Source organism: Novosphingobium sp. B 225, assembly GCF_002198665.1.
GTDB lineage: Bacteria > Pseudomonadota > Alphaproteobacteria > Sphingomonadales > Sphingomonadaceae > Novosphingobium.
On sequence record NZ_MWLM01000029.1, the window covers coordinates 1 to 54,157 of the forward strand.

Genomic DNA, 54,157 nt, shown 5'->3' on the forward strand with positions numbered 1-54,157 from the left:
GTGCGGGAACACCAGCCAGTCTTCGGTTTCGTGGACGTAGAAGTCGGGCTGCAGCGGCGTCTTGTTGCGGCTGGGTTTGTAGTACACCGTCGCGATCCGCACCGTTTCGGGCATGTTGGCGCGGCAGCGGTGTTTGAGTTCGCGCAGGAACGCCTGGATTGAGCGGCCGCTGTCGAACACATCGTCGATCACCAGCAGGCGGTCGGTGGGGCATAGCGTGTCGACCAGATAGCCCAGCGCATAGACGCGGACTTCCTTTTGCTGGTCGATCCCCGCGTAGCTGCTGGTGCGGATCGCGATGTGATCGGCTTCGATGCCGTTGTATTCGAGCAGTTCCTGCACCGCGATCCCGATTGGCGCGCCGCCGCGCCACACGCCGACGATGTGGGTGGGGCGAAACCCGGCGTCGATGATGCGGTTGGCAAGGCGGTAGCTGTCGATCAGCAGGTCGTCGGCGGACAGATAGGTCTTGTCGGTCACTGCGCCGCCGCCCGCACTGCGGCCACATGGCGGGCAATGTCTTCGCCCGGCAGGAACGATCCGGTGAAGCTGTTTTCCGCCAGCTGCACCAGCTCTGCCGCGCTCAGGCCCAGGGCCTTGGTGATGCTGCGGAAATTGTCATTCATATAGCCGCCGAAATAGGCCGGATCGTCCGAATTGACCGTGACCTTGAGACCAAGGTCCAGCATCCGTTTCACCGGGCTGCTCGCCATATCGGGGATCACGCACAGCCGCAGGTTGCTTTGCGGGCAGACGGTGAGCGTCAGTCCGGCCTCCGCGATCCGCCGGGTCAGCGCCGCATCCTCCAGCGCGCGGTTGCCGTGGTCAATCCGTTCGACCTTGAGCAGGTCGAGCGCTTCGGTGACATATGCGGGCGGGCCTTCCTCCCCGGCATGGGCCGTCACGTGCAGGCCCAGCTCGCGCGCTTTCGCGAAGACGCGCTGGAACTTGGCTGGCGGGTGTCCCAGCTCGGACGAATCCAGCCCGACGCCGTGGATGCGGTGCAGGTGCGGCTTGGCCAGTTCCAGCGTGGCAAAGGCCTCCTCCTCGCTCAGGTGGCGCAGGAAACATAGGATCAGGCGGTAGCTGATCCCCAGCCGCGCCTCCCCGTCTTTCAGCGCGCGTTCGATCCCGTTCAGCGCGGTTGCAAACGCCACGCCGCGTGTCGTGTGGCCCTGCGGATCGAAGAAGATCTCGACATGCCGGACCGTGTCCGCGCTCGCCCGTTCCAGATAGGCCCAGGTCAGGTCGTAAAAGTCCTGCTCGGTAATCAGCACCGACATGCCCTGGTAATAGATATCGAGGAAGTCCTGCAGGTTGGAAAACTCATAGGCCGCGCGCACTTCCGCCGCGCTGGCGAAGGGGATGGTGACGCCATTGCGCGCCGCGAGCGCAAACAGCATTTCGGGTTCCAGCGAACCTTCGATGTGCAGGTGCAGTTCGGCCTTGGGCAGGCGGGCGATCAGGGATTCGAGGTCTGGGGTCAGCATCAGTGCAGGCTGACGCAGTGGGGGCAGCGGGTCAACCGGGCTTGCGCCGCGTTCCGCATCCGTTCTAAGCAAGCCCATGGCGGACGCCCTGCCCCTTCCCGCGCTCCACGCCAGCCACGGCGGCTGCTGGCTGCGCGATGGCGCGGGCAATACGCGCGGAGTGGGCAAGGGTGAGGCGATTGTCGCCGCCGCCGATACCCCGCTGCTGCTGCTCAACGCGCCTTTGGTGGCCAGCCGGCTGGGCTATCCCGACCTGTCGGGGCTCGATCTGCTGGAGCTCTATGCCTTTGTCCGCCCGGCGCAGTTCGTGGTGCCCACCCCCAAGGGGCTGGCCCACGCGCTCAACCTGCCCGAAGCGGCGGGCGACGATGCGGTGCCGCTGTTGCTGCAACAGGCCGCCGAAGCCTTGCTCGCCCAGTGCCAGAACCCGGCCTGGGCCGAGCGCGAGGGGGCGTGGAGCACGCTGCAGAACCTGACCAGGCTGCGCTGGCCGTGGGCGCCGCTGGTCGCCCCGCGCCTGACCGCGCCGGGTCAGGCCGAACGCTGGCTGTTCGCGCGTCTGCCCGAATGGGAAGAAGCGCCCGAACGGCCCCAGCCGCAGCAGGTCCAGCTGGATGGGGACGCCGTCACCGCCCGCCTCGCCCAGCTGACCGGCAGCGAGGCCGAAGCCCGCCCGGCTCAGCGTGCCTATGCCGGCGAGGCCGCGCATGTGTTCGATCCGCGCCGCCGTGAAGGGCTGCCGCACTTGCTGCTGGCGCAGGCGGGGACCGGGATCGGCAAGACACTGGGCTATCTCGCCCCGGCCTCGCTGTGGTCCGAGGCTTCGGGCGGGACCGTTTGGGTATCGACCTATACCAAGGCACTGCAACGCCAGTTGCGCCGTGAAAGCAGGCGGGCTTGGGGAGAGCGGCGCACCGATGGCAGCCGCCCGGTGGTAGTGCGCAAGGGGCGGGAGAATTACCTCTGCCTGCTCAATCTGGAAGACGCGCTGCAGGGCGGGTTCACCGGCCGCGCGGCGGTGATGGCGCAGCTGGTGGCGCGCTGGGCGGCCTATAGCCAGGACGGCGACATGATCGGCGGCGATTTGCCCGGCTGGCTCGGCACGCTGTTCCGCCAGCGCGGGATCGCGGCGCTGACCGACCGGCGCGGCGAATGCGTCTATGCCGGGTGCCCGCACTACCGCAAATGCTTCATCGAACGCGCCGCACGGGCCAGCGCGCAGGCCGATCTGGTGATCGCCAACCACGCGCTGGTCATGGTCAACGCCGCACGCGGGCGCGATGCGGCCCAGCGCCCGACGCGGATCGTGTTCGACGAAGGCCACCACGTGTTCGAAGCGGCGGATTCGACCTTTGCCGCCGCGCTGACGGGGGCGGAAACGATCGAGCTGCGGCGCTGGGTGATCGGGCCCGAGCGCGGCAGCAAAGGGCGCCGCCGGGGCCTGTCCGCGCGGCTCGCCGATATTGCCAGCTATGATGAGGCCGGGGGCAAAGCCATCGCCGCCGCGCGCCATGCGGCAGAGGCCTTGCCCGGCGACGGCTGGCTGCAACGGCTGGCCGAAGGAACCCCCTCCGGCCCGCTGGAAGAACTGCTCGCCGCCGTCCGCGCCACGGTTTACGCCCGCGATGAAAGCGGCGGGCAGGAGGCGGGCTATGGGCTGGAGACCGAGGCGGCGCAGCTCGACGGGCCGTTCATCGAGCGCGCCGGGGCGGCGCAAGCGGCGCTGGCCGAACTGCGCGGGCCGCTGATCCGGCTGGGTTCGCGGCTGGAAGCGATCATGGCCGAACCGCCCGACTGGCTTGACGGCCCCGGCCGCGCCAGGATCGAAGGCGCGCGCCATTCGCTGACCTGGCGGATCGACCTGCTGACCGCGTGGGAAGCGCTGCTTGACCGGCTGGGCGGCCCGGCCGATCCGCAATTCGTCGATTGGCTGGCGGTGGAGCGCGGCGATGCGCGCGAATTCGATGTCGGGCTGCACCGCCGTTGGCTCGATCCGATGCAGCCGTTTGCCAAGGTCGTGCTCGAACCCGCGCACGGGGTGATGATCACCAGCGCGACCTTGCGCGACGGGGCCGATTGGGCCGCAGCGGTGGACAAAAGCGGCGCCCCCGCGCTCGGCATTGCCCCGCGCCTGTCGGGGTTCGACAGCCCGTTTGACTATGCCGCCCAGGCCGAAGTACTGATCGTCACCGATGTCCCGCGCGGCGATGTTTCGGCGCTGGCCGGGGCCTATGGCCGCCTGATCGAAGCGTCAAAGGGCGGCGCGCTGGGCCTGTTCACTGCGATCCGCCGCCTGCGCGCGGTGCATGGCCGAATTGCCGACCGGCTCGCCCGCAGCGGGCTGCCGCTTTATGCCCAGCACGTCGATCCGATCGACACCGGCACGCTGGTCGATATCTTCCGCGATGATCCCCACGCCTCGCTGCTCGGCACCGATGCCCTGCGTGACGGGGTGGACGTGCCCGGCCATTCGCTGCGGTTGGTGGTGATGGAGCAAGTGCCCTGGCCCAAGCCCTCGATCCTCCACCGCGCGCGGCGGCTGGCGGGGGGCGGCAGCGCCTATGACGACCGGATCATCCGCGCGCGGCTGGCCCAGGCGTTCGGCCGCCTGATTCGCAGCCGCGAGGACCATGGACACTTCGTGGTGCTCTCCGCCGCTTTCCCCAGCCGCCTGCTCTCCGCATTTCCCCCAGGCACCCCTGTCACGCGATTGACACTGGATCAGGCTTTACAACGCGTCGCCGCTGGTGCTTTTGGCAAGCCCGCAAAGATAGAGAGCGAACCTTGAAAACCCTGGGCCTGTTCCGTCACGCAAAGTCCGACTGGCACGATCCGCGCGCGCGCGATTTTGATCGGCCGCTCAACGGGCGCGGGCGCAAGGGTGCAGCGGTGATGGGGCAGCATATCCGTGACCACGGCCTCGGCTGGGATCGGGTGGTGGCCAGTCCGGCAATCCGCTGCGCCGAAACGATCGAGATCGCCTCCGCCGCGGCCGAACGCCCGATCGCGATCAATTGGGACCGCCGCATCTACCTCGCCAGCAGCGCCACGCTGGCGGACCTGCTGCGCGAACTCGATGGCGATCCCGCCGCCGTGCTGATGGTCGGGCACAATCCGGGACTGGAAGACCTCATCTTCGACCTTGTCCCCGATGACGGCACCAGCCCATTGCGCGACGTGGTGGAAGAGAAATTCCCCACCGCGACCTATGCTGTGCTGGAACTGGATATCGGCCGCTGGGAAGACCTCACGGACAACTGCGCCAAACTCGTTCACCTGACCCGCCCGCGCGATCTGGACCCGGCGCTTGGGCCGGAACTGGTCTAGGCTAACGCTATCGACAGCTGTGCAAGCCTGTTGCTCTAAACCTGCCTTTCTGGACGCGACGACATTGCGGACGTTTAGGACTGCACAGTTAGGTGGGTGGTGGCGCCGAACGGATAGAGACCGGCTCAATTTCGCTGGCTCTGTCAAAGCAAAGGACCGTCTTTGAACGACAATGATTACTCGCCCGGCCGGTAATCACGACATAGCTATCTGCGTAGAGGAGATTCGCCTGCAAATCGAAAAATGACCAGTTCGTCCCCGGACCAATCGAAAGAGCTGGGTGGTTGGGAAATGGAAAACCGGATACGTCGGTGGCTCCTTTCACTATCGCGGCATGGATATCAGACATTGCCTGATCCACATCCGAAGACTCCGCCTTCGTGCGGTAGAGGCGGCAACTGAGCGCTTCACACTCTCCCAGAAAACCGGTCACCTTGATTGTCTTGCCGTTCAACCGATCTATGTCCGCCATAACCTGATCGACTGTAAGAGTCCTGGTGGCCGTCGTGCTGCCACAAGCTGTCATTGTGAGAGCCATAAGCAGGCCAATTACAGAACGAAGGTTGACGTTAACTTCCATATTCCTAGCTTAGTCAGCCGACGTCCGCTTACCACCCCAAATCAAGCGTTCGCTCGATCCAGTGAACGCATCAAAAGCGGACCGGTAGTTCCCCTCAATATTTCCTCCAAACATCTCACTGCGGCAGCGATCGCTTTCCGAACTTTGCGGAGTAATCGCCCCCCCTCACGCCATATGGATCGCCTTGACCGCCAAATAACTATCCAGCCCCTCAAGCCCGCCTTCGCTGCCAAAGCCTGAGTGCTTGACCCCGCCGAACGGTGCGTCGCTGGCGCTGATGGCGAAGGTGTTGATGCCGACCATGCCGCTTTCGATCCCGTCGCCCAGCAGGTTGGCCTGGCGCATGTTCTCGGTAAAGGCGAAGGCGGCGAGGCCGTAAGGGAGGCGGTTGGCTTTGGTTAGGGCGTCTTCCAGCGTGGTGAACGGGGCAGCCACCGCGACCGGGCCGAACGGTTCGTTGTTCATGATGTCGGCGCTGTCCGGCACGTCGGCCAGCAGGGTCGGCTGAAAGAAGAACCCGGCATTGCCGCGCTTGCCCCCGGCCATTACCCGCGCGCCCTTGGCTTCGGCATCGGCGACCAGGGCGGAGATCGCATCGGGGCGGCGGACATTGGCAAGCGGGCCCATCTTCGTTTCTGCATCAAGCCCGTGCCCGGTCTGCACCCCCGCCGTGCGCGCGGCGAAGCCATCGATGAAGCGCTGATAGATCCCTTCCTGGACATAGAACCGCGTCGGGCTGACGCAGACTTGCCCGGCGTTGCGGAACTTTTGCGGCACGACCATATCGAGCGTCTTGTCCAGATCGCAATCGTCGAACACCAGCACCGGGGCGTGGCCGCCCAGCTCCATCGTCGTTCGCTTCAGCCCGTCTGCCGCCAGCCGCATCAGGTGCCGCCCGACCGGAACCGAGCCGGTGAAGCTGACCTTGCGGATCACTTCCGAGCCCAGCAGATGGCGGCTGACCGCGTCGGGCACGCCGTGGACCAGCTGGACCACCCCGGCGGGCAGGCCGGCATCGATCAGGCAGCGCAGCAGCATGCCGGTGCAGCCCGGGGTCTCCTCGGGCGGCTTGGCAATCACCGAACAGCCCACCGCGAGCGCGGAGCCGAGCTTCTTGGCCATCAGGTACAGCGGGAAATTCCACGGGCTGAACGCCGCGACCGGGCCGACCGGCTGCTTGATCACCAGCGCGCGCTGCCCGCTGGGGCGCGGCAGGACGCGGCCATAGATCCGGGTCGCTTCTTCCGCGCACCAATCGAAGAAAGCAGCACTGCTGACCACTTCGCCCTTGGCCTCGGCCAGCGGCTTGCCTTGTTCCAGCGTCAGGGTGCGGCCAATTGTATCGGCCCGTTCGCGCAGCAGGGCGGCGGCCTTGCGCAGTACGGCGGCGCGTTGTTCTGGCGCCGTCGTGCGCCACAGGCCGAACATGCGGTCGGCCGTGGCCAGAGCTTCGTCGAGATCGGCGGGGCTGGCCAGCGGCACTTCGGCGATCACTTCGCCGCGGGCCGGATCGACCACCGGGAACAGGTCGCGCCCTTCGCCCACTTTCCAGCCGCTGCCAATGAACAGCGCCAGATCCGCATCATAATCGTAAGCCATGCCAACCTCATTTGAACCAGAGGCGGACTGGTAACGATTGAAACGGAATTTGGCGAGCCGCTATCGGCTGTCGTGCAGTGCCTGAACCAGAGTTGTCCGCAGCGCGATCAGCCGGGCGCGGTTGGCGAACTGGTTGCCCGGCGTGGCAGGCGCGGTGTTTTGCGGGGCGGGAGCGGCGGTGGGCTGCGCTGCGCCGCGTTTGGCCGCGCCGCCTTGCAGCGCCTGCTTGGCGCCTTTCAGCGTATAGCCTTCACGGTGGACCAGCCGGTCGATCGTTTCGACCATCGCCACATCTTCCACCCGGTAATAGCGCCGCCCACCGCTGCGCTTGAGCGGCCTCAGCGAAGGAAACTGCTCTTCCCAATAGCGCAGCACGTGCGGGCGGATGCCCAATGCCTTGGCCACTTCACCAATCGTGCGCATAGCCCCTGCATCTTTGCCATCGGCAAAGCGGGTGGGCTCCTCAGGCGGGGAGAGCAGATCCTCCCCGGTGCTCACCCTTTGGCGATCCGGTCTTTCAACATCTGGCTGGCACGGAACGTCAGCACCCGGCGCGGGGTGATCGGCACTTCGATCCCGGTTTTCGGATTGCGGCCAATCCGCTGGCCCTTGTCGCGCAGCAGGAATGTACCAAAGCCCGAAATCTTGACGTTTTCGCCCTGTTCCAGCGCGCCAGACATCATGTCGAGAATCGCTTCGACCATGCCGAGCGATTCAGAGCGTGACAGACCAACCTTGCGGTTGATTGCTTCGGCCAGATCGGCCCGGGTCAGTGTGTTCATCGAGCGCATGCAGCGCTTCCCCCAATGCTAGTGGCGCGACCACCGAGTCGGGAGAATAGTCCAATATCGCGCAATTGCAACGCAATCGGCAGCATTCTTCAACGCTGCGGAAACCATTCAAACCCGCAGCAATGCAGCGCCCCAGGTGAACCCGCCGCCCATCGCCTCAAGCACGATGAGTTGCCCGGGCTGGATCCGCCCATCGCGCACCGCCGTATCAAGCGCGAGCGGAACCGATGCGGCGCTGGTGTTGGCGTGCTGGTCTACTGTCACCACCACACGTTCGGGTGGCAAACCCAGCTTTTTCGCGGTCGCATCCAGGATCCGCTGGTTGGCCTGATGCGGCACCACCCAGTCAAGATCGGCCGAGGTATAGCCGCATTCGGCCAGCACATTGGCCAGCACATCGGCCAGGTTGACCACGGCATGGCGGAACACTTCGCGCCCCTTCATCCTGAGGTGTCCGACGCTTTGCGTGGTCGATGGGCCGCCATCGACATAGAGCAGTTCGTTGTGTGCCCCATCAGCATGAAGGTGCGTGGCCAGGATCCCCGGCCCGTCCGCCGCCACGTCGCGCGCTTCCAGCACCACCGCGCCCGCACCATCGCCAAACAGCACGCAGGTCGCGCGGTCTTCCCAGTCGAGCAGCCGGGTCATCGTTTCGGCCCCGATCACCAGCGCGCGCTTCGCCATCCCGGCTTTCAGCATCGCATCCGCGACCCCCAGGCCATAGAGAAAGCCCGAGCAGACGGCCGCGACGTCAAACGCGATCCCGCCATTCGCGCCGATCGCGTCCTGCACGATCGTGGCGGTGGCGGGAAAGGTCTGGTCCGGGGTGGTCGTGGCCAGCACGATCAGCCCGATGTCGCTGCCCTGCAGTCCGGCCGCAGCCAATGCCTTGTTCGCAGCTTCGATCGCCAGGGTCGATGTGGTCTCCCCCTCGCCCGCGATGTGGCGCTGACGGATCCCGCTGCGTTCAACGATCCATTCGTCGCTCGTATCGACCGTCTGTGCCAGTTCCTGGTTGGAAACAACGCGGCGCGGCAAAGCAGAGCCGGTGCCGGTCAGGACGGAGCGCAAGGTCATTCAGCAGCTTTCGGGCTCGTGCGGAGGTTTTCGGCACCCAGCCGGGCAAGGTCGGCAGCGATCCGCTCGGTCAGGCTTTCTTCCAGCAGCCGCGCGGTGACAGCAACAGCATTGGCAACGCCCAGCGCCGAGGCCGACCCGTGGCTTTTCACCACCACGCCGTTCAGCCCCAGGAACACCGCGCCGTTGTGATTGTTGGGATCGAGATGATGCTTGAGCAGCTCTGTCGCCGGGCGGCTGACCAGAAAGCCGAACTTGGAGCGCAATGAACTGGCAAAGGCGCGGCGCAGCAAGTCTGCCACGAATCGCGCGGTTCCCTCTACCGCTTTGAGTGCGATATTGCCCGAGAACCCGTCGGTCACCACCACGTCAACGTCGCCCCGGCCCAGCTTGTCGGCCTCGATAAAGCCATCGAACTGGATCGAGAGGTCCTGTGCCGCCGCCTTCAGGATCGACGCGGCGTCCTGCAACTGGCCCGTGCCCTTAGTTTCCTCGCTGCCGATGTTGAGCAAGCGGACGCGCGGGGCATCGTGGCCGGTGACGATCCGGGCATAGGCCGCGCCCATCACCGCGAACTGCACCAGGTTGCGGGTATCGCATTCGGTATTGGCGCCCAGATCCAGCATCACCAGATCGGTATCGCCCAGCGTGGGGAGCAGCGCCGACAGCGCGGGCCGGTCAATCCCCGGCATGGTCCGCAGTGCCAGTTTGGCCATGGCCATCAGCGCGCCGGTGTTCCCGCCGCTGACCGCGGCCCCGGCATCCCCCGCCTTCACGGCATTGATCGCCATGCCCATCGACGTGGTCTTGGCGCGGCGCAGCGCCTGAGTCGGCCGCTCATCGCCGCTCACCACATCGGGGGCGTGCAGAATCTCGCTCGCGGCGCGCAGGTTGGGATGGCTATCAAGCGCGGACTTGATCCGCTCTTCATCGCCAACCAGCAGGAATTTGAAGCGATCGTGGCGGCGACGCGCCAGCGCCGCGCCTTCGATCATCACGCGCACGCCTTCATCGCCGCCCATCGCATCAACGGCGATACGCGGCAGGCTCATGCGTCTAACCCCCTGATTTTCGCGGCGAGCTTAGAGCCCGACGGCGAGGACTTCGCGGCCGTTGTAGTGACCGCAGGCCGGGCACAGGTTGTGCGGGCGCTTCAGTTCACCGCAGTTCGAGCATTCGTGGAATGCTTCGACCTTCAGCGCATCATGGCTGCGGCGCATGCCCCGGCGGGACGGCGAGGTTTTTCTTTTGGGGACAGCCATTGCGGCACCTGTTCCTGCAAATTCTAGACGTCTAAGAAGGCCGCGCTGGGCATGAAGGCCGGGCGGAGCGAAGGCGCGCCTATACAGATTCTGTAGCGGGTTGCAAGCTTCGTCAGACCGAATGATCCAGCCAGGTCGACGCTTGGGTCGCACAGGGGAGAATACGATGCTGCTGACAACCACCCTTTCACTGGCCGCCGCCGCGGCTGTCATCAATTTCTGGCTCGCGCTGCGCTGCGGCCAGGTCCGCGCCAAGGAAAAGATCAGCATCGGCACGGGCGGCAATGACTTGCTCGAACGGCGGATGCGCGCACAGCTCAACTTTGTGGAGAACACCCCCTGGGTGCTGCTGCTGATCGCCGGAATCGAACTGGCCGGCAAGGGCGGCGCCTGGCTCGCCCCGGTCGGCGGGCTCTATATGCTCGGCCGGGTGGCGCATGGTCTGGGCATGGACGGCACCAATCTGGAAAAGGGCCGCGGGATCGGCACCATGATCACGATGCTGACCCAGCTGGGCCTGGCTGTGGTGGCCGTACTGGTGGTTCTGGGAATGATGTAACGGAAACGATCCTCCCCGTTCGCGGGGAGGATATTCCCGCTCAGCTCAGCGCATAGTCGCTGACAAAGCCATTGGTCTGCCGTTCGCGCCCGAAGGTGCTGTTGGGGCCGTGGCCGGGCACAAAGGTCACGTCATTGCCCAGCGGCCACAACTTTTGCGTGATCGAATCGATCAGTTGCTGGTGATTGCCGCGGGGAAAATCGGTCCGCCCGATTGAGCCCTGGAACAATACGTCACCCACGATCGCCAGATGCCCCAGCGGATAGTGGAACACGACATGCCCCGGCGTGTGGCCCGGGCAATGGATCACGTCGAGCGTAACCTCGCCCACCGTCACCGTGTCGCCATCTTTCAGCCAGCGATCCGGCACGAAGTTTTCGGCCGGCATGTTGTACTGCCGCCCCGATTCCTGCAGCCGGTCGAGCCAGAACTGGTCGTCCTCGTGCGGTCCTTCAATCGGCACGCCCAGCTCGCGCGCATAGATTCCCGTCACGCCGCAGTGGTCCATGTGGCCGTGGGTGACGAGCAGCTTTTCAATCGTCACTCCCACCTTGGCAACCACAGCGCGCACTTTGTCGAGATCGCCCCCAACATCGCACAGCGCTCCGCGCATGGTTTTGGTGCACCACAGCAGGGTGCAATTCTGTTCAAGCGGGGTCACGGGGATGATCCCCACGCGCAGCGGCGGTTCGGTCTGTTGATCGGTCATTATGCGGATGTGGCGCGGAGCCGCGCCGATTGCAATCCCATCACAATCGCCCGCTTTTCCACACCACCCGGCCGATCACTTCCACCTCGCCCGGATCCAGTTCGATTGTCCGGTAGGCGGGATTATCGCTGACCAGGGCGACCACGCCGGGGCGGGCGAGGTCGAGGCGTTTGACCAGCAGCGCATCGCCGGTGCGAACCACGTGAATCCCATCCCGCAAAGGACGCGGGCTGCGATCGACCAGGATTTCGTCGCCATCGCGCAGGGTCGCTTCCATCGAATCGCCTTCCACCCGGATCGCCGAGAGCATTGCCGGATCGAGCCCCTGCTCGCGCAGCCAGCGCGCGGCGAAGCGGAAGGCCCCGATCGGCATTTCTTCCAGCGCCAGCGCCCCCGGCCCGGCTGAGGCCCCCAGCGGCAGGCGCGGCACGTCCACCCAATCGCCGCGCGCGGGCTTTGCCAGCGGTGTGGAGGAATTTTCCTCTGGTGCGCCAAGCTCACTTTCCTCCACTCCAAAGAACCGTGCGAGTGCGCGCCGGTCAGTCTCCTCCAGCTTGCGCGGGCTGCCTTTGCGGATGAACTGCTGCAAATAGGTGCTGTTGCGGCCAATCAGTTCTGACAGGCCGGACAGACTGGCACCGCGCTCGGTCGCAAGATCGAGCAAACGGGCACGAGGATCATGGGTAACCATGAATCGTACTTAGCTGATGTATTTTTCCTAGACAAGTAGGATTTCACCCTCAACAACAGGATTATTCCCACGGCGATTCGCCACCAGTCAGGAGGAATTTGCCCATGCTGATTCGCCGGATCGAGCGCTTTCTGCGCGAAACCGGAATGCCCTGGACCAAGTTCGGCCGCCTCGCCGCGCAGGATCCCCGCTTTGTCGAGGATCTGCGCAATGGCCGCGTGCCCCGCCCGCGCACGGAACGTCGCGTGGAACATTTCATGAACATCTACAAGGAAAGCGCCCGTGCAAATTGATCCCGCCGCCCAGTCTGCGATGCGCCAGCTGCTCACCCGCCCGGTTCGCCGCAGCACCTGGCTGCACCTGCTGTCAGCCCTGATGGAACTGGCCGAGGGCCAGGCCGAACTGATCAGCCACAGCGAACGCGCCTGGGCCAGCGCGACCTTTGCGGGCACCCGCCACCGGGTGGTGCTGCGCTTTGACGGGGGCACGGCGGTGGAGGCGGGCGAACAGTTCATCGATGGCCTGGGCGAACACGAATTCACCATCCCGCGCCAGCTGGTGGCCGATGCCGCCGTGATGGAAGCCAGCCACACCGCGTTGCCCCAGCCCTGCCTTGAAGTGACGGTGGAACTGCTGTTGCTTGATGACGCCTAGCGGGCTAGCCCGGCCCCTGACCCAAGGGCAAAGGGACGCAATCGTGGCCGATCTGACAGCGCGCTATGCAATCTATGACGATTTTCTGGAGGCCGACTGCGCCGATCGCCTGCTGCAATTCGCCATGGACAACCAGGCCAGCTTTGCCCCTACCCGCGTCAAGCAGGGCGAAGGCAGCAATGTCGCCACGGAGTATCGCCACTCAACCCGGTTTGAAGCACCGCCCGGCCCGCCGATGCTGGAACTGCGCGCTGCCCTGACCGCGCGGTTCCCCGATCTGTGCGCGGCGGTGGGGGTCAAACCGTTTGACCTTGCCCGGTTCGAAATGGAAATGGCGGCGAGCGGCGATGGCGACTTTTTCGGGCGGCACATCGATACCTTCAGCGGTGACAGCCGTGAGCGCGGGCGCGACCGGATGCTGACTGCGGTCTATTACTTTCATCGCCAGCCCAAGGGGTTCGAGGACGGCTTGCTGGCGCTCTATGGTTTCGTCGCGACCGAACCGGCCGCCCTGATCGAACCGCGCCACAACCGCTTGCTGGTGTTCCCCGCGATCGCCCCGCACGAAGTGCTGCCGGTGAAATGCGCCAGCGGGCTGTTTGCCGATTCGCGCTTTACGGTGAACTGCTGGTTCAACCGGGGAATGACGGGTCAGTAACCCCGCACCAGGTCAACTTCGCTTTCCATGACCCCGCCCGCGCGAAACGCCGGAAGGTTGCGCAGAAAACGTTCCGCCGCGCGTTCGTACATCCGGGTCTGGGCGCGCCCGGACAGGTGCATGGTGACCACCGCATTGTCCAGGCGCCACAGCGGGTGCCCGGCGGGCAAAGGCTCAGGCGTGGTCACGTCCAGAAAGGCCCCGCCGATCCGCCGCTGCTCCAGGGTCGCCACCAGCGCATCCTGATCGACCACGCCGCCGCGCGCGATGTTGATCAGCACCGCATTGCTGTTCATCGCCGCAAGTTCAGCCGCGCCGATCATCCGTTCGGTCTCTGCCGTTTGCGGCACTGCCAGAATCACCCAGTCGAACTCGCCCAGCCGCGCGCGCCATTCATCCGGCCCCAACGTGCCGGGACCTGAATTGCGGCGGACCTTGGTGACTTCTACTCCGAACGCTGCAAGCCGCCGGTCAATCTCCTGCCCGATCGCGCCATAGCCCAGGATCAGCGCCTTGCTTTCAAACAGCTCGCGCTTGCCCGGCGCGTCCTTCAGCCATTCGCCGCGCCCCTGTGCCCGCAGCACCGCCGGGTAATCCTTGGCAAAGGACAACATGCCCAGCACCACATATTCAGCGATAGTGATCGCATTGATCCCCGCCCCGTTGGTCAGCTGCACGCCGCGCTGAGCCATCAGATCAAGCGGGAAGAAATCGAGCCCGGCATAGCCGGTGTTGAGCCAGCGCATCCGCTCTGCCAGGCGCACCGCCTCGATCACATCGGCCTTGGTGTACATATCGAACCAGCCAATCTCTGCCTCAGGCGCGAGCGCGAACACCTCTTCCTTGGTGGCATACCAGCGCGGCTCGATCCAATCGGGCAGGTGCGCTTCGAGCAGAGGGCGCAGCAGGGCGTTGATTACGGTAACGGTCATTTGACTTGGCCCTTCGAAAGCGCGAACTTGTTTTGCAATAGGAAGCTGGAGGTCTCAATGAAAGGCACATTGGCGGTAATAGCGCTAGCTTTGATCGCGGCGCCAGGCGCGGCACAGGACCTCCAATCGCAGGAAGTCGTGGTGACGGCTTCGCGGATTGAACAGGATGGGTATCAGCGCGATATGCCGGCTGTTGGGCTTCGCCGGACTGCCGACTTTCTGGTGCAGGAAGTGACCATCCGGGGAGACTCTCGTGATCCGAAGCAGCGGGCATCGGAAATTCGCCAGATGCTGCAAAAAGCCGTCCAGATGGCTGGTCAGAATGGCGTACAATTGGCTTACGGCGACTACATCCTGACCCCATTGACGATGGACAACCTCGACGAAGTAACCTTGTCGGATGACAATCGCCCCGACAGCCAGAAGATCGATTTCCTGGTCAAGGCTCAGTTAGCTGGCAAGGAGGGCGGTGCTGCGGCACAGAAACGGATCGAAAGCTATGTCGAAGCGGTTCCCGAAGTCGGCCGAGCCCAAATGGACGAGAGCGGCGATTCTTCGCTTTCGATTGTGGGACCGGATCAATACCGGTTGCAAATCGGAGACAAGGTAATGGACGATGCGCGAGCGCTGTCTGCCAAAATGGGACCGAGTTATGCCGTATCAATCGAAGGTCTGAACATGCCGGTCATGTGGACGCATGCAGGTCCTTCCGAGGTCATGCTCTACATTCCATACAAGCTGATAATTGTTCCCAAGCCCTAAGCACGAAATGAATCAAGCATAGGCGGGCGGTGCAGGCATTCGGCAAAGCTGAACGGGCGGCAGGTGAGCGGGGCGACGCGTGCGGCGAGGGGGTGGTGCGGGTTGAGGTAGATCACGTCAGCCTCGGGTAGCACTTTCGAGCGGATCGCACAGGTCAGCGAGCGGCGGGATTCAAACCATTCGCCCACGAAGGCCCGGATCGTGGCTTCATCGGGATCGGGCACGCGCAGCGGCTTTTCATCCACTTCGGTCCAGCCGAGCACGAAATCGTCCGGGATGCCCTGCAAGTTCTGAGGCTGATAGCGCAGCGCCACCAGCACCGCGAGCCCGGCCTCACTGGCCAGACTGACCACCGGCTGCCCCGATGGCGCATAACGTGCCCCGTGCAGTTCCGCCCCTTTGCCGTCGAGCGCCACAAAGGGCGCGCGGGTGAGGCGCCAAAGCTTCATTCGCCCGGCTTTTCCTTCAGTTCCTGGCGCAGGGTGGCCTTGATCCCGGTGGGGACGCTATCGCTGAACAGATCGTCGATCAGCCAGCGCCCGCCTTGCCGGACCAAAATCAGCCGCTGGAGCGAGGCGCTGCCCCACCCGGCATTGACCCGCACTTTCACTTCGGCCCGGTTCGGGCCCAGGCTGCGCAACGACAGCCGGGTCCAGCGAAATTTCTGCGCGTCCCAATCCTGGCAATCGCAGAACCAGCTGTAATCCGACAAAGCGGTCAGATTTTCGCCGGTGTGCTTGTCCCACGTCTTGATCAGCGTGGTGACTTCGGCGGAATAGACCGGTTTCTGCCAATCGGCCGGACCGTTATCGGCATCGCTTTTGTAGCCGCCATAGGCTTTCAGCAGCACGGCATCGACCTGCGCGGGTGCCGGGCCAGCCGGTGCGGCGGCGATCAGGGCCAAGGGCGCGAGCGCCAGGGCCAGACGGTGCAATGCATTCATCCCAGTTTCCACTCCCACCCCAACGAGTCCCCATCCATCACTTCGACGCCTTGCGCGGCGAGTTCATCGCGCAAGGCATCTGACGTCGCGAAATCCTTCGCCGCGCGCGCTTCCTTGCGGGCAGCCAGCCTGGCTTCGATTTCGGCTTCGGTGATGGTGACCTGCACCGGGCGGATGCGCAAGTCGGCGCGGGTGAGGGTCAGGAGATTGAGGCCGAGAACGGCGTCCATCGCGGCGATTGCTGCCAGCTTTTCCCCGGCATCAACCTTTTTCAGTGAGGCCACTTCTTCCAGCACGGTCAGGGCCACTGCGGTGTTGAGGTCATCGGCCACGGCAGCATCGAAGCGGTCCATGAAGGGCGCAAACCTGGTCCCGGCGGTCACGCCCGGCTGCGTCTGCGCCCGCAGATTCTCAACCGCCAGCACCAGCCGCTTCAACCGCACCAAAGCCGCCTCCAGCCCTTCCCAGCTGTACTCCAGCTCACTGCGATAATGCGCCTGCAAGCACAGCATCCGGTAGGCGAGCGGATGGTAGCCCTTGTCGATCAGCAATTGCAGTCGCAGGAATTCCCCGCTCGACTTGCTCATCTTGCCCGAGCGTTCGACGAGAAAATTGTTGTGCATCCACACGTTGGCGCCGGAATTTGCCGCCAGGTCGAGCCCGTTGGTGCAGCAGAACGCCTGGTTCTGCGCAATCTCGTTCGGATGGTGGATCTCGCGGTGGTCGATCCCGCCGGTGTGGATATCGAACGGGAAGCCGAGCACCTGACCCGACATGACCGAGCATTCAAGATGCCAGCCCGGCGCGCCCCGGCCCCAGGGGCTGTCCCATTCCATCTGGCGCTTTTCGCCCGGCGGGGTCTTGCGCCAGATCGCGAAATCGGCGGCGTTGCGCTTGCCTTCCACCGCTTCGATCCGGCCTTCCCCATCATCGGTCTGGGCGCGGGCGAGGCGGCCGTAATCGGCCACGGTCGAAACGTCGAAATAGAGCCCGCTGTCGAGTTCGTAGCAGTGCTTGTCGGCAATCGACTTCGCGAATTCCAGCATCTGCGGCACGAATTCGGTCGCGATGGTCCACTGCGCCGGCTGGCGGATGTTGAGCGCCTTCACATCGGCCCAATAGGCCTCGGTATAGTGCCGGGCGATGTCCCAGATCGACTGGGCATTGGCCGCCGCAGCCTTTTCCAGCTTGTCCTCGCCCGCGTCGGCATCGTCGGTCAGATGGCCCACATCGGTGATGTTGATCACGTGGGTCAGCTTGTACCCCTTGAAGCTCAGCGTGCGGCCCAGGATGTCGGCAAAGACATAGGCGCGCATGTTGCCGATGTGGGGGTAGTTATAGACCGTCGGCCCGCAGCTATAGACCCGTGCCTCGTTCGCGTGGACGGGCTGGAATGTCTCCAGCTGGCGGGTCAGGCTGTTGAACAGGCGCAATTCGGTCATAGGCTTGGCCTTACGCGGGATGGTGTGCGGGTCAAGACTTCGCGGGAGATCGGACCGCGGGATAGTTCACGCAGGGGCGCAGAGAAGAAAGGGAGACGCGGAGGGGCTGGAATTGCTGCGCCGCAGGCTCTCAATCGATCTGCGGAATTGTCAGGGCGACTGCGCCGCAAGCGCTACCCCCCTCTGCGCCTCTGTTCTTCCTCTGCGCCTCTGCGTGAACTATTCCACCCCCGCCGCGCTCAGAACCCTTCCCAGCGCACCACATTGTCCAGCGGTTCGCGCGGGACCGGGAAGCTGTTGACCGCAGCCTCGCGGTCTCCCCAGCCGATCGCGACGCCGCAGAAGAAAATGTGGTCATCGGGGATCGCCACCACTTCGCGGATCTGTTTCTGGTACACGGCCCAGGCCTCTTGCGCGCAGCTATCCAGCCCTTCTTCGCGCAGCAGCAGCAGCACGGTTTGCAGCCACATGCCGATGTCGCTCCACTGCGGCAGGCCCATGTAGCGGGGCGTGTGAACCAGCATCAGCACCGGCGCGCCGAATGCGCGAAAGTTGTTGGCAAAGACCCCCATCCGCCCGGCCTTGTCCTCGCGCGGGATCTCCAGCGCAGCATACATCGCCTCGCCCACACCGAACCGGCTGGCGGCATAGCGGCCCTCCAGCTCGGCCGGATAGATCGGGTATTCAGCGCTGTAGGCTGCCAGCCCCTGCGGAATCGCTTCGGCAACATGCGCGGTCAGCCGGGCCAGCGGCTCACCGGTAACCATCACCGCGTTCCACGGCTGGGTATTCCCCCCAGACGGCGCGTTCTGCGCCGTTTCCAGCACCCGGCGCAGCACGGCGGGATCGACCGGTTTATCCAGGAATGCCCGGATCGAGCGGCGGGAGGTGACGGCCTGGGTGACGTTCATTCCATTTCCTCCCGAGTTCTCCGGCGATGTCGCGCGCGCCGTGCAGGATTCGCACAAATACTACCTGCTCGGCCTCTATACGGAATATGACGTGATAGCGCTGGTGCAGCGCGGACCGATAGGCCCCGCCCCAGCTTTCCTTAACCGCATAGAGTTCAGGTTCGCGGGCAACAGCCCGGATCTTTTCGTTGAGTTCGACGATATACGTCCGCGCCCGTTCACGATTGTCGCGCGCGATGTACTGCGCGATTTCGAACAGATCGGCCCGTGCCTTGGCCGCGACGATGAATCTCATACAGCTTGATCGGCATCGCCTTCGCGAACCAGCTCGGAAACGTAATCTTCCAGTTCATTGAGGACAGTCTCGCCATCAAGGAAAGGCCCCTTTTCGCCCTCGGCAATAAGCTCGCGCCATCGCGCCAGTTTGGCTTGGCGCCGTTCCTGCTGATCCGCCCAGTCCCGCATTGCCTCGCGGATCACCTCGCTGGTCGTGGCATAGTCGCCACTATCCACGGCGGCTGTAATGGTCGCAACCATTTCCTCGGTCATGGTCACAGTGATGCGTTCAAGCTTGCTCATACATCATACTAGATCATACTTTGTATGATCCGACAAGCACGCCCTATTCCTCCTCGAACAGCCCCGCCAGCTGCTCGATCATCGTCCCGCCCAGCTGCTCGACGTCCATGATCGTCACCGCGCGGCGGTAATAGCGGGTTACGTCGTGGCCGATGCCGATCGCCACCAGTTGCACTGGGCTCTGGCGTTCGATCCAGTCGATCACCTTGCGCAAGTGCTGTTCGAGGTAACCGGCAGAGTTCACGCTGAGGGTGCTGTCATCGACCGGCGCACCGTCCGAAATCACCATCAGCACGCGGCGATCTTCGGGCCGGGCGAGCAGGCGGGTGTGGGCCCAGAGCAGCGCTTCGCCGTCGATGTTTTCCTTGAGCAGGCCTTCGCGCATCATCAGGCCAAGGTTGCGGCGGCTGCGGCGATAGGGCTCGTCAGCGCGTTTATAGACGATGTGGCGCAAATCGTTGAGGCGGCCCGGGTGCGCGGGTTTGCCGGTGCCGAGCCATGCCTCGCGGCTTTGCCCGCCTTTCCACGCGCGGGTGGTGAAACCCAGAATCTCGGTCTTGACCCCGCAGCGCTCCAGCGTGCGGGCCAGCACATCCGCGCTGATCGCGGCGATCGAGATCGGGCGGCCGCGCATCGATCCGCTGTTGTCGATCAGCAGGGTGACGATCGTGTCCTTGAACTCGACATCGCGCTCGATCTTGTAGCTGAGCGAGGAGCCGGGCGAGACCACCACCCGGGCGAGCCGCGCGGCGTCCAGAATGCCTTCTTCCTGATCGAAATCCCAGCTGCGGTTCTGCTGCGCCATCAGGCGGCGTTGCAGCCGGTTGGCCAGCTTGGTGACAATCCCCTGCAAGCCCTTGAGCTGCGCATCGAGATAGGCGCGCAGCCGGGTCAGTTCATCCTCGTCACACAGGTCCTGCGCGGCGACGACTTCGTCGAAGGCTTCAGTATAGGCCTTGTAATCGAAATTGGCGGGCAGATCGGTCCACGGACGGTTGGGCCGGACGGGGAGCATCCCTTCCTCGCCCTCGTCGCCCGCTTCACCATCGGAGGAGTCTTCCTCCATCTGCCGTTCGGTCTCACCCTCGCCGTCTTCCTCACCCTCGCTCGGTTCGGCGGCGACTTCGCCCGCGCTGTCGTCCTGCTGGGATTCGCCGTCTTCGCCGGAATCGTCGCTGTCGTCCTCGCCGTCCTGATCCTCGCCGTCTTCGGTATCGGGCTCAAGCTGGTCGGTGCGGGTCAGCTCCAGATGCTGGAGCATGTCCAGCGTCAGCTTCTGGAAAGCCTTCTGATCATCCAGCGTCAGCGCCAGCGCATCGAAATCCTTGCCCGCCTTGTCGCCAATCCAGCCGCGCAGCATTTCCACACCGGCGCGCGCGCTTTCGGGCACGGGCTGGCCGGTCAGGTGTTCGCGCAGCAACAGGCCCAGCGCGGCCTGCAAGGGCACTTCATCGGGCCGGCTGGCGCGGGTGATCGGATCGCCGCCCAGCCGCACCATGGTCGCCGCGTCCAGATTGGCGCGCATTCCGGCGTAAGCGTTGGCACCAAGCGCTTCATAGCGCACCGCCTCCACCGCGTCATAGCAAGCGCGGGCGGAAGGCTCGCTGGGTGCATGGCGGGCGTGGAGCGCCTCGTCATGGTGCTTGAGTTTCAGCGCCATCGCATCCGCGAACCCGCGCGCCTCCATTGCCTGCTCGCGCGGCAAGGTGCGGCCGGGCATGGGCACGCGAAAGTTTTTGCCATTGGCCACCGCAGCGTCGGCGGTCCAGGCCACTTCCACTTCCGGCTCATGCGCGATCGCTCGGCTGGCACCGGTCAGGACGCTTTTGAAGCGATCGAGGGGGGATTCGTCGGACATTCAGGGCCTTTTCAGATGCTCTGTCCGGTCTTGGCCCAATCGGCCATAAAGCCTTCGATGCCCTTGTCGGTCAGGACGTGCTTGACCAGCCCTTTGATCACGGCCGGCGGCGCAGTCATCACGTCGGCGCCGATCTTGGCGGCTTGAAGCACGTGGAGGCCGTGGCGGACCGAGGCGACGAGGATTTCGGTCTCGAAATCATAATTGTCATAGATCAGGCGAATGTCGCTGATCAGTTCCATCCCGTCAAAGCCGTTGTCATCGTGGCGGCCCACGAACGGCGAGACGAAAGTTGCCCCGGCTTTGGCCGCAAGCAGCGCCTGGTTGGCGGAAAAGCACAGCGTGACGTTGACCATGGTGCCGTCGCTGGTCAGCGCCTTGCAGGTTTGCAACCCGTCGATCGTAAGGGGCACCTTGATGCACACGTTGTCGGCGATCTTGCGCAGTACTTCAGCCTCGCGCATCATCCCAGCGTGATCGAGTGCGACCACTTCGGCGCTGACCGGACCATCGACGATTCCGCAGATCTCGCGGGTCACTTCCATGAAATCGCGGCCCGATTTCATGATCAGGCTGGGATTTGTGGTAACCCCATCGAGCAGCCCGGTGGCGGCCAGCTCCTTGATGTCGGCGATTTCGGCGGTGTCGGCGAAAAATTTCATTGGGTCTGGCCCCCTGTAACGGATGCATCGAATCTGTCCTTCGAGCCTATACCCCGGTGACAGCGCCGCGCCACCCCATATAGGAGGTCTGATGCAGCGCGTCCGACTCCTTGTGTTCAACCCGGTCCTGAACGTGCTCGATTACCGGGTGCCGCCGGGTATGGCGGTCGAGCTTGGCTCAGTCGTGCTCGCCCCGCTGGGGCCACGCCAGGTGCTTGGGATCGTGTGGGAACCAGAGCGGCTGGAAGGCACCGAAGTGCCGGATGCCAAGCTGCGCCCGCTACTGGAACTGCTGCCCGTTCCGCCCTTCCCCGCGCCGCTACGCCGCCTGATCGAATGGTGTGCAGACTATTACGTCGCGCCAATGAACGCGGTGGCGCGGATGTCGCTGGGATCGATGGCCGCGCTGCGCGGCGGCGGCACGGCAACCGAATACCGGCTGAGCGGGGTAGAGCCTGCGCGCCTGACCCCGCAGCGCGCCGCCGCTTTGGATGCGCTCCACGGCGAACAGGCCTCCATCCGCGAACTGGCGGAACTAGCCAGCGTCAGCGAAGGGGTGCTGCGCGGGATGGTGGGCGCGGGGCTGCTGGAGCCGGTCACGGTCGATCTTGACCGTCCCTACCCCCGCGCCAATCCCGATTTCGTCCAACCCCAGCTCAACCCGGACCAGCAAGCCGCCGCCGATCAATTCGTCGCGGCGGTGGAGGGGCATACGTTCCAGCCATTCCTGCTCGACGGGGTGACCGGATCGGGCAAGACCGAATGCTATTTCGAAGCCGTCGCCCAGGCGCTGCGGCTACGCAAACAAGTGCTGGTGCTGTTGCCCGAAATCGCGCTGACCGAGAACTTCCTGCGCCGGTTCGAGGCGCGGTTCGGCACGCCGCCAGTGCTGTGGCATTCCAGCCTCAAGCAAAGCGAGCGCCGCCGCGCCTGGCGGGCAATCGTAGGCGGGCAAGCGCAGGTCGTGGTCGGCGCACGCTCGGCCTTGTTCATGCCCTACAAGGCGTTGGGGCTGATCGTCGTCGATGAAGCGCACGAAGTCAGCTTCAAGCAGGATGACGGGGTGCGCTATAACGCGCGCGATGTGGCGGTGATCCGGGCGCGGTTTGAAAGCATCCCGGTGATCCTGGCCAGCGCCACCCCGGCGCTGGAATCGCTGCAACTGGCGGAACAGGGCACCTATACCAAAGTCGATCTGCCCGCGCGGTTCGGCGGGGCGGAGCTGCCCGATGTTCAGATCGTTGACCTGCGCGAAGAAGCCCCGCCACGCGGGCGCTGGCTTTCCCCGCGGCTGGTCAGCGAGCTCAAGGACCGGCTGCTTAAAGGTGAGCAATCACTGTTGTTCCTGAACCGGCGCGGCTATGCCCCACTGACGCTGTGCCGCCACTGCGGCTACCGGTTTCAATGCCCCAATTGCAGCGCCTGGCTGGTCGAGCACCGGCTGTCGCGGCGGATGGCCTGCCACCACTGCGGCCACCAGGTCGGCGTGCCGGATGAATGTCCCGAATGCCACACCGGCGATTGCCTGGTCGCTTGCGGCCCCGGGGTGGAACGGATCGCCGACGAAGTGGTCGAACTGCTGCCCGAAGCGCGGCTGGCAGTAGTGACCAGCGACACACTCAACAGTCCGGAAAAGATCAGTGAATTCGTCGCCAAGGCCGAAGCCAAAGCGATCGACGTGATCATCGGCACGCAATTGGTGACCAAGGGTTATCACTTTCCCGAACTGACGCTGGTTGGCGTTATCGATGCCGATCTTGGGCTGGAAGGCGGCGATCTGCGCGCGGCCGAGCGGACCTATCAGCAGGTCGCACAGGTATCTGGCCGCGCCGGGCGCGGGGAGAAACCGGGCGAAGTTCTGATCCAGACCCGCCACCCCGAAGCTGCTGTGATCGCCGCGCTTGCCAAAGGCGACCGCGACGCCTTCTACGCCGCCGAAACCGAAGCCCGCCGCGATGCCGGGGCGCCACCGTTCGGGCGCTGGGCGGCGATCATCGTGTCGAGCGAAGACGAGGCAGAGGCCCGCGATGCCGCCCGCGCGATCGGCGGCAAACGGCCGAACCTGCCCGATGTCATGGTGCTCGGCCCGGCTCCGGCCCCATTATCCCTGCTGCGCGGCCGGTATCGCTACCGCCTGCTGATCAACGCCCGGCGCAGCGCGCAGGTGCAGGCCGTGATCCGCGAATGGCTGGGCCAGTTCACGTTCCCCCCCGGCGTGCGGGTTGGGGTGGATATCGATCCGTACAGTTTTGTTTAGAGCAAGGCCGCCGCTTGCAGCAGTCGGTTGCCGTGGTCGGTCTCTTCCTTGCCGTTAAGCCGGAACAGCCGCGCGGCTTCGGCGTTGTCGGTTGCAACGGCCCATTTCTCGTACAGCGCCTCACCGCCGAATTCGCCCTGGGCGAGTCCTTTCAGTGCTTCCGCCGTCACCGGGGCAAAGGGGGCCCCGCCGTCCTGCAAATACGGGTTGTCTTCCGCCAGCGGGGGGAAGAAATCCTCGCCGCTGATTGCCTTCACCGCCAGGGCCGCGCGCTGGGCGTGGAGGAATTCTTCGCGGCCGTTGGCATGCAGCAGGTCGCGCACAGCGGCGTTGTCGGTCCCCTCGGCGGTCTTGTAGTAGAGCGTCATCGCGGCTGCTTCGGTCAGCGCCAGGACTTTGACGTCCAGCACAGTTGGCGCGGTTACCGCTCCGATATGGGCAAAGGCATCCCGCAAGGTGGCAGGGGCGCCTTGCGGCAGGGGCATGGTCATTCGGTCTCTCCCGTCGTTTGCCCCAGCTTGCGCTGCCAGAGCGGCGCGATCAAGCCGTGCCGGATAATCCCCACCCGCAGCAAGTAGAGCCCGGCAAGCGTTGCCACAACCAGCGCAGGGACCGAAGCCTCCAACCCAAAGGCACCGCCATTGAGCCAGACCGGGCCCGAGAAGCTGGTCCGCAGCAATCCTTCCGGCGCGTCCCCGCCCGATACCGGGACTGAAAAGACCCAGCCCTGGGTAAAGTTCCAGGCGGCGTGGATCCCCGCCGCCAGCCACAGTCGCCGGGTGACCATATAGGCCGCGCCGAGCAGGATTCCGGCTTCAACCGCAATCGCAAAGGCGGCGAACCAGGTCGCATCGGGATTGCCGATATGGGCCAGCCCGAAGAAAGCGCTGGTCAAGGCCAGCGCCGCCCAGGTGCCAAGCAGGTTTTCCAGCTGGCGAAAGGCAATCCCGCGGAATAGCAGTTCCTCAAACAAGCCGGATATGATCGCCATGGACAGCATGCCCCACAGGTTGCCAATCCCGCCGCGCAACCCCTCGATCTGCATGCCCCCTGCTAGCACAGCGGTGAGTGCAGCAGCGCTGAACACGGCAAATCCGATCCCCAGCCCTTGGGCCAGTTCCGTGCCCGCGCCAGCAAATGCAAATTCCACATCGTCGCGCAGTTCAACCCGGCGCTGGAACAGCTTGTAGAGCCAGATGGTCAGTGCGCACCCTGCCAGGATCACCAGGGGCTGAAGCGGGCTGCGGTGCAGTATCTCCGGCCGACCACCTATGATCGCCGTTGCCAGATAGAGCACGGAGAAAGCCACAAACCCCAGCACCAGCAGGGTCAATGGAAACCGCAAGACCCGCAAGGCAAGCGGTTGGTCGGGCTTGATCACACTCATTCGTCAATTCCCTTACTGTATTATAAAGCCAATACAGTAAGGGAATACCAAGTCAATCGCCCAGGTTCAGCACCGCGCCTTCCTTTTCCAGCAACCTGCGCTTGATCTCGAGGCCCCAGGCATAGCCGCCCAGCCCGCCGCCGGTGCGGATCACCCGGTGGCACGGGATCAGCACTGAAACATGGTTGGAACCATTGGCACTGCCCGCCGCGCGCACCGCCTTGGGATTGCCTGCCGCCGCCGCCAATTCGGCGTAAGTGCGGGTTTCTCCCAGTGGGATCTTGCGCAGTTCGCGCCACACCGCTTCCTGAAAGGCAGTGCCCTTCACATCGATCGGAATGTGCGCAAAATCGCCGGGTGCTTCGACTGCGGCGACCACATCGGCCAGCAGCTTTGCAAAGTCCTCTCCGCCTTCAACCAGCTCGGCCTGCCCAAACCGCTGTTCCAGCGCTTCGCGGCCTTCATTGAAGGAGAGGCGGCACACGCCCTTGTCGCTCGCGGCGACCAGCATCTGCCCCAGACTGGTTGGCACCGCTGCCCAATGGATTGTTACCCCCTTGCCCCCGTTGGCCCAAGCCGATGGCGTCATGCCCAGTCGCTCCTTGTTCGCATCATAGAACCGCGACGGCGCTGAATAGCCCGCCGCATAGATTGCCGGGGTAACCTGCCCCTCTCCGGTCAGTGCCTCCTTGGCCCGCTCGGCCATCAGGGCGCGGGCATAGGCGGCGGGGGACAGGCCGGTGTGGCGGGTGAAGACCCGCTGGAAATGGCTCGGCGAATAGCCGGTCTCTGCCGCGAGCGCGGCCAGCGCCAGCGGCTGCTCTGCCGCCTTGATCGCTGCGATCGCGCTCAGCACCGCGCGCTCATCCCGGCTGACATCGTCGGGGCAGCAGCGCTTGCACGGCCGCAGCCCTGCCGCCCGCGCAGCGCCGCCATCGGCAAAGAACCGCACGTTCTCCCGCTTTGGATGCCGCGCCGGACATGATGGACGACAATAGATTCCTGTCGACAGAACCCCCGATACAAACCGTCCGTCAAACGCCCGGTCGCGTGCCAGAGCGGCTTGCCAGCACAGGTCATCATCGAGCGGTTCGGTCATTGTCTCAGTCATGGCATGGCTCCTTATGGAAGCAAGCCATAAGCAAAACAGACGCCCATCGCGTCCCGCGCCTTGCGCTCAAAGCAGATCGAGCAGTCGAAGCCCCAAGGTCCAGGCATCCCCCGGCCAGCGCGCTGAAAGATAGTTCCCGTCCTGCACAACAAAGCCGTCCTGCGGGTGCGCCGCATCGGCATAGCGGGGCAGGACCGGACCGGTTTCAAATCGGCCACCGGGGCGGATCAGGCGGCGCACTTCGTTTTCGACGCTTTCGGGATAGGTCTGATAGTGGCCTGGCATAGCGGACCGGGTCAACCGCACCGCCACTCCCTCCATGATCCGGGTCAATGCCGTGGTGGTTTTACCCGCCAACACCCCGGCACGGGCGAGCGGCAATACCCCGTGGCACACCGCGCTGACCGGCTGGTCCGCCGCGAAAGCCGCCCGCGCCAGACGGTGGACTTCGGCTGATTCGCAGTAACTCTTCATGCCCGGCGCGTGCCCGCCGGGAAAATGCAGTGCGGCATAGTCACCGGCCTGCGCCTGATCCCAGCGGATCGGTTCCATGAAGGCCGGATGCGCCGCCATCGCTGCATAGGCCGCGATTGCCTCTTCCCGCGCCCTGAGCGACCGCGCCAGCCAGGGCAGTCCTTCACCTGTCAGCGTCACCGGATCGCAAGCCGCAGGCATGCCGGTCTCGCTCGCAAACACCACCTCATGCCCGGCGCGGGTCCAGACCAGCCAGGGAAAGGCAACCTCGGTGGGATCAAAATCGGTCTGAGGCAGAATAATGAGGATGCGGGACATGCTATCCCCCCAGCGCCCTGAACAGCATCAAGGTCCGCTCCTTTGCCAGATCGGCGCTTTCAGGGTGCCAGTCCTTGCGACGGTCGGAATTAAAGCCGTGGCCAGCCTCATAGATAAAGTGCTGCGCGGTGGGATGCCCTTTGGCAATCAAAGCTTCGACAGGCTCGATCGGCACCAGCGAATCATAGCGTCCGAAATGGGCGATCGTCGCGCAGCGCGGTGCTTCATCGGCAAAGCGGGTGGCGATCAGTCCGCCGTAATAGCAACTGGCTGCAGCGATATCATCGCAGGTCTGCGCCATGCGCCAGGCGACCGAGCCGCCGAAGCAATAGCCGACGATGAACAGCGGCCCGCCCCCGATTTCACTGAAACGCGCTTTCAGCCAGGCGATCACCCGGCGGGTATCGTCCAGCCCCTGTTCCCAATCGTGTTCGTCCCGCGCGATCTGCACCGCACGTTCCCAGTCGGCCCCGGAATAGCCCAGCGCGCAGCCGGGCTCGATTCGTTCAAACAGGCCGGGGCTGATTACTTCATAGCCATCTTCGGCATATTCATCGCACAACTCGCGGATATGATCGGTCACCCCGAAAATTTCCTGCACCAGCACCAGCCCGCCGCGCCGCTCGCCCGCCGGGACGGCATGATAGCATGGCATCTCGAAGCCATCGGCCATTGTGATCTTGATCGTTTCGCCCATCAGCTGCCGTCCTAGAATACCCGTGGGGAAATCACCTTGTCGGTGAATTCAACCAACACCAGCCCGTTCCACCTGCCCGGCCTCCCGCTGAAGGCGCCCTGTGACTGGCCAGGCAGGTGGAGCCAGCCGGTGTTGCCAACTTTTCCAAAAGCACCCTGCCCCACCTTGCATCGCAGCACAATCATGCTATGCGCGCCCCCGTCTCAAGGGGCGAAGACAAGTCAGGCTTGTCACCCGCCCCGCCAACGCATTCGATGCAAGGAACCAAGGCGCGTGGATAATTCCGGCGGCATTACAGCGAGTTTGCAAGGGCGTTACGCCTCTGCATTGTTTGACCTGGCCAGCGAAGGCGGCAAGGTTGCTGCCGTCGAATCTGATCTGAATGCGCTGGGCGCGGCCATTGCCGAAAGCGCCGATCTGGCCGCACTGATTCGCAACCCGCGCGTTACGCGTGACGCCGCCGGCAGCGCCATGACCGCCGTGGGCAAGCTGTTCAAGGTCTCTCCGCTAACCCAGAACTTCCTTGGCGTGCTGGCCGAAAATCGCCGACTGGCCGCGCTGCCCGATGTGGTTCGCGCCTTCAGCACTATCGCCGCCGCTGCCCGCGGTGAAGTCAGCGCCGAAGTCACTTCCGCTCACCCCCTGTCCGCCGCCCAGCTCAAGACGCTCGCCGAAAAGCTGAAAGCGCGCGAAGGCAAGGACGTGAAGCTTACTTCCAAGGTCGATCCCGAATTGCTCGGCGGCCTCGTCGTCAGGATCGGTTCGACCCAGATCGACAGCTCGATCCGTACCCGTTTGAACACTCTCGCTAACGCGATGAAAGGCTGAATGATGGATATCCGCGCCGCTGAAATCTCGAAGGTCATCAAGGACCAGATCGCCAGCTTTGGCACCGAGGCCCAGGTCTCGGAAGTCGGTTCGGTGCTGTCGGTCGGTGACGGTATCGCCCGCATTCACGGGCTGGATCAGGTCCAGGCCGGTGAAATGGTCGAATTCGCCAATGGCGTGAAGGGCATGACCCTGAACCTCGAAACCGACAACGTCGGCGTCGTGATCTTCGGCTCGGACAGCGAGATCAAGGAAGGCGACGTCGTCAAGCGGACCGGCACCATCGTGGACGTTCCGGTTGGCAAGGGCCTGCTGGGCCGCGTGGTCGATGCGCTGGGCAACCCGATCGACGGCAAAGGCCCGATCGAAGCCGCCAGCCGTCAGCGCGTTGAAGTGAAGGCCCCGGGCATCATCCCGCGCCAGTCGGTCAACGAACCGGTGCAGACCGGGCTCAAGGCGATCGACGCGCTCGTTCCCGTCGGCCGCGGCCAGCGCGAACTGATCATCGGTGACCGCCAGACTGGCAAGACCGCCGTCGCGATCGACACCTTCATCAACCAGAAGGAAGCCAACCAGGGCACCGACGAAAAGAAGAAGCTGTACTGCATCTACGTCGCCGTCGGTCAAAAGCGTTCGACCGTGGCGCAGATCGTGCGTCAGCTCGAAGAAAACGGCGCGATGGAATATTCGATCGTGGTCGCCGCGACCGCATCGGAACCCGCCCCGCTGCAGTACCTCGCGCCCTACACCGGTGCCACCATGGGCGAATTCTTCCGCGACAACGGCATGCACGCCGTGATCGTGTATGACGACCTTTCCAAGCAGGCCGTCGCCTATCGCCAGATGTCGCTGCTGCTGCGCCGCCCGCCGGGCCGCGAAGCCTATCCGGGCGACGTGTTCTATCTCCACAGCCGTCTGCTCGAACGCGCGGCGAAGATGAATGACAGCCAGGGCGGTGGCAGCCTCACCGCGCTGCCGATCATCGAAACCCAGGCGGGCGACGTTTCGGCCTACATTCCGACCAACGTGATTTCGATCACCGACGGCCAGATCTTCCTTGAAACCGGCCTGTTCTATCAGGGCGTCCGTCCGGCGATCAACGTCGGTCTGTCGGTTAGCCGCGTCGGCGGCGCCGCGCAGACCAAGGCGATGAAGAAGGTTTCGGGCTCGATCAAGCTGGAGCTGGCGCAGTACCGCGAAATGGCGGCCTTCGCCCAGTTCGGTTCGGACCTCGACGCGTCGACCCAGAAGCTGCTCAACCGCGGTGCGCGGCTGACCGAACTGCTCAAGCAGGCGCAGTTCAGCCCGCTGTCGTTCGAAGAGCAGACCGTGTCGATCTTCGCGGGCACCAACGGCTATCTGGACAGCATCCCGACCGGCGATGTCACCCGTTATGAAGCTGAAATGCTCAGCTTCATGCGTGACAAGCACGCCGATGTGCTGAAGACGATCCGTGACAGCCGCGATTTCGGGGACGATGCCAAGAAGGGCACCGTCGCCGCGCTCGACGCCTTTGCGAAGCAGTTCGCCTGATCCGATTGAAGGGGTAAGGCTAGATGGCCTCGCTTAAGGAACTCAAAGGGCGGATCAACTCGGTCAAATCGACCCAGAAGATCACCAAGGCCAAGCAGATGGTCGCAGCTGCCAAGCTGCGCCGGGCCCAGGCCAATGCCGAAGCCGCGCGTCCCTATGCCGCGCGGCTGGCGGAAGTGATGGGCTCGATCGCCAGCAAGGTCGTGGTCAGCGAAAACAGCCCCAAGCTGCTCGCTGGCACCGGCAAGGATCAGGTTCACCTGCTGGTCGTCGCCAACTCGGACAAGGGTCTGTGCGGCGCGTTCAATTCGAACATCGTCAAGGCGGCGATCCTTGCAGCCAAGGACCTGCAGGCGCAGGGCAAGACCGTGCTGTTCTACCTCGTCGGCCGCAAGGGCCGTGCGGTGATCCGCCGGAACTACCCCAACGCGATCCTCGCCAGTTTCGACACCACTGACGTGCGCGAACCCGGCTTTGCCGAAGCGGAAAAGATCGCTGCCGAACTGGTCTCGCTGTATGAAGCGGGCAAGTTTGACGTCGCGCATCTGTTCTATGCCAAGTTCAAGAGCGCGCTGGCTCAGGATCCGACCCAGCTCCAGATCATCCCCGTTCCTGCCCCCAAGGCGGTTGCGGCCGATACCGGCGCAGTGGTGGAATATGAGCCTGAGGAAGAAGCGATCCTGGCTGAACTGCTGCCGCGCTATCTGCGCACCCAGCTGTTCGGCGCGCTGCTGGAAAACCAGGCCAGCGAACAGGGCGCATCGATGACCGCGATGGACAATGCCACGCGCAACGCGGGCGAGCTGATCAACAAGCTGACCATCCAGTACAACCGCAGCCGTCAGGCCGCGATTACGACTGAACTGATTGAAATTATCGCTGGCGCGGAAGCGCTCTAAGCAATCGAAGGCAAGGAAAAGACCATGGCAACCGCCGCCAAGAAAGCAAAGACCGCTCCCGCCGCCGCCGGAACCGGCAAGATCAGCCAGGTGATCGGCGCCGTCGTCGACGTGACCTTCACCGGCGAGCTGCCGGCGATTCTCTCGGCACTGGAAACCGACAACAACGGCACCCGCCTGGTGCTCGAAGTGGCGCAGCACCTGGGTGAAAACACCGTGCGCACCATCGCGATGGACGCCACCGACGGGTTGACCCGCGGTCAGGCTGTGACCGCCACCGGCGCGCAGATCTCGGTCCCGGTTGGCCCGATGACGCTGGGCCGCATCATGAACGTGATCGGTGAGCCGATCGACGAACAGGGCCCGGTCAACGCTGACAAGCGCAGCCCGATCCACGCCAAGGCTCCCGAATTTGTCGACCAGTCGACCGAAGCCGCCATTCTCGTCACCGGGATCAAGGTAATCGATCTGCTCGCGCCCTATGCGCGCGGCGGCAAGATCGGCCTGTTCGGCGGCGCCGGCGTTGGCAAGACCGTGCTGATCCAGGAACTGATCAACAACATCGCCAAGGGCCACGGCGGCGTTTCGGTGTTCGCCGGCGTGGGTGAACGCACCCGCGAAGGCAACGATCTGTACCACGAATTCCTCGACGCAGGCGTTATCGCCAAGGACAAGGACGGCAACCCGACGCCGGACGGTTCGAAGGTGGCACTGGTGTTCGGTCAGATGAACGAACCCCCGGGCGCGCGTGCCCGCGTGGCGCTGTCGGGTCTGACCATGGCCGAATACTTCCGCGACGAAGAAGGCCAGGACGTGCTGTTCTTCGTGGACAACATCTTCCGCTTTACCCAGGCTGGTTCGGAAGTGTCGGCGCTGCTGGGCCGTATTCCTTCGGCAGTGGGCTATCAGCCGACCCTCGCGACCGACATGGGTGCGCTGCAGGAACGCATCACCTCGACCAACAAGGGTTCGATCACCTCGGTCCAGGCGATCTACGTGCCTGCGGACGATCTTACCGACCCTGCGCCGGCCACCTCGTTCGCGCACTTGGACGCGACCACCACGCTGAACCGCGCGATCTCGGAACTGGGCATCTATCCGGCGGTTGACCCGCTCGATTCGACCAGCCGCGTGCTGACCCCGGCCGTCGTTGGTCAGGAACACTACGACACCGCCCGCCGCGTTCAGGAAACGCTGCAGAAGTACAAGTCGCTGCAGGACATCATCGCCATTCTCGGCATGGACGAACTGAGCGAGGAAGATAAGCTGACCGTGGCCCGCGCCCGCAAGATCCAGCGCTTCCTGTCACAGCCGTTCCACGTCGCCGAAGTGTTCACCAACATCCCGGGCAAGTTCGTCCAGGTGGAAGACACTGTGGCTTCGTTCAAGGCGGTGGTTGACGGCGAATACGATCACCTGCCCGAAGCCGCCTTCTATATGGTCGGCGGGATCGACGAAGCGGTCGCCAAGGCCAAGAAGCTGGCTGAGGACGCGTAAGCACCTAAGCCCCCTCTTCTTCAGAGGAGGGGGTTGAGGGTGGTGGCGGTTTACACCGGCGTCACCTATGGTCGCAGCACCACACCGTTGCGACTGGGCAGCACGCTCCCACGTCTCACTGCCCCTCCTCTGAAGCGGAGGGGAAAGGAAAGTAAAGATGGCTCTGCACTTCGAACTCGTAACCCCCGCCCGGCTCGTCCGTTCGGAAGACGTCCATATGGTGGTCGTCCCCGGCGCCGAGGGTGAATTCGGCGTGCTCGAAGGCCACGCGCCGTTCATGTCGACCGTCCGCGACGGCGCGATCAAGGTCTATCGCACCGAAAATGGCCAGCCGGAAGAAATCCAGGTCCAGGGCGGTTTCGCCGAAGTGGGCGCGAACGGGCTGACCGTGCTGGCCGAACACGTCGAGGGCTGAACCGGCATCCAGCCGTGAAACGAACAAGGCGGTCCTGCGGGGCCGCCTTTTCGTTTGGTTATCAGTCTTTGGCCTTCAGCAGCACCCACGGCACCCGTTCGCCATCAAAGCGCAGGCGGGCGTTGCGCTGGAAGAACGGCGGCATATGATCGCCGACAATCAGAATGTCAGTCTTGGGCAAGGTCGGGTCCAGCGCCATCCGGGTCAGCGCGTCCGACAGGTTGTGGTGGACCAGGAACAGGCGGCACAGCATCGGCGGGCCATCGGCCAGCGCTGCGCCGCCGAAGGTGCAGTTATCGGTCCCCAGCGCGGGATCAGCCAGCACCGGCAAGTGTGAATTGAGCGTGACCCAATATAGCAGTTGCGGCTGCTTCGCGCCGCGCAGGCGCTGGGCGAGCAGCGGCAGCACGCTGTTATCGCAGGCCCCCGGGAACACCCCGCCACATGGCTTCGCACCCTGGGCCAGCAGATCGTCTCCGAAGTTGACTTTGGCAAAGCCCAGCCTGGGCCACCAGGCGGTGCGGTCAAAAAAGCCGCCATCGAACCCGTGCAGCGCCTCGGCCCGGTAACCTGCACGGGCATAGCGTTCGGGCAGGCAATCGAGCTGGCCAAAATCGACCGAGTGGTAATCGCCCCAGATCCCGCACAGTTCGCGCAGCTCGCCGCTGGTGGTGGACCCGTGATAGGGCACCGCGCCGCGCGTCACGTCATAGCGGCTGCGCCACTCGGGGCGGTTCCAGTCTGTCTCGAACAAGGCCTTCTCGCCCGGATTGAGCGGCACGCCCAGCGCTTCGACCAGCACAATAATCAGGTGGCGGCGTTGCGCCCCCGGCGCTTCCAGCCCGGCGGCACGAACCGCCGAATTGAACGGCGCGCCGGCCTTGGGCAGGCCGACATAGGAACCCGCGGTGCGCGCGGTCGCCATATTGTCCACATTGGTCAGCGCAAACACCGCCAGCAAAGCCAGCGCCCAGCCGCGCAGCCCGCTTGGGCCCGGCGCGCGCGGAGCAAGCCACCAGCTGAGCGCCATCGCCAGCGCCACCACGCCCCCACCGAGCAGATATTCCGGCGAGCGCAGCGGGCGCACTTCGCGCAGGAACGGCAGCAGCAGTTCGTAATTGTAGAGCGTGATGTTGAACACCGCCCCGACATAGACCGTGGCCACGGCCAGTGGCAGCAACAGCAGCACCGCGCGCCGGACGGCCAACCAGGGCAACTGCGAGGCCAGCAGCGCGAACAGTCCGAAACCCATGACATAGCGGCCCAGTGGCGGTCCGCCGATCGGCCACATCAGGATTACCGGCAGCAGTGGCAAGACCAGCCAGGTCAGCGCCCAGCGCCAGGGAAATCCATGCAGAACCGGAATTTTCAACGCGCCGCGCCCTTTGCAAATGCCGAGCTTGGCCTAGCCCAGCATGGTTAATGGCGGGTTACCTGCGGCGGCGATCAGCGGTGGAAGCAGAGCCAGCATTCCGCCACTGACGCCGGGCCTCAACCTCCTCCGCATCGCGCCAACGCGCCATCAGTCCGTCCCTGCCACATCGCGCACCCGGCCCGCGTGCCACAGGTACAGCCCCGCCCCGATGATGATCGCGGCCCCGGCCAGGGTCATCGCATCGGGATGATTCTCGAACATCAGCCAGCCGAACAAGGTCGCCACCAGCAGCTGGATATAGGTCATCGGCGCGACGGTGGCCGCCCCGGCCTTGGTCGTGCCCATATAGATCAGCCAATGCGCGCAGCTGGCCGAACAGGCCACCAGCGCGCAGCGGGCAATCACGCTCCAGTGCGGCAGGTGGACGGCAAACCGCTCGATCCCGCTGAAATGCAGCGCGGTGGTCGCGAGGATCAGCATCACCGAGGCCAGCGCGGCGACATAGAACTGCATCGCCAGGACCGATCCCTTGCCCGCGACAAAGCGGTTGCCGATCATCAGCACGCTCATCCCCAGAGCGGACAGCAGGGGCAGCAAGGCCGCCCAGCCGACCACCGCAAAATTGGGCCGCAACACCACCAGCACCCCGGCAAAGGCCACGACCGAGGCCACCAGCGTCTCGCGCCGGGCGGGCTCTCCCAGCAGCAGCGCGGCGAGCAGCGCAGTCAGCATCGGGCTGGTAAAGGTAATCGCGGTGGCCGTGGCCAGCGGCATCACGAACACCGCGGAAAAGAACCCGATCGTCGCCATCGCCACCGCCCCGCCGCGCAGCAGCTGGACCCGCGGAGCCGGCATGCGGAAAGCTGCGGGGCCTTCATGCCGCCACAGCAGCACGCCCAGCCCCAGCGCCCCGATGATATAGCGCGTCATCGCAATCGCGGTGGGCGCCCATTCCCCGGTCATGGTCTTGACCACGGCATCGCCGCAGCTCAGCACGGCGAACCCCGCCATGGCATAGAACAGTCCGGTGGTTTCAGTGCGGCGCAAGGACTGGTTTCCAAGGTAACGATCCGGCCTCCTATCGCCCGGCAGTGGCCAGCGCCAGAGCAAGCTGAAGTTTACCGACTGTTTACGGTTCATCCTTAACAAGATGTCACCGGATGCCTTGGGACGAGGCGGTCTGGCGGGGGTATCATGACCAAGCTGATTATCCAGATCCCATGCTTTAACGAGGCAGAGAACCTGCCCGAGACACTGGTGGCCCTGCCCCGGCGGATCCCCGGCGTGGACGTGATCGAAGTGCTGGTGATCGACGATGGCAGCCACGATGGCACCGCCGAAGTCGCCCGCCGGTTTGGCGTGCAGCATGTGGTTCGCCACCGCCGCAACCGGGGGCTGGCCGCCGCGTTCCAGAGCGGGCTTGATGCCGCATTGGCCGCCGGAGCCGACATCGTGGTCAACACCGATGCCGATGGCCAATACGAAGGCGCCGACATTGCCAAGCTGGTCGCCCCGATCGTCGCACATGAGGCCGACATCGTGATCGGCGACCGCGGCGTGGCCGACAATGCCCATTTCGGCCCGTTCAAGCGCCTGCTGCAACGCATGGGCAGCTCGGTCGTGCGGCAGCTGTCGCGCACCGATGTGACCGATGCAGTCAGCGGGTTCCGCGCGATCAGCCGGGCAGCGGCGCAGCGGATCACGATCACCACCGAATTTTCCTATACCACCGACATGCTGATCCAGGCCGGGCGCAAGCGCTTCAAGATCGTCAGCGTGCCGATCCGAACCCATGCCGCCGTGCGCCCTTCGCGGCTGTTCAAATCGGTGCCGCAATTCATCTCGCGCCAGTTGATGACCATGGCGCGCGCCTATGCCACCTATAACCCGCTGCGCACTTTCATGCTGATCGGCGGAGCAATCGCCGCGCTGGGGCTGCTGCCGATCCTGCGGTTCCTGTATTTCTGGGCCAGCGGTGACGGCCAGGGCCATGTGCAATCGCTGGTACTGGGCGGATCGCTGCTGGTCCTGGGCGTGCTGACCGGACTGATGGGCGTGCTCGCCGATCTGATCGGAGCTAACCGCAAGCTGCTGGAAGCTACTTTGAAGCATGTCCGCCAGCTGGAAGAACAAGTCGCGCTACTGCGCAGCGAGAGCGAGGCTCCGCCCCGCGCTGCCGCGCGGCAGGTTCGCCGATGAACGCGGTGACCGGTCGCCTGCCAGGGCGAAACGCAGAGTTCTGGCCGATCGCGGGGCTGACCGCGGTTGCCATGCTGACGCTGTTCACGCTGTTCCGCCGATCGATCAACTGGGACGAGTACTGGTTCCTGAGCCAGGTCAACGAACTGGCCCAGCACCGCCTGACCCGTCCGTTGCAAACCATCCACACCCGTCTGTTCGCCTGGCTGACCCATGTGCCGGGCAATGACATCGACGCGCTGATCGCGGGGCGGTTGGGCATGTTCGCGTGCCTGATGGTGGTCGCCGCCGCCATCGTCGGCATCGCCACGCGCTTTGCCGGGCGCAATGCCGCGCTGTTCGCGGCGCTGGCCTATCTGTCGGGCGGCTATGTGTTCCAGCATGGCTACAGCTTCCGGGTCGATCCGCTGGCCACGGCCATGCTGATGTCGGCGCTGTGGGCCTTGCTGGCCCTGCGGCTCAGTGCGGTCCGGATCATCGGGATTGCCTTCCTGATCGGCCTTGCGGCCATGGTGACGATCAAGGTCGTGCTCTATGCCCCGGTGTTCGCCGGGGTGATGTGGCTGCGCTGGAACGAGGCCGGACGCAGCCGCGACGAAGCCTTGCGGATCATCGGCACGGGCCTGGCGGCTGCCGCATGGTTCGGCCTGATCTTCCTCTATCACCGCCATGACCTCGCCCAGGCCTATGAAGGCGCGGCCAGCAATGTGCTGCGCACTTCGGCGGGATATATGTTCCAGATGGTGCCCCGGTTCTATTGGCCCATGGTGCTCAAGGCGGCGACCACCGCCCCGGTGCTGACCCTGATGATTCTGGCCTTCCCGTTCGTGCTGCGCCGCCATGCGGGTTCGGCGGCTGAAAAGGTCGCGCTGGCGGGGTTCTTTGCGCCGCTGGCAACCTTGCTGTTCTATCACAACACCGCCGCCTATTATTACACCTTCATGCTGGCCCCGGTGTCCGTCGCGGTGGCGGTGGTCGTGCCTTATGCCTTGCACCGGTTCCGCGCGCCCGCGCTGGCCGGGGTGCTGGCGGTCAACCCGCTGGCGGTCTGGGTGGCCGAACCGCAGCCCTCCCTGCCCGCCCAGCGCACCATCGCCGTAGCCGCCAAGCAGTTGTTCCCGCAGCCGATCGGCTACTTCGACAAGATGGCCATGCTGCCATCGCTGGCCAAGCACAACATGTTCATGACGAAGTGGGGCATCGACCTGTACCGCACGCATGAAGTGCCCGGCCTGGCCGAGACCATGGCGCGCGAGGCCGTTCCGCTGGTGGTGGAGAACAACGAGATCTTCACCCAGGCCCTGCGCGGCATCGACAACCAATACCGGGTCTACCGCGATGAGGACATCGCTGTGCTGCGACAGAATTATGTCCATTTCTGGGGGCCGTTCTGGCTGGCGGGGCGCGACGTGCCGGCCGGGGTAGAGCCCGTCCGCTTCGATCTGGCAGTGCCCGGCACCTATACCGTCCAGCAGGCGCCCCTGGTGCTTGACGGGGTGGAGCATCAGCCCGGCGCGGTAGTAGCGCTGGCGCGCGGCAGCCATGTGATTGGCGGTGGGCGCAAGGCCGAAGCACGGTTGATCTGGGGTAACAATCTGCGGGCGCCCAGTTACGCGGCGCCGACCGGCGACCTGTTTATCGACTTCTGAGCGACTTCGCGCCGCGCATTGTAGCGGCGAGGCCATAGCCAAGGTCACCCAGCACCGACGCAATCCGCAGCGCCAGCACTGCACCCAGCAAAGCGGCAGCAGGCTGGTTCGGACCGGCCAGCGCCAGCAAGGCCGCTTCGCGCACACCCAGCCCGCCGGGTGCGACCGGAACGACAAAGCCCGCCAGCCACGCCAGCAGGAACAGCGCCCCGAACTGCGGCAGCGATGCGCTGGCCGGTAGCAGTACGGCTCCCACCACCATGGCGGCCATGGCAAAGGCTGAGAATGCTCCGATCTGGCAGGCGAGCGCCCGCAGCAACGGACGGCGCGCCCCCCAACACAACGCAGTCAGCGCCGCGAGCCCGGCACCGGCGGCCAGCGGCGCCCGCGTGCCGATCAGGCAGGCGGCGGCCACGGTCATGCTCGATGCGAGATGCAGCCCCACTTCAGTCAGGCTGGCCTTGGCCAGTTGCCCGTGCGCCAGACCGGCCTCGGCCCCGCCGAACTGGCGGCTGACATACTGAAAGACCGAACCCGGCAGGTACTTCATCAGTACCCCCCGGCCATAGATTGCTCCGGCCACGCGCCGATCCAGCTGCTGCTGCGGATCGGCCAGCACTTGCCAGCCGCGCGCCAGCAAGTGATCCGCGCCTGCGAACAGCAACGGTGCAATCGCCATGGCCCCGGCCAGCGGCCAGCTCGCCTGATCGGCAAGCTGTCCCGGTTCAAGCCGCCACAGCCGCTCGCCAATGAATCCAATGCTGCCCGCAACCACAGCCGCACCGCCCCACCGCGCCAGTGCGCGCCGGACCGGCCCGGCCTGCTGCGGTTCAGGCACGGAGGATGCTGGAATAGTCAGGATAGGGCACGCAGTAAGAACGGCCATGGAACTGACGTTCCTTGAGCCCGCACTGCGCAATACCCGCGCGGTAGCGGTTGCGTCCGGAATCGTCGAACAGCACGATCCCGCCCGGTTTGAGGTGCGGCAAGGCATGGGTCAGGCAATCGATCCGGCGGCGGCCATCGACCACGATCAGGTCAAACAGCCCGCCCGCCCTGGCAATCGCGCCAACATAGTCTTCCCCGGCAAGTTCACGCTGCCACAGCTGGACATTGGTAAACTCGGCCACCAGCGGGCTCAGCAGGCGGTGCCAGTCGGCATGGTGTTCCACGCTGATCACTTCACCTGCACGCCGGGCCAACCAGGCCGTGCTGGCGCCCGAGCCATATTCGAACACCCGCGCGCCGGGGCGGGCGGCCAGGAATTCAGCCACCTCGCGGGTGGCTTCGACATGCCACCACGGGCAGTCAAGCCGGATCATCCGCTGCGGTTGGTGGATCGCCAGCAGCGAAGCCGCCCAGCGGCGCCAGCCATAAGCATCCTCATCACGCGCCCGCGCGACAAACCGGTCGAGCGGGGGCAGCGCAGCAAGTGCTTGCGCGGACGAAGAATAAAGCCGTTTGGCAGCGTACATGGCGGGTTCCCCTGCTTGTTTCCGGTCCGGTCTATCCAGTCCACTGTTAAGATTGTGCTAACGATAAGTGGCAAGAATTCATGCGCAAAGCGGGCCGCATTGTCTGGCTTGGCCTACCCGCCAGACCCGCTCGAAAGGTCAATCCGGCGGCATTAGGAAATCTTAAAAGTTTCCGGCTTATTCACCATCCGGATAAGGCATCGGGTAGCCATACCCCTGCCAGAAAAGAACCAGTCCGAGGGTAGACCGCGATGAGTGCATTTGGCCGACGCAACGGAGTAGGTGGCATGGCGCCAGGCGCGCGGCCGCAGTTCGGCGTTGCACGCCCGATGAAGGGCGGCGTTGATGCAGCCAAGTCGGGCGGGGACCAGTTCCCGCCGCTCCCCGGTGAAGAGGCCCCTGCTCCCCTGCCCCCGGTCGGTGGCGGCGGCGAAGCGCTGAAGGCCGATGCGATGACCCGTCTGCAAGACCGGGTCAACGGCATTGCCGAAGCCAATTACGAAGCCCAGGGCTTTGAAGCCTCGGTTCACAAGATCAAGGAACAGGTGCTCCCGCGCCTGCTCGAACGGGTCGATCCCGAAGCCGCGGCGACCCTGACCAAGGATGAACTGAGCGAAGAATTCCGCCCGATCATCATGGAAGTGCTGGCCGAGCTCAAGGTCACGCTTAACCGGCGCGAACAGTTCGCGCTGGAAAAAGTGCTGATCGACGAGCTGCTGGGCTTTGGTCCGCTGGAAGAACTGCTCAACGATCCCGACGTGTCGGACATCATGGTCAACGGGCCGGAACAGACCTACATCGAAAAGAAGGGACGTCTGACGATTGCCCCGATCCGGTTCCGCGATGAAGCCCACTTGTTCCAGATCGCCCAGCGCATCGTCAACCAGGTCGGCCGCCGCGTCGACCAGACCACCCCGTTGTGCGACGCCCGTCTGAAGGACGGCAGCCGCGTCAACGTGATCGTGCCCCCGCTGTCGCTGCGCGGCACCGCGATCTCGATTCGTAAGTTTTCCGAAAAGCCGATCACGATCGACATGCTCAAGGACTTCGGTTCGATGAGCGACAAGATGGCCACCGCGCTGAAAATCGCCGGCGCCTGCCGCTTCAACATCGTCATCTCGGGCGGTACCGGTTCGGGCAAGACCACCATGCTCAACGCCCTGTCGAAGATGATCGATCCGGGCGAACGCGTGCTGACGATCGAAGACGCCGCCGAACTTCGCCTGCAGCAGCCGCACTGGCTGCCGCTGGAAACCCGCCCGCCGAACCTGGAAGGGCAAGGTGCGATCACCATCGGCGATCTCGTCAAGAACGCCCTGCGTATGCGGCCTGACCGGATCATCCTGGGCGAAATCCGCGGCGCGGAGTGCTTTGACCTGCTCGCCGCGATGAACACCGGTCACGATGGCTCGATGTGCACGCTCCACGCCAACAACCCGCGTGAGTGCCTGGGCCGTATGGAAAACATGATCCTGATGGGCGACATCAAGATCCCCAAGGAAGCCATTTCGCGCCAGATCGCCGAATCGGTCGACCTGATCGTGCAGGTCAAGCGTCTGCGCGACGGTTCGCGCCGCACCACCGAAATCACCGAGGTGATCGGGATGGAAGGCGATGTGATCGTCACCCAGTCGCTGTTCAAGTTCGAGTATCTCGACGAAACCGACGACGGCAAGATCATCGGCGAATTCCGCCCTTCGGGCCTGCGTCCCTACACCCTGGAAAAGGCCCGCCAGTTCGGGTTCGACCAGGCGTTCCTGGAAGCCTGCCTGTAAGCTGTCCGACCACACTTCCGGCGTCTGGTAGACACCCAAAGGGGTGTGAATTCGTGTGACTTTCCGGGCGGTCCGGGCGGCCATGACCGCTGCCCTTGGCAGGTCTCCAAACACGACGTAACGATCTGATTCAGAGCGATTATCAGTCTCGCAAGCGAACCGCTGCACGGCCAACCCTCGCCCGTCCACATGGCCTGTCTCGCGCGCGGAATGTGTGAACTTGCACTTTGCTGCAACTGTTCCCGGCCCAGCCCCGCGCAGGGTTGCCACTGGATGAAATTGCAGGACTGAACAATGCGGCCTCATCCCGCAGGTTAGGTCATATTTTTGCAATGTAGGAAAGCCGATTTGAAGGCAGGGTTGGGATTCATGTGGGTTCGCACGAAAGCACGAAGCCACGAAGCTATGTTGGGCGGCTCTGCGAGCGTTCGATTGACGGCGTGAATGGCCGGAATGTTTGGGGGGAGCGGTCGTTAAGTCGTGAGGTTCACCTGCCCAGATTCAACTTGCCTCCCGCATGACGTCGATACAATTTGCATCCCTTGCTCAACATCTAGTCCGAAATGCAGGCGACTATCCCGGTAGCAATGCCGTTTTCGATAACGGCATAGCAAGCTCCGGAAGGCCGTGGCCAACATTTGGCTTCGGGCTTGACTGAAGTCGAGGTGACTTGCTCTCGGAGGCATTCGTGGCCGCCGCAGTCAGCGGCCCCGCGACAAACTTTGGCGGGTTCAGGTTTGATCGCAAAATCCGCATTGGGCGAGGGTTTCACGCCGCACGCGCCAATCGCAACAATGGTGGAGCCCGCAAAGAGTGCTGCCAAGATCTTGGGCAATCGACAAGTCGAACGCTTCCTAATCATAGCGGTGAGATGCACTTCTCAGGCCGTGTCCGCAATGTTGTCGTATCCGGACAGTCCGGTTCAACCAAAATCGACGTCAGAACAGACCCGACCAGCCCCCTACGGCGCGTTCAGCCACCCCCGCAAGGCTGCGCCCAGCAGCAACAGCGCCGCGAAACTCGACCAGAAGCTGATCTCGCGCCAGGGCAGCCAGCCGACCGCATCGGGCCGGTTGCGGCGCATCCGGCGGCGGTCGGCTATGCCGCCCCACACCGCCAGCGCCAGCGCGGCCAGTCCGGGCAGCAACCAGAACTGCACCCAATCGTGGTTCAGAAAATCGCCAATCGGTCCTTGCGGCAGCATCATGCCCCGGTAAGGGGGAAGCATGCCTCCTGTCCAGCGTCCCCTGATGGCCCTTGGCCTGCGTCTGCTGGCGGCCATGGTGCTGTCCGCACTGGTGGCGGTGGTCAAACTGACCGTGGAAAGCGGGGTGCGCTTTCCCGAAGTGCTGTTCTGGCGGCAAGTGCCCACGGTGTTCCTGATTGGTGGCTGGCTTGCCATGCGGGGGCAACTGGACCGGCTGAAGACCCGGCGCCTGCCGATCCACGCCCGGCGCGCGCTGATCGGGATGATCGGCATGTTCTTCACTTTCGGCGCGCCGCTGCTGCTGCCGCTGACCGAGGCGACCACGCTGGGCTTTACGACGCCGATCTTTGCGGTGATCCTGTCAGTCCTGCTACTGCGCGAACAGGTTGGGCCGGTGCGCTGGCTGGCCGTGGCGCTGGGTTTTGCCGGGGTAGTTATCATCACCCAGCCCGGCCACAGCCACATTCCACCACTGGGCGCGGCGGTGGGGCTGGGTGCGGGGTTCATGGTGGCGCTGATCAGCATCCAGGTGCGCGATCTGGGGCGGACCGAGGAATCGATTTCGATCGTGTTCTGGTTTGCCGCACTCAGCGCTCCGGTGCTCGCGCTGGGCTTGCCATTCTTTGCCAGCACCCACACGCCTTACCAGTGGGGCCTGTTGTTGCTGGGCGGCGTGCTGGGCTGTCTGGGCCAGATCCTGCTGACCGCCGCGCTGCGATATGGCCAGGTGGCGAGCGTGATCGTGATGGACTATTCCTCGCTGGTCTGGGCCACCTTGCTCGGCTGGACTTTCTGGGATCAGCTGCCCACGCCTTCAACCTGGCTGGGCGCGCCGCTGATCGTCGCAGCCGGGGCGGTGATTGCCTGGCGCGAGCATTTGCACGCCAAAACGGTCAGTCCTGCGACAGTCGGTGCCGGAGAGTAGGCGGTTAACCGCAGCGCGTGGCCCAAGGTTCAGAATCGCACGCTAGTATGCCCGGCAAAGGAGACGACACGATGATTCGCCAACTTATCGCCGCTCTGGCCCTGACCGGCCTGACTTTGACGGCCAGCGCCTGCAACACTGTCAAAGGCGTGGGCCGGGACATTCAATCGGTGGGTGAGGCCGGAGAGAAGGTGGTTCGCTAGCCCAAAATCCTCCCCCTTTGGGGGAGGTGCCGAACCCGGACTTGTTCCGGGGGAGGCGGAGGGGCATAGCCCCGACGTTGCCCCCTCCGTCAGCCGCCTGCGGCGTCTGCCCCCTCCCCCAAAGGGGGAGGATTCTGGTTTACCCCCGCCCGCCAGCCCGGGCGCGGCGTTCGCGGATCACCAGCCAGACGAACAGCCCGATCGGTCCGGCCATGAAAGTGGCGAACAGCACCGGCACTTGCACGATCCGCGAGAACCCTTTGGCATCGGCATCGCGGGCGATCCACAGGCCGGTGAACAGATCAAACGCCAGATAATGCGTCCAGCCGATCACCGTGCCGCCCTGGCTCTGGAAAATCGCCTGCACTGCCGCGATGCTTGAAAAGCCCGGCTTGCCTGCGCCGGGCAGGCTGACCGGATCGAGCTGCCCGGTGGTCACCGCCACGAACAGCACGGTATAGGTCAGGCAGAGCAGCGCGACGCCCAGGTACAGGATCACACTGTGCGTCAGCGGCTTGCGCGGAAAGAAGGCCAACAGCACCCAGGCGCACATCGCCAGCACATTGGTAAAACTGAACAGCGCTGGCCACATGATGCGATCTCCCGAACTGGCCCTTCCCCCTTGATGGGAGAAGGATAGTGAGCTTTGGTAAGCGCAGCGAACCTAGGCGAACTTGGCTGGGGGTGAAAGGGCGGCGAAGGCCGGGCTGGAGGGCGCAATCACCCCCACCCAACTCCGGCTAGTTCGCTGCGCTCCCAAGCCTGCGTATCCCTCCCCCATCAAGGGGGAGGGACTGGCGCTCATCCCTGCCAGACCAGCACCGGCTTCCGTGCCGCCATGGTTTCATCCAGCCGCCGCCGTGGCGCGAAGTGGGGGGCGCTTTTCAACGCCTCATCCCCGGCCCGCGCCCGCTCGGCCAGACTGCGCAGGCTGGCGATGAAGCGGTCGAGCCCGGCCTTGCTCTCGGTCTCGGTCGGCTCGACCAGCATCGCGCCGTGGACCACCAGCGGGAAATAGACCGTCATCGGGTGGAACCCTTCGTCGATCAGCCCTTTGGCAATGTCGAGCGTGGAGAAGCCCTCGGCCAGCCCGGTATCGCTGAACAGCGCCTCGTGCATGCAGGGGCCCGAGGCTCCGAACGGCGCATCGAGCACATCGTCCAGGCTGCACAGCACGTAGTTGGCGTTGAGCACCGCGTCCTCCGCCACTTGCTGCAGCCCGTCGGCCCCGTGGCTGAGGATATAGGCGAGCGCGCGGGTGAACATGCCCATCTGGCCGTGGAACGCAGCCATCCGCCCGAAGCCCTGCGGATGTTCGTGCGCGGCCTGTTCTTCCTCCACCAACCGCACCGATCCGTCAGCCTCGCGGACCGTAAAGGGCAGCGGACCGAACGGGCTCAAGGCCGCGGACAGCACCACCGGGCCAGAGCCCGGCCCGCCGCCGCCGTGCGGAGTGGAAAAGGTCTTGTGCAGGTTGATGTGCATCGCATCGATGCCCAGATCGCCCGGGCGGACCTTGCCGACCACCGCGTTGAAGTTCGCCCCGTCGCAATAGACATAGCCGCCTGCGGCGTGGACCGCGTCGGAAATCGCCTTCATATCGCGTTCGAACAGTCCGCAGGTGTTGGGATTGGTGATCATCACCCCAGCGACATGCGGGCCGAGCTTGGCCGTCAGCGCGGCCAGATCGACCCGGCCTTCGCAGGTGGCGGGGATGCTTTCCACCGCAAAGCCCGCGAAAGCGGCAGTGGCGGGATTGGTGCCGTGGGCGCTTTCGGGGACGAGGATCGTGGTGCGCGCTTCGCCCCGCGCTTCGAGTGCGGCCTTGATGCACAGCAGCCCGCACAGCTCGCCATGCGCCCCGGCCTTGGGGCTCATCGCCACGCCGTGCATGCCGGTCAGTTCGATCAGCCAGTGCGCCAGCTGGTTGATCGCTCCCAGGGCGCCCTGCACGGTCGATACCGGCTGGAGCGGGTGGAGATCGGCAAAACCGGCCATCCGCGCGACTTTCTCATTCAGGCGCGGGTTGTGCTTCATGGTGCACGATCCCAGCGGAAACGGCCCGAGATCGATCGCATAGTTCTGGCGCGACAGGCGGGTATAGTGCCGCACCGCTTCCGGTTCTGACAGGCCCGGCAGGTCCAGCGGATCGCGGCGCAGGAATGGGGCCAGACTGTCCAGCGGCGGCAGGTCCGTTTCGCCGAAATCGACGCCGCAGGTGCCGGGCTGGCCCAGTTCAAAGATCAGCGCCTCTTCCAGCATCAAGGCTCTGTCGCCGCTGCTGGTAGCGCGGGTAGCCGCATTTGCCTGGCCCATTTCCGGCCGCCAGCCGGCCTGGTTTACCGCGTTCATGCCAGCACTCCTTCCAGCGCCACGCCCAGCGCTTCGATATCCTCCAGCGTGGTGCATTCGCTGGCCGCAACCAGCAGACCGTTCGAAAGGTCGCCCGCCCCCGGATAGAGTCGCCCAAGCGAGACCCCGCCCAGCACACCGCCATCCGCCATCCGCCGCACCGCTTCGCGCGCATCGGTGGGGAGCAGCACGGTGAATTCGTTGACATAGGCGCTGTTCAGCACGCGCACACCCGGCACCTGCGCCAGCCGCTCCGCCGTCTGCCGCGCCCGCGCGTGGCTGATCCTGGCCATGCGGCCCAGCCCTTCCCCGCCCAGCAAGGTCATTTGGATGGAGAAAGCCAGCGCGCACAGCCCGGCATTGGTGCAGATGTTGCTGGTCGCCTTCTCGCGCCGGATGTGTTGTTCGCGGGTAGAAAGCGTCAGCACGAAGCCGCGCTTGCCCGCTGCGTCCACGGTCTGCCCGCACAGCCGCCCGGGCATCTGCCGCACAAATTTGTCGCGGCAGCCGAACAGGCCCAGGTACGGCCCGCCAAACTGCAGTCCGACGCCAATCGCCTGACCCTCGCCCACAACGATGTCCGCGCCCAGCTTGCCCGGCGCCTCGATCAGCCCCAGTGCGACCGGCTCCGTCACCACGGCGATCAGCAGCGCGCCTTGCGCCTGCGCCACCGCTGCGATCTTCGCGAGGTCGGGGATCCGCCCCAGCACGTCGGGGTACTGCACTACCACGCAGCTGGTTTCGGCATCGATAGCGGCGATCAGTGCGTCATCGTCCGGCGCGGCGGCCAGCTGCGGCAAGCGGCTGTCGATCTCATCGCCTGTGAACCGCGCCATGGTCTGCACCGTCGCGACATAGTGCGGGTGCAATCCGCCCGAAAGCACCGCCCGCTTGCGCCGCGTGATCCGCGCCGCCATCGCCACTGCTTCCCAGCACGCGGTCGAACCATCGTACATCGAGGCATTGGCCACCTCCGTCCCCAGCAGCCGCGCGACCTGGGTCTGGAATTCGAACAGGACCTGCAAGGTCCCCTGCGCGATTTCCGGCTGGTAGGGGGTGTAAGCGGTCAGGAACTCGCCGCGCTGGATCAGGTGATCAACGCTGGCGGGGATATGGTGGCGATAGGCCCCGGCGCCGAGGAAAAACGGCACCGAACCGGCGCTGACATTCTTGCCCGCCAGTGCCGCCATATGCCGCTCCACCGCCATCTCGCTGGCGTGGCGGGGCAGCCCGGCAATCGGACCGGAAAGGCGCGCTGCGGCGGGGACATCGGCAAACAGGTCATCGACCGAACCGGCGCCGATCACGCCCAGCATGGCGGAGCGATCAGCAGGGGTTAGCGGGAGGTAGCGCATTCAGTTTCGTCCTTCGAAAATCCTCCCCCTCTGGGGGAGGTGCCGAGCGTAGTGAGGCGGAGGGGGCCTGGGACTAGCGCTGCGCCCCCTCCGTCAGCCCTGCCGGGCTGCCACCTCCCCCAAAAGGGGAGGATTTCTCAATCAAAGCCCGCCTACAAACGCATCATAAGCCGCGCGGTCCATCAGGCCGCCCAGTTCACCCGCATCGCTCAGCGTCAGGCGGAACAGCCAGCCGCCGCTTTCGGCCTGGGTGTTGACCAGTTCAGGCTCATCGGCCAGCGCATGATTGCTTTCGGTCACAGTACCGCTGACCGGCGAATAGACGTCGCTGGCCGCCTTGACGCTGTCGACCACGCAGGGCGCATCGCCCTTGGCCAGCGCCGCGCCGGTATCAGGCAGTTCCACAAAGGTGATGTCACCAAGCTGGCCTTGCGCATAGTCGGTGATCCCGACCGTGCCTGTGTCGCCATCGACTTCGATCCATTCGTGGTCTTTGGTATAGTAACGGGTCATTCGCAAATGCTCCTCAGCGAGAATAGCGGTGGGGGACGAAGGGCATGGGCACGACCCGGGCGGGCAAGTGCTTGCCGCGCACTTCGATGGTGAGCGGGGTACCGGGCTGGCTTTGCGCGGTGGCAACATAGCCCATGGCGATGGGGTGGTTCAGCGAGGGCGAAAAGCCCCCCGAAGAGACGCTGCCAATGCATTGGTCACCGGCATAGATCGCCGCACCCTCGCGCGCCGCCTGCCGCCCTTCCAGCGTCAGACCAATGCGCCGTTGCGGCGTGCCCCTGGCAAAATCAGCCAACACACGCTCCGCGCCGAGGAAACCGCCATCAGCGCGACGGCGCTTGTTGATCGCGAACCTGAGATCAGCATCGACCGCGCTCGTTTCAGGGGTGAGATCATGTCCATAGAGCGGCAGACCAGCTTCCAGCCGCAGCGAATCCCGCGCGCCCAGCCCGATCGGCTTGACCTCTGGCTGCTCGCACAGCAAATCCGCGATCCGTTCCGCCTGATCGGCAGGGAGCGAAATTTCGAACCCATCCTCGCCGGTATAGCCCGAACGGCTGATGTGCACTTCGGTACCGTCCAGCAGGAACGGTCCGGCACGCATGAATGTCAGCGCGGCCAGTGGCCATTCGCCGCTCACCAGCCGGTCCAGCGCGGCAAAAGCCTTCGGCCCCTGCAGCGCGAACAGGGCGCGGTCGTCCAGGTGATTGAGCGTAATTTCGTCGGGCAAGTGCTCGCGCAGGTGCCCGATGTCGTCCCACTTGGTCGCCCCGTTGACCACCAGATAGAGCGCCTCACGCCAGCGCGTGACCATCAGGTCATCCAGCACCCCGCCGTGCTCATCCAGCAGCAGAGAGTAACGCTGCGCTCCCAGTGCGAGAGTAGCCAGATCAATCGGCAGCACCGCTTCAACCGCAGCATCCAGCCCTTCGCCCGAAAGCACCAGCTGGCCCATGTGGCTGACATCGAACAGCCCGGCATTTTCCCGCGTCCAGAGATGTTCGGCGATGATCCCCCCACCCTCGACATTGTACTGGACCGGCATCCAGTACCCGGCGAACTCCACCATCCGCCCGCCGCGCGCACGGTGCCAGGCATCCAGCGGCAGCACTTCGGTGCCGGGGACTTCGTCTTCGGAATTTTCGTAAGTATCGCTCACTAATATCGTTCCCGCACAGGTGTGGCGCCAATCGGCACCCCCTCTGTCACGGAAACCTGAGAGCTTTCCCCTGCTGCTGCAGGGTTACCCCTTCGGCGGGTGCGTTGCCGCACCACTTTCCAGAGCATCGCTATCGATCCACGCGGTCCATTGGCCTGAGAGATTCCGGGGCGGTTGCTCCTTCGGCGTCCGGTGACGAATCACCGAAACTCTCCCGCGCGATCAGCGACGCTTATGGGAATGAATGGCGGGACTAATGCTGTCAATGGGGGAACTGAGTTCCTCCCCCGTCGGGCTTCGGGTCTGCCTCTCCCTGATCCTCCCCCTCTGGGGGAGGTGGCTCGCGGAGCGAGACGGAGGGGGCTGATCAAGGAAAGCCGCGCTGCCGCGCGCAATCTTGTGCGCCCCCCTCCACCGCTTCGCGGTCCCCCTCCCCCTCTGCGGGAGGATCTTTGGGGATTAGATCTGCGCCTCGCCCCGCCGGGCCGCGCGGACCAAGGCGTCATGTTCGAACACAAACCGCCCGGCCGCCTTCTCCCTGGTCAGGCCGACGATCGCGCGCGCCATCATGTCGGCGTGGATCGAACGGTATTTGCTATACTGGCCCTGCATCAGCAAGTCGGCGAGCGGGCTCAGTACCATGCCCAGCCGCTCGGCCGGGCGCAGTTCCCCGCGCGCGCCGCGCAGCAGGCCGGGGCGCAGCACGTCAAGCCGGGGCAGGCCGACCTTGGCCAGTTGCTGTTCCACCTCACCCTTCACCCGCAGGTAGAAGTTCTTCGACCCGGCATCGGCTCCGACCGAGGAGACCGCGATCATCTGGCGCATGCCGCAATCCTTCGCAGCCTTGGCACAGGCCAGCACCAGATCCTGATCGACACTGCGAAACGCGGCTTCATCCTTGCCGCTTTTCTTCCAGGTGGTGCCCAGCGCCGAAACCAGCACCGACGCATTGGCCGCGGCGATCGCATTGGCCCAGTTTTCAGGGTCCGCCACCAGCACTTCCATCCGCGCGCCCTTGGGCAGCGGCACTTCGCGCCGGGCAACCGCGATAATCCGCACGTCACCGCGCCCCACGGCCAGCCGGATCAGACTTTGCCCGATCAGCCCCGAGGCTCCGACCAGCGCGATGCGGGTAGTGTCAGACATTGCTCAGCCCCTCTGGCATGCGGCCATAGATCCGCGCGAAAGCGGAAATGGCAAAACGATCGGTCATGCCGGCGATATAGTCGGCAATATGGCGGCTGCGCGCGGGTTCCGCATCGGGCAGGCGCGCCTGCCAGCTCGGCTCCATCAGCGCAGGATCCTGCGCAAATGCGGCATAGAGCTGCGCCACCACAGCCCGCGCACGTTCCGCCGTGGCAAGCTGTTGGGGGTGATGATAGAGCCGCTGGTACATGAAAGCCTTGAGCGCGCGTTCCTGTTCGGCCAGCGCAGCGGAGAAAGCGGCGGTGGCGCGCGGTGCGGCCCGCACATCAGCCGGGCAGGCCATGCCATGCCCCCGCGCAGCGGTTTCCCCGATCACATCATTGACCATCCAGCCGATCTGGCTGCGCACCAGTTCGCGCAGCTGCCGATCCTGCGGGGCATGGGGAAACTTGCGTTCAATCGCGCGCCACTGATCGGCCACGAAATCAAGCGTCAGCAATTCTTCCAGCTGGAGGAATCCGGCGCGCAGGCCATCGTCAATATCGTGGTTATCATAGGCGATGTCATCCGCCAGCGCCGCAACCTGGCTTTCCAGCGAACCCCTTTCCGACAGGTGCAGCGGATAGGCCGCATCGAGCTCTGCCAGTGCCCAGCCGACCATGCCGACCGGCCCGTTGTGTTTTGCCAGCCCTTCCAGCACTTCCCAGCTGAGGTTGAGCCCCTCGTGCTCGCAATAAGGGCTTTCCAGCCGCATCAGTGTGCGCAATGTCTGGGCGTTGTGATCGAACCCGCCGTGGCGGTGCAGTGCCGCGTCCAGCGCATCCTCGCCCGCATGGCCGAACGGCGGGTGGCCGATGTCATGCGCCAGGCACAGTGCCTCGGTCAGATCCTCATCCAGCCCCAGCGCGCGGGCGATTACCCGGCCGATCTGCGCCACTTCCAGGCTGTGGGTCAGCCGCACCCGGTAGTGATCGCCATCCGGCGCAATGAATACCTGCGTCTTGTGGCGCAGGCGCCGGAACGCGATCGAATGGACAATCCGGTCACGGTCCCGCTGAAACGCCGACCGCGGCCCGCGCGCGAGCGACTGTTCGATCGGAAACTCCCGCCCCCGAGACTGGGCGGGATCGCAGGCGAAGGGGGCGAAGGTCAAGGCGATCTTCAGCCCGCGCCCATGATCCAGTCCACCGCCGCTTCGGCGTGGATCCGGGTGCAGTCATAAATCGGCAGGACATTGGCATCGACATCGACCACCATTTCCAGCTCGGTACAGCCCAGCACCACGGCCTGCGCACCGTCCTGTTCCAGGTTGGTCAGGATCGTCTTGAGCTCGCGCTCAGCCTGACGGCTGGCTTTGCCCAGCAGCAGTTCGTCATAGATGATCCGGTCAAGCGTTTCGACGAATTGCATTTCCGGCGGCAGCAGTTCGATATCGCGCTGGATCAGCTTTTGACGATAGAAGGTTTCGACCATCACGTTGCGGGTGCCGATCAGTGCGGCCTTTTTGACACCGTCGGCTTCCATCCGGCTGGCGACGCATTCGGCAATGTGGATGATCGGCACCGAAACGGCGGCGGCTACCTTGTCATAGACCTTGTGCATCGAATTGGCACCGATGATCAGCGCACTCGCGCCAGCTGCTTCCAGCCGCTTGGCGCTGTCCGCCAGCACTTCGGCGGCGCGGGCCCATTCCTCTGCGCTGGACAGCCGGGCCATGTCGCTGAAGTCCAGACTTTCGATCAACAAGGGCGCGCTCGCGCGCTGCCCGGCGCGGGCCTGGACCAGCTTGTTGATGTGTTCGTAATAGGTGCGGGTCGACAGCCAGCTCATGCCGCCGATCAGGCCAAGTTTGCGCAAAATCCCGTACTCCCCGGAGACGTGTTTCCCCTGTCCGGGCCGAGCCTTAGAGAATCGGCGGCCTTGCGTCCAGTTCAGCCGGGCTTGGGTCGAAGATGCCGAAGCCAAGCCCGGTAAGCGCGGGCCTTACAAGAAGAACCTCGCGTGATATAAGGGTGTAATGTCCAGCACGGTTGCCGCCAGTCGATCACGAACTAGCAGTATGCGCCGCAAAGCGCACGTGCATCCGAACGTCCTGACAGAAACCGCGGCTCCTAATGCGCCCGACGCGACAGGGCAGGCATCCCGCAACCAAGCCAAGCAAAAAGCTCTGGATGTCTATCGAGCCAAGATCGCCGCTCGGTCTGATCAAAATTCAAACTGACCCACTACCCGGGCTTGCCGGGCACGCCATGCGCCGCGAGCCAGGTGGCCAGATCGCCCGCGCTACGCTGGGCGGCTTCCTCCATCGGGATATGGCCGATGCCGGGGTAGGTCACCAAGGTGGAGCCGGGGATCAGGCTGGCCATCAGCTTGCCCGAACTGAGCGGGATCAGGCTGTCCTCTTCGCCCCACATCACCATGACCGGCATTTTGAGCTGTGCGAACTGTTGCTGACTATAGGGCACGCGCGGCAGGGCCATGCGCTCCATCGTTGCCTGACGGTTGCCGGGATAGCGCAGCAGTTCCCAGTACCGATCGACCGCAGCATCGGTGACGATCGCCTGATTGGCGACCGATTGGCGCAGGCTCTTTTCGATCATCGATCGCGGGGTAACCTGCTGCATCACCAGACTGCCACCGGGAATGCCGAGCAGCGTGTAGGCGAGGTTGCCCTTGGCCTTCTCGGTCTGCGGCGCGCCCGCGGCATCGACCAGCACCAGCGCGGAGAGCCGCTCCGGATGATCCAGCGCATAGCGGATCGCGATCCCGCCGCCCATCGAATTGCCCGCCAGCGCGAACTGCTTCAGCCCCAGCGCATCGACCACTTGCGCCAGCCGATTGGCAAACCCTTGTGGCGAATAGTCGCCCTTGGAGTCCGCGCCGGTCAGCCCGTGGCCGATCTGGTCGAGCCGAATCACGCGGTATTTGCCCTTGAGCTGGTCGGTCCACGGCCCCCAGGTGTGGAGATCGGCGTTGGAGCCGTGGAGCAGCACGATCACCGGCGCGTCCGCCGGTCCTTCATCGCGCATGTGGATGATCTGGCCGTCGGGCAACTTGAGGAATTTGGACGGCGGCGCACCGTATTTGGCCACCATCGCCTTGGGATCGCTGTCAGGATCGCGGAAGGTGTAGAGCGTGATGGCGGCGACCACCAGCAGCCAGCCGAGCACTTTCAGAATGGATTTCACCGCTTCATCTCCCTGATCCAGCTTTCGACCACTGCCTGCCCGGCGGGATCGACCACACTGCGTCCCACTTCGGGCATGGCCACTCCGCCTTCAAGGCTGGCCATGCGGTGCGCCAGGATCGAGCGCGCCGGATCGCCCGGCACCACATCGAAATCGAGCCCGCCCGACCCGCGCCCGGCCGCGACCGGGCGCTTGCCCACGCCGAGCTGGACGGGATCGCTGACTTCCCAGCCGAGGTAAAGCCCGGAATTCGAAGCTGCCCCCGCCGGGTTGTGGCAATGCGCGCAATTGGCATCGAGATAACCACGCGCGGCCAGTGCGACGGGGACATTGGCGCGGTCCTCCCAGCGCGGCACGCGGCGCGCGACTTTGGGCGCCCGGTCAAGCCGGCCTGCTTTGGCAAAGCCTGCCAGCCATTCGGGTGACAAGTTGGACGCCTTGGGCCCGATCGGCGTCACCGCGCCGCTCAGTGCGTGGCATTCCTTGCACTGGTTCTTGTTGGGGATGGCATAGCTCAGCACTTTGCCTTCCGGGGTGGTCACCGGCAGGCGCACCCCGCCCAGCACCAGCCGGGCCTCGCTCTGCTGAGCATTCCATTGATAGGGCAGCGCCACCCAGCCATCGGCGCGGCGCAGCAGGACGCGGGTTTCGATCAGCTTTCCGCCGAACCCGAAGCTCTTGATCAGCGCCGAGCCAACCGGCAGATCAAGCAGTCCTTCACCCTGCGCGCGGGC

The 54,157-nt window shown here is 64.6% G+C and carries 58 protein-coding genes and 2 riboswitches (1 of these 60 cut by a window edge); of the genes, 18 read left to right on the plus strand and 40 right to left on the minus strand.

From position 1 onward, the window contains the following. Nucleotides 1-480: phosphoribosyltransferase (locus MNBBLIKP_RS03505; protein WP_088307518.1), on the minus strand; the 480-nt coding region annotated here is incomplete at its 3' end. Continuing rightward, a complete protein-coding gene (locus tag MNBBLIKP_RS03510) occupies nt 477-1,490 on the minus strand; it encodes an adenosine deaminase (protein WP_088307721.1) in 1,014 nt (337 codons plus the stop codon). The genes MNBBLIKP_RS03505 and MNBBLIKP_RS03510, both read right to left, overlap by 4 nt. 76 nt (nt 1,491-1,566) lie before the next feature. Between MNBBLIKP_RS03510 and MNBBLIKP_RS03515 the strand changes: the two genes are divergently transcribed. Continuing rightward, nucleotides 1,567-4,278 (plus strand): ATP-dependent DNA helicase, encoded by a 2,712-nt coding sequence (locus tag MNBBLIKP_RS03515; protein ID WP_088307520.1) that lies wholly within the window; start codon nt 1,567-1,569, stop codon nt 4,276-4,278. Continuing rightward, entirely contained in the window at nt 4,275-4,817 is a 543-nt protein-coding gene (locus MNBBLIKP_RS03520) for a SixA phosphatase family protein (RefSeq protein ID WP_088307522.1), read from the plus strand. Before MNBBLIKP_RS03515 ends, MNBBLIKP_RS03520 begins: the two co-directional genes overlap by 4 nt. Before the next feature lie 88 nt (nt 4,818-4,905). Here the strand turns inward: MNBBLIKP_RS03520 and MNBBLIKP_RS17715 are convergent, their stop codons facing one another. The 7 genes from MNBBLIKP_RS17715 to rpmF all read right to left on the minus strand — a co-directional run bounded on the left by MNBBLIKP_RS17715 (nt 4,906) and on the right by rpmF (nt 10,126). Further along, nucleotides 4,906-5,397, minus strand: a complete 492-nt coding sequence (locus MNBBLIKP_RS17715; protein WP_140420519.1) for a hypothetical protein — start codon at nt 5,395-5,397, stop codon at nt 4,906-4,908. Nucleotides 5,398-5,562: 165 nt separating this feature from the next. After that, the gene (locus tag MNBBLIKP_RS03525; protein WP_088307524.1) at nt 5,563-6,996 is read right to left on the minus strand and encodes an NAD-dependent succinate-semialdehyde dehydrogenase; all 1,434 of its coding nucleotides are present in this window, start codon (nt 6,994-6,996) and stop codon (nt 5,563-5,565) included. A 60-nt stretch (nt 6,997-7,056) separates the two neighbouring features. Next, nucleotides 7,057-7,419, minus strand: a complete 363-nt coding sequence (locus tag MNBBLIKP_RS03530) for a MerR family transcriptional regulator (RefSeq protein WP_088307526.1) — start codon at nt 7,417-7,419, stop codon at nt 7,057-7,059. A 71-nt stretch (nt 7,420-7,490) separates the two neighbouring features. Then, complete coding sequence (locus MNBBLIKP_RS03535; protein WP_088307528.1) at nt 7,491-7,787, minus strand: integration host factor subunit alpha; 297 nt, start codon at nt 7,785-7,787, stop codon at nt 7,491-7,493. Nucleotides 7,788-7,895: 108 nt separating this feature from the next. After that, nucleotides 7,896-8,864: a beta-ketoacyl-ACP synthase III gene (locus tag MNBBLIKP_RS03540; RefSeq protein ID WP_088307530.1), complete on the minus strand. Its 969-nt coding sequence runs from the start codon at nt 8,862-8,864 to the stop codon at nt 7,896-7,898. Continuing rightward, on the minus strand, nt 8,861-9,916 hold the full coding sequence (gene plsX, locus MNBBLIKP_RS03545) for a phosphate acyltransferase PlsX (RefSeq protein ID WP_088307532.1): 1,056 nt from the start codon (nt 9,914-9,916) through the stop codon (nt 8,861-8,863). Before plsX ends, MNBBLIKP_RS03540 begins: the two co-directional genes overlap by 4 nt. Nucleotides 9,917-9,946: 30 nt before the next feature. Further along, entirely contained in the window at nt 9,947-10,126 is a 180-nt protein-coding gene (gene rpmF, locus MNBBLIKP_RS03550) for a 50S ribosomal protein L32 (RefSeq protein WP_088307534.1), read from the minus strand. Nucleotides 10,127-10,292: 166 nt separating this feature from the next. Between rpmF and MNBBLIKP_RS03555 the strand changes: the two genes are divergently transcribed. Then, complete coding sequence (locus tag MNBBLIKP_RS03555; protein WP_088307536.1) at nt 10,293-10,685, plus strand: MAPEG family protein; 393 nt, start codon at nt 10,293-10,295, stop codon at nt 10,683-10,685. A 40-nt stretch (nt 10,686-10,725) separates the two neighbouring features. Here the strand turns inward: MNBBLIKP_RS03555 and MNBBLIKP_RS03560 are convergent, their stop codons facing one another. Next, nucleotides 10,726-11,394 (minus strand): MBL fold metallo-hydrolase, encoded by a 669-nt coding sequence (locus tag MNBBLIKP_RS03560; RefSeq protein WP_088307538.1) that lies wholly within the window; start codon nt 11,392-11,394, stop codon nt 10,726-10,728. A gap of 40 nt (nt 11,395-11,434) precedes the next feature. Further along, on the minus strand, nt 11,435-12,085 hold the full coding sequence (locus tag MNBBLIKP_RS03565; protein ID WP_088307540.1) for a S24 family peptidase: 651 nt from the start codon (nt 12,083-12,085) through the stop codon (nt 11,435-11,437). Between the two features lie 104 nt (nt 12,086-12,189). On the opposite strand from MNBBLIKP_RS03565, the gene MNBBLIKP_RS03570 reads away from it, so the two are divergent. Genes MNBBLIKP_RS03570 through MNBBLIKP_RS03580 form a run of 3 tightly spaced genes read left to right on the plus strand, consistent with a single transcriptional unit; the run spans nt 12,190 to nt 13,397 of the window. Then, nucleotides 12,190-12,378, plus strand: coding sequence for a hypothetical protein (locus MNBBLIKP_RS03570; RefSeq protein ID WP_088307542.1), 189 nt, complete (start codon nt 12,190-12,192; stop codon nt 12,376-12,378). Continuing rightward, nucleotides 12,368-12,739 carry a hypothetical protein gene (locus tag MNBBLIKP_RS03575; protein WP_254912902.1) on the plus strand — a complete coding sequence of 124 codons (372 nt, stop codon included), beginning with the start codon at nt 12,368-12,370 and terminating at the stop codon, nt 12,737-12,739. Before MNBBLIKP_RS03570 ends, MNBBLIKP_RS03575 begins: the two co-directional genes overlap by 11 nt. 43 nt (nt 12,740-12,782) lie before the next feature. Beyond that, entirely contained in the window at nt 12,783-13,397 is a 615-nt protein-coding gene (locus MNBBLIKP_RS03580) for a 2OG-Fe(II) oxygenase (protein WP_176399640.1), read from the plus strand. Here MNBBLIKP_RS03580 and MNBBLIKP_RS03585 read toward each other — a convergent pair. Then, nucleotides 13,391-14,329, minus strand: a complete 939-nt coding sequence (locus tag MNBBLIKP_RS03585; protein WP_088307548.1) for a D-2-hydroxyacid dehydrogenase — start codon at nt 14,327-14,329, stop codon at nt 13,391-13,393. The two genes, MNBBLIKP_RS03580 and MNBBLIKP_RS03585, sit on opposite strands and share 7 nt — an antisense overlap. Before the next feature lie 57 nt (nt 14,330-14,386). Between MNBBLIKP_RS03585 and MNBBLIKP_RS03590 the strand changes: the two genes are divergently transcribed. Then, the gene (locus MNBBLIKP_RS03590) at nt 14,387-15,091 is read left to right on the plus strand and encodes a TonB-dependent receptor (protein WP_088307550.1); all 705 of its coding nucleotides are present in this window, start codon (nt 14,387-14,389) and stop codon (nt 15,089-15,091) included. Here the strand turns inward: MNBBLIKP_RS03590 and MNBBLIKP_RS03595 are convergent. From MNBBLIKP_RS03595 to fsa, 8 genes are all read right to left on the minus strand, one after another. Continuing rightward, nucleotides 15,088-15,540: an RES family NAD+ phosphorylase gene (locus tag MNBBLIKP_RS03595; RefSeq protein ID WP_088307552.1), complete on the minus strand. Its 453-nt coding sequence runs from the start codon at nt 15,538-15,540 to the stop codon at nt 15,088-15,090. The two genes, MNBBLIKP_RS03590 and MNBBLIKP_RS03595, sit on opposite strands and share 4 nt — an antisense overlap. Beyond that, complete coding sequence (locus tag MNBBLIKP_RS03600; protein WP_088307554.1) at nt 15,537-16,034, minus strand: DUF3828 domain-containing protein; 498 nt, start codon at nt 16,032-16,034, stop codon at nt 15,537-15,539. Before MNBBLIKP_RS03600 ends, MNBBLIKP_RS03595 begins: the two co-directional genes overlap by 4 nt. Continuing rightward, nucleotides 16,031-17,476, minus strand: a complete 1,446-nt coding sequence (gene cysS, locus MNBBLIKP_RS03605) for a cysteine--tRNA ligase (RefSeq protein WP_088307555.1) — start codon at nt 17,474-17,476, stop codon at nt 16,031-16,033. Before cysS ends, MNBBLIKP_RS03600 begins: the two co-directional genes overlap by 4 nt. 239 nt (nt 17,477-17,715) lie before the next feature. Next, the gene (locus MNBBLIKP_RS03610; protein ID WP_088307557.1) at nt 17,716-18,387 is read right to left on the minus strand and encodes a nitroreductase; all 672 of its coding nucleotides are present in this window, start codon (nt 18,385-18,387) and stop codon (nt 17,716-17,718) included. Further along, complete coding sequence (locus tag MNBBLIKP_RS03615; RefSeq protein WP_088307559.1) at nt 18,332-18,682, minus strand: type II toxin-antitoxin system RelE/ParE family toxin; 351 nt, start codon at nt 18,680-18,682, stop codon at nt 18,332-18,334. Before MNBBLIKP_RS03615 ends, MNBBLIKP_RS03610 begins: the two co-directional genes overlap by 56 nt. Next, nucleotides 18,679-18,966, minus strand: a complete 288-nt coding sequence (locus MNBBLIKP_RS03620; RefSeq protein WP_088307561.1) for a ribbon-helix-helix domain-containing protein — start codon at nt 18,964-18,966, stop codon at nt 18,679-18,681. Before MNBBLIKP_RS03620 ends, MNBBLIKP_RS03615 begins: the two co-directional genes overlap by 4 nt. 43 nt (nt 18,967-19,009) lie before the next feature. Further along, nucleotides 19,010-20,824, minus strand: coding sequence for a cobaltochelatase subunit CobT (cobT, locus tag MNBBLIKP_RS03625; RefSeq protein ID WP_088307563.1), 1,815 nt, complete (start codon nt 20,822-20,824; stop codon nt 19,010-19,012). An 11-nt stretch (nt 20,825-20,835) separates the two neighbouring features. Continuing rightward, nucleotides 20,836-21,486 carry a fructose-6-phosphate aldolase gene (fsa, locus tag MNBBLIKP_RS03630; RefSeq protein ID WP_088307565.1) on the minus strand — a complete coding sequence of 217 codons (651 nt, stop codon included), beginning with the start codon at nt 21,484-21,486 and terminating at the stop codon, nt 20,836-20,838. A 91-nt stretch (nt 21,487-21,577) separates the two neighbouring features. Here fsa and MNBBLIKP_RS03635 point away from each other — a divergent pair, with 91 nt between their 5' ends. Beyond that, nucleotides 21,578-23,743 (plus strand): primosomal protein N', encoded by a 2,166-nt coding sequence (locus tag MNBBLIKP_RS03635; RefSeq protein ID WP_088307567.1) that lies wholly within the window; start codon nt 21,578-21,580, stop codon nt 23,741-23,743. On the opposite strand, the gene MNBBLIKP_RS03640 is transcribed toward MNBBLIKP_RS03635, so the two are convergent. From MNBBLIKP_RS03640 to MNBBLIKP_RS03660, 5 genes are all read right to left on the minus strand, one after another. Then, nucleotides 23,740-24,234 carry a ferritin-like domain-containing protein gene (locus MNBBLIKP_RS03640; RefSeq protein WP_140420520.1) on the minus strand — a complete coding sequence of 165 codons (495 nt, stop codon included), beginning with the start codon at nt 24,232-24,234 and terminating at the stop codon, nt 23,740-23,742. The genes MNBBLIKP_RS03635 and MNBBLIKP_RS03640 overlap by 4 nt on opposite strands. After that, nucleotides 24,231-25,130, minus strand: a complete 900-nt coding sequence (locus MNBBLIKP_RS03645; protein ID WP_088307571.1) for a CPBP family intramembrane glutamic endopeptidase — start codon at nt 25,128-25,130, stop codon at nt 24,231-24,233. Before MNBBLIKP_RS03645 ends, MNBBLIKP_RS03640 begins: the two co-directional genes overlap by 4 nt. Before the next feature lie 52 nt (nt 25,131-25,182). Then, nucleotides 25,183-26,241: a bifunctional transcriptional activator/DNA repair enzyme AdaA gene (locus tag MNBBLIKP_RS03650; protein ID WP_088307573.1), complete on the minus strand. Its 1,059-nt coding sequence runs from the start codon at nt 26,239-26,241 to the stop codon at nt 25,183-25,185. Nucleotides 26,242-26,307: 66 nt separating this feature from the next. Next, nucleotides 26,308-27,033 carry a type 1 glutamine amidotransferase domain-containing protein gene (locus MNBBLIKP_RS03655; RefSeq protein ID WP_088307575.1) on the minus strand — a complete coding sequence of 242 codons (726 nt, stop codon included), beginning with the start codon at nt 27,031-27,033 and terminating at the stop codon, nt 26,308-26,310. 1 nt (nt 27,034) lies between these two features. Continuing rightward, a complete protein-coding gene (locus MNBBLIKP_RS03660) occupies nt 27,035-27,730 on the minus strand; it encodes a dienelactone hydrolase family protein (protein WP_088307577.1) in 696 nt (231 codons plus the stop codon). Nucleotides 27,731-28,003: 273 nt separating this feature from the next. Between MNBBLIKP_RS03660 and MNBBLIKP_RS03665 the strand changes: the two genes are divergently transcribed. The 5 genes from MNBBLIKP_RS03665 (at nt 28,004) to MNBBLIKP_RS03685 (ending at nt 32,902) form a co-directional block, all read left to right on the plus strand. After that, entirely contained in the window at nt 28,004-28,558 is a 555-nt protein-coding gene (locus MNBBLIKP_RS03665; protein WP_088307579.1) for a F0F1 ATP synthase subunit delta, read from the plus strand. Nucleotides 28,559-28,561: 3 nt separating this feature from the next. Continuing rightward, on the plus strand, nt 28,562-30,091 hold the full coding sequence (gene atpA / locus MNBBLIKP_RS03670; protein ID WP_088307725.1) for a F0F1 ATP synthase subunit alpha: 1,530 nt from the start codon (nt 28,562-28,564) through the stop codon (nt 30,089-30,091). Between the two features lie 23 nt (nt 30,092-30,114). Beyond that, nucleotides 30,115-30,990 (plus strand): F0F1 ATP synthase subunit gamma, encoded by an 876-nt coding sequence (locus MNBBLIKP_RS03675; protein ID WP_088307581.1) that lies wholly within the window; start codon nt 30,115-30,117, stop codon nt 30,988-30,990. A 24-nt stretch (nt 30,991-31,014) separates the two neighbouring features. Continuing rightward, nucleotides 31,015-32,487: a F0F1 ATP synthase subunit beta gene (atpD, locus tag MNBBLIKP_RS03680; RefSeq protein WP_088307583.1), complete on the plus strand. Its 1,473-nt coding sequence runs from the start codon at nt 31,015-31,017 to the stop codon at nt 32,485-32,487. A gap of 157 nt (nt 32,488-32,644) precedes the next feature. Beyond that, nucleotides 32,645-32,902, plus strand: a complete 258-nt coding sequence (locus tag MNBBLIKP_RS03685; RefSeq protein ID WP_088307585.1) for an ATP synthase F1 subunit epsilon — start codon at nt 32,645-32,647, stop codon at nt 32,900-32,902. Nucleotides 32,903-32,963: 61 nt separating this feature from the next. On the opposite strand, the gene MNBBLIKP_RS03690 is transcribed toward MNBBLIKP_RS03685, so the two are convergent. Together MNBBLIKP_RS03690 and MNBBLIKP_RS03695 are read right to left on the minus strand one after the other, a co-directional pair. Then, complete coding sequence (locus MNBBLIKP_RS03690) at nt 32,964-34,274, minus strand: sulfatase-like hydrolase/transferase (protein WP_088307587.1); 1,311 nt, start codon at nt 34,272-34,274, stop codon at nt 32,964-32,966. A gap of 150 nt (nt 34,275-34,424) precedes the next feature. Then, complete coding sequence (locus MNBBLIKP_RS03695) at nt 34,425-35,324, minus strand: DMT family transporter (protein ID WP_088307590.1); 900 nt, start codon at nt 35,322-35,324, stop codon at nt 34,425-34,427. 147 nt (nt 35,325-35,471) lie between these two features. On the opposite strand from MNBBLIKP_RS03695, the gene MNBBLIKP_RS03700 reads away from it, so the two are divergent. Both MNBBLIKP_RS03700 and MNBBLIKP_RS03705 read left to right on the plus strand, forming a co-directional pair. Next, nucleotides 35,472-36,476 (plus strand): glycosyltransferase family 2 protein, encoded by a 1,005-nt coding sequence (locus tag MNBBLIKP_RS03700; RefSeq protein ID WP_088307592.1) that lies wholly within the window; start codon nt 35,472-35,474, stop codon nt 36,474-36,476. Further along, entirely contained in the window at nt 36,473-38,125 is a 1,653-nt protein-coding gene (locus MNBBLIKP_RS03705) for a hypothetical protein (RefSeq protein ID WP_088307594.1), read from the plus strand. Before MNBBLIKP_RS03700 ends, MNBBLIKP_RS03705 begins: the two co-directional genes overlap by 4 nt. Here MNBBLIKP_RS03705 and MNBBLIKP_RS03710 read toward each other — a convergent pair. After that, nucleotides 38,112-38,963 (minus strand): hypothetical protein, encoded by an 852-nt coding sequence (locus tag MNBBLIKP_RS03710; protein WP_088307595.1) that lies wholly within the window; start codon nt 38,961-38,963, stop codon nt 38,112-38,114. The genes MNBBLIKP_RS03705 and MNBBLIKP_RS03710 overlap by 14 nt on opposite strands. Next, on the minus strand, nt 38,956-39,600 hold the full coding sequence (locus MNBBLIKP_RS03715) for a class I SAM-dependent methyltransferase (RefSeq protein ID WP_088307597.1): 645 nt from the start codon (nt 39,598-39,600) through the stop codon (nt 38,956-38,958). Before MNBBLIKP_RS03715 ends, MNBBLIKP_RS03710 begins: the two co-directional genes overlap by 8 nt. A 251-nt stretch (nt 39,601-39,851) precedes the next feature. Between MNBBLIKP_RS03715 and MNBBLIKP_RS03720 the strand changes: the two genes are divergently transcribed. Continuing rightward, the gene (locus MNBBLIKP_RS03720; RefSeq protein ID WP_088307599.1) at nt 39,852-41,375 is read left to right on the plus strand and encodes a CpaF family protein; all 1,524 of its coding nucleotides are present in this window, start codon (nt 39,852-39,854) and stop codon (nt 41,373-41,375) included. A gap of 961 nt (nt 41,376-42,336) precedes the next feature. On the opposite strand, the gene MNBBLIKP_RS03725 is transcribed toward MNBBLIKP_RS03720, so the two are convergent. Continuing rightward, nucleotides 42,337-42,603, minus strand: a complete 267-nt coding sequence (locus MNBBLIKP_RS03725; RefSeq protein WP_140420521.1) for a hypothetical protein — start codon at nt 42,601-42,603, stop codon at nt 42,337-42,339. Between MNBBLIKP_RS03725 and MNBBLIKP_RS03730 the strand changes: the two genes are divergently transcribed. Together MNBBLIKP_RS03730 and MNBBLIKP_RS03735 are read left to right on the plus strand one after the other, a co-directional pair. Continuing rightward, nucleotides 42,602-43,507 (plus strand): DMT family transporter, encoded by a 906-nt coding sequence (locus MNBBLIKP_RS03730; RefSeq protein ID WP_088307603.1) that lies wholly within the window; start codon nt 42,602-42,604, stop codon nt 43,505-43,507. The two genes, MNBBLIKP_RS03725 and MNBBLIKP_RS03730, sit on opposite strands and share 2 nt — an antisense overlap. A 71-nt stretch (nt 43,508-43,578) precedes the next feature. Next, the gene (locus MNBBLIKP_RS03735) at nt 43,579-43,710 is read left to right on the plus strand and encodes an entericidin A/B family lipoprotein (RefSeq protein WP_088307727.1); all 132 of its coding nucleotides are present in this window, start codon (nt 43,579-43,581) and stop codon (nt 43,708-43,710) included. A gap of 139 nt (nt 43,711-43,849) precedes the next feature. Here MNBBLIKP_RS03735 and MNBBLIKP_RS03740 read toward each other — a convergent pair whose 3' ends face one another. From MNBBLIKP_RS03740 to MNBBLIKP_RS03785, 10 genes are all read right to left on the minus strand, one after another. Next, nucleotides 43,850-44,302: an ABA4-like family protein gene (locus tag MNBBLIKP_RS03740; RefSeq protein ID WP_088307605.1), complete on the minus strand. Its 453-nt coding sequence runs from the start codon at nt 44,300-44,302 to the stop codon at nt 43,850-43,852. A gap of 209 nt (nt 44,303-44,511) precedes the next feature. Next, complete coding sequence (gene gcvPB, locus MNBBLIKP_RS03745; RefSeq protein WP_088307607.1) at nt 44,512-46,062, minus strand: aminomethyl-transferring glycine dehydrogenase subunit GcvPB; 1,551 nt, start codon at nt 46,060-46,062, stop codon at nt 44,512-44,514. Continuing rightward, the gene (gcvPA, locus tag MNBBLIKP_RS03750; RefSeq protein ID WP_088307609.1) at nt 46,059-47,417 is read right to left on the minus strand and encodes an aminomethyl-transferring glycine dehydrogenase subunit GcvPA; all 1,359 of its coding nucleotides are present in this window, start codon (nt 47,415-47,417) and stop codon (nt 46,059-46,061) included. The genes gcvPB and gcvPA overlap by 4 nt, the downstream gene beginning before the upstream one ends. 141 nt (nt 47,418-47,558) lie before the next feature. Continuing rightward, the gene (gene gcvH / locus MNBBLIKP_RS03755; RefSeq protein ID WP_088307611.1) at nt 47,559-47,930 is read right to left on the minus strand and encodes a glycine cleavage system protein GcvH; all 372 of its coding nucleotides are present in this window, start codon (nt 47,928-47,930) and stop codon (nt 47,559-47,561) included. 13 nt (nt 47,931-47,943) lie between these two features. Further along, nucleotides 47,944-49,089: a glycine cleavage system aminomethyltransferase GcvT gene (gene gcvT / locus MNBBLIKP_RS03760; RefSeq protein WP_088307613.1), complete on the minus strand. Its 1,146-nt coding sequence runs from the start codon at nt 49,087-49,089 to the stop codon at nt 47,944-47,946. A 33-nt stretch (nt 49,090-49,122) separates the two neighbouring features. Beyond that, nucleotides 49,123-49,222: riboswitch (glycine riboswitch) on the minus strand. Next, a riboswitch (glycine riboswitch) is annotated at nt 49,223-49,316 on the minus strand. 232 nt (nt 49,317-49,548) lie between these two features. Beyond that, nucleotides 49,549-50,235, minus strand: coding sequence for an NAD(P)H-binding protein (locus MNBBLIKP_RS03765; protein ID WP_088307615.1), 687 nt, complete (start codon nt 50,233-50,235; stop codon nt 49,549-49,551). Continuing rightward, nucleotides 50,228-51,388 (minus strand): deoxyguanosinetriphosphate triphosphohydrolase, encoded by a 1,161-nt coding sequence (locus tag MNBBLIKP_RS03770; protein WP_088307617.1) that lies wholly within the window; start codon nt 51,386-51,388, stop codon nt 50,228-50,230. The genes MNBBLIKP_RS03765 and MNBBLIKP_RS03770 overlap by 8 nt, the downstream gene beginning before the upstream one ends. 8 nt (nt 51,389-51,396) lie before the next feature. Then, entirely contained in the window at nt 51,397-52,092 is a 696-nt protein-coding gene (locus tag MNBBLIKP_RS03775; protein ID WP_088307619.1) for an aspartate/glutamate racemase family protein, read from the minus strand. Between the two features lie 368 nt (nt 52,093-52,460). Then, nucleotides 52,461-53,423 carry an alpha/beta fold hydrolase gene (locus MNBBLIKP_RS03780; RefSeq protein WP_088307621.1) on the minus strand — a complete coding sequence of 321 codons (963 nt, stop codon included), beginning with the start codon at nt 53,421-53,423 and terminating at the stop codon, nt 52,461-52,463. Continuing rightward, on the minus strand, nt 53,420-54,157 hold the 3' portion of the coding sequence (locus MNBBLIKP_RS03785) for an SO2930 family diheme c-type cytochrome (protein ID WP_088307623.1). Its footprint extends 252 nt past the window's final position; the window shows 738 of its 990 coding nt (coding positions 253-990); the start codon falls outside the window, past its right edge — the gene reads right to left on this strand; it ends in the stop codon at nt 53,420-53,422. The genes MNBBLIKP_RS03780 and MNBBLIKP_RS03785 overlap by 4 nt, the downstream gene beginning before the upstream one ends.

Excerpts from the sequence above, each read along its gene's own strand:
- MNBBLIKP_RS03510 (WP_088307721.1), bottom strand. The coding sequence starts at position 1,490 with ATGCTGACCCCAGACCTCGAATCCCTGATCGCCCGCCTGCCCAAGGCC.
- MNBBLIKP_RS03515 (WP_088307520.1), top strand. The coding sequence starts at position 1,567 with ATGGCGGACGCCCTGCCCCTTCCCGCGCTCCACGCCAGCCACGGCGGC.
- MNBBLIKP_RS17715 (WP_140420519.1), bottom strand. The coding sequence starts at position 5,397 with ATGGAAGTTAACGTCAACCTTCGTTCTGTAATTGGCCTGCTTATGGCT.
- MNBBLIKP_RS03525 (WP_088307524.1), bottom strand. The coding sequence starts at position 6,996 with ATGGCTTACGATTATGATGCGGATCTGGCGCTGTTCATTGGCAGCGGC.
- MNBBLIKP_RS03530 (WP_088307526.1), bottom strand. The coding sequence starts at position 7,419 with ATGCGCACGATTGGTGAAGTGGCCAAGGCATTGGGCATCCGCCCGCAC.
- MNBBLIKP_RS03535 (WP_088307528.1), bottom strand. The coding sequence starts at position 7,787 with ATGCGCTCGATGAACACACTGACCCGGGCCGATCTGGCCGAAGCAATC.
- MNBBLIKP_RS03540 (WP_088307530.1), bottom strand. The coding sequence starts at position 8,864 with ATGACCTTGCGCTCCGTCCTGACCGGCACCGGCTCTGCTTTGCCGCGC.
- plsX (WP_088307532.1), bottom strand. The coding sequence starts at position 9,916 with ATGAGCCTGCCGCGTATCGCCGTTGATGCGATGGGCGGCGATGAAGGC.
- rpmF (WP_088307534.1), bottom strand. The coding sequence starts at position 10,126 with ATGGCTGTCCCCAAAAGAAAAACCTCGCCGTCCCGCCGGGGCATGCGC.
- MNBBLIKP_RS03555 (WP_088307536.1), top strand. The coding sequence starts at position 10,293 with ATGCTGCTGACAACCACCCTTTCACTGGCCGCCGCCGCGGCTGTCATC.
- MNBBLIKP_RS03560 (WP_088307538.1), bottom strand. The coding sequence starts at position 11,394 with ATGACCGATCAACAGACCGAACCGCCGCTGCGCGTGGGGATCATCCCC.
- MNBBLIKP_RS03565 (WP_088307540.1), bottom strand. The coding sequence starts at position 12,085 with ATGGTTACCCATGATCCTCGTGCCCGTTTGCTCGATCTTGCGACCGAG.
- MNBBLIKP_RS03570 (WP_088307542.1), top strand. The coding sequence starts at position 12,190 with ATGCTGATTCGCCGGATCGAGCGCTTTCTGCGCGAAACCGGAATGCCC.
- MNBBLIKP_RS03585 (WP_088307548.1), bottom strand. The coding sequence starts at position 14,329 with ATGACCGTTACCGTAATCAACGCCCTGCTGCGCCCTCTGCTCGAAGCG.
- MNBBLIKP_RS03590 (WP_088307550.1), top strand. The coding sequence starts at position 14,387 with ATGAAAGGCACATTGGCGGTAATAGCGCTAGCTTTGATCGCGGCGCCA.
- MNBBLIKP_RS03595 (WP_088307552.1), bottom strand. The coding sequence starts at position 15,540 with ATGAAGCTTTGGCGCCTCACCCGCGCGCCCTTTGTGGCGCTCGACGGC.
- MNBBLIKP_RS03600 (WP_088307554.1), bottom strand. The coding sequence starts at position 16,034 with ATGAATGCATTGCACCGTCTGGCCCTGGCGCTCGCGCCCTTGGCCCTG.
- cysS (WP_088307555.1), bottom strand. The coding sequence starts at position 17,476 with ATGACCGAATTGCGCCTGTTCAACAGCCTGACCCGCCAGCTGGAGACA.
- MNBBLIKP_RS03610 (WP_088307557.1), bottom strand. The coding sequence starts at position 18,387 with ATGAACGTCACCCAGGCCGTCACCTCCCGCCGCTCGATCCGGGCATTC.
- MNBBLIKP_RS03615 (WP_088307559.1), bottom strand. The coding sequence starts at position 18,682 with ATGAGATTCATCGTCGCGGCCAAGGCACGGGCCGATCTGTTCGAAATC.
- MNBBLIKP_RS03620 (WP_088307561.1), bottom strand. The coding sequence starts at position 18,966 with ATGAGCAAGCTTGAACGCATCACTGTGACCATGACCGAGGAAATGGTT.
- cobT (WP_088307563.1), bottom strand. The coding sequence starts at position 20,824 with ATGTCCGACGAATCCCCCCTCGATCGCTTCAAAAGCGTCCTGACCGGT.
- fsa (WP_088307565.1), bottom strand. The coding sequence starts at position 21,486 with ATGAAATTTTTCGCCGACACCGCCGAAATCGCCGACATCAAGGAGCTG.
- MNBBLIKP_RS03635 (WP_088307567.1), top strand. The coding sequence starts at position 21,578 with ATGCAGCGCGTCCGACTCCTTGTGTTCAACCCGGTCCTGAACGTGCTC.
- MNBBLIKP_RS03640 (WP_140420520.1), bottom strand. The coding sequence starts at position 24,234 with ATGACCATGCCCCTGCCGCAAGGCGCCCCTGCCACCTTGCGGGATGCC.
- MNBBLIKP_RS03645 (WP_088307571.1), bottom strand. The coding sequence starts at position 25,130 with ATGAGTGTGATCAAGCCCGACCAACCGCTTGCCTTGCGGGTCTTGCGG.
- MNBBLIKP_RS03650 (WP_088307573.1), bottom strand. The coding sequence starts at position 26,241 with ATGACTGAGACAATGACCGAACCGCTCGATGATGACCTGTGCTGGCAA.
- MNBBLIKP_RS03655 (WP_088307575.1), bottom strand. The coding sequence starts at position 27,033 with ATGTCCCGCATCCTCATTATTCTGCCTCAGACCGATTTTGATCCCACC.
- MNBBLIKP_RS03660 (WP_088307577.1), bottom strand. The coding sequence starts at position 27,730 with ATGGGCGAAACGATCAAGATCACAATGGCCGATGGCTTCGAGATGCCA.
- atpA (WP_088307725.1), top strand. The coding sequence starts at position 28,562 with ATGGATATCCGCGCCGCTGAAATCTCGAAGGTCATCAAGGACCAGATC.
- MNBBLIKP_RS03675 (WP_088307581.1), top strand. The coding sequence starts at position 30,115 with ATGGCCTCGCTTAAGGAACTCAAAGGGCGGATCAACTCGGTCAAATCG.
- atpD (WP_088307583.1), top strand. The coding sequence starts at position 31,015 with ATGGCAACCGCCGCCAAGAAAGCAAAGACCGCTCCCGCCGCCGCCGGA.
- MNBBLIKP_RS03685 (WP_088307585.1), top strand. The coding sequence starts at position 32,645 with ATGGCTCTGCACTTCGAACTCGTAACCCCCGCCCGGCTCGTCCGTTCG.
- MNBBLIKP_RS03700 (WP_088307592.1), top strand. The coding sequence starts at position 35,472 with ATGACCAAGCTGATTATCCAGATCCCATGCTTTAACGAGGCAGAGAAC.
- MNBBLIKP_RS03705 (WP_088307594.1), top strand. The coding sequence starts at position 36,473 with ATGAACGCGGTGACCGGTCGCCTGCCAGGGCGAAACGCAGAGTTCTGG.
- MNBBLIKP_RS03715 (WP_088307597.1), bottom strand. The coding sequence starts at position 39,600 with ATGTACGCTGCCAAACGGCTTTATTCTTCGTCCGCGCAAGCACTTGCT.
- MNBBLIKP_RS03720 (WP_088307599.1), top strand. The coding sequence starts at position 39,852 with ATGAGTGCATTTGGCCGACGCAACGGAGTAGGTGGCATGGCGCCAGGC.
- MNBBLIKP_RS03730 (WP_088307603.1), top strand. The coding sequence starts at position 42,602 with ATGCCTCCTGTCCAGCGTCCCCTGATGGCCCTTGGCCTGCGTCTGCTG.
- MNBBLIKP_RS03725 (WP_140420521.1), bottom strand. The coding sequence starts at position 42,603 with ATGCTTCCCCCTTACCGGGGCATGATGCTGCCGCAAGGACCGATTGGC.
- MNBBLIKP_RS03735 (WP_088307727.1), top strand. The coding sequence starts at position 43,579 with ATGATTCGCCAACTTATCGCCGCTCTGGCCCTGACCGGCCTGACTTTG.
- MNBBLIKP_RS03740 (WP_088307605.1), bottom strand. The coding sequence starts at position 44,302 with ATGTGGCCAGCGCTGTTCAGTTTTACCAATGTGCTGGCGATGTGCGCC.
- gcvPB (WP_088307607.1), bottom strand. The coding sequence starts at position 46,062 with ATGAACGCGGTAAACCAGGCCGGCTGGCGGCCGGAAATGGGCCAGGCA.
- gcvPA (WP_088307609.1), bottom strand. The coding sequence starts at position 47,417 with ATGCGCTACCTCCCGCTAACCCCTGCTGATCGCTCCGCCATGCTGGGC.
- gcvH (WP_088307611.1), bottom strand. The coding sequence starts at position 47,930 with ATGACCCGTTACTATACCAAAGACCACGAATGGATCGAAGTCGATGGC.
- MNBBLIKP_RS03765 (WP_088307615.1), bottom strand. The coding sequence starts at position 50,235 with ATGTCTGACACTACCCGCATCGCGCTGGTCGGAGCCTCGGGGCTGATC.